This window comes from Paenibacillus sp. CMAA1364 (assembly GCF_054373195.1).
On record NZ_JBITNB010000007.1, the window covers coordinates 1 to 57,671 of the forward strand.

Genomic DNA, 57,671 nt, shown 5'->3' on the forward strand with positions numbered 1-57,671 from the left:
GAGAATGAAGAGAATCCATCATCGCTTGTAGATAATCTACTTATGGGACAGCCCCTTTTCTTTCCGTACCTAGGCAATGTTGATTTTCTGTGTTACAGTAGATCATGTTTTGAACGTCTTAGACGTTACATAACCGCGGTTCGTAACCATCCCGCGCAACAAAACTAGGAGGAATAAGATGTTTAATTTGGGTTGGGGTATTTTGTATGTCGTTGTAAACTTTTCTTTGTTTTTATTGTGTTACCGCCTTTTCGGCAAAAAGGGACTTTATGCTTGGATCGGTGTAGCGACTGTCATTGCCAACATTCAAGTGACTAAGACGATTGATATGTTGGGTATTGTCATGACTTTGGGGAACACGATGTATGTAAGTCTATACATGACAAGTGACCTATTGAATGAAAAATATGGCCGTGCGGAAGCGAAAAAAGCCGTATGGTTTGGTTTCTTCACGCTATTAATGACAACGGTAATTATGCAAATGGCACTCGTATTTATTCCCCAAGAGGGGGGCTTTGCCCAAGCACCACTGGAGGCTATCTTTGGACTTATGCCAAGACTAGCTTTAGGAAGTCTAACCGCCTATTTTGTTAGCCAATTCCTAGATGTTAGATTGTTTAGCTGGATAGGAAGGCATTTCGCGAAGCCAGAGCACTTCTGGATTCGTAATAACGGGAGTACAATGATCAGTTCCTTTGTAGATACACTCATATTTTGTTTGATTGCCTTTTCTATACCGGAATACAGTTGGCAAGTATGGCTTCAGATTCTAATAACGACTTATGTCATTAAATTTGTATTAACTGCAGTTGGAACGCCGTTTCTGTATGCAGCACGTTCATTTAAATTCAAGGATGAAGATTAAATTGGAATCTAACGCTATACTGGGCGTAGACAAAACCAGACGATCATAGGATCGTCTGGTTTTGTTATACGTATAGAGTGCTATAGTTCATCCTAGTATCATAAGCTCCTTAGGGAAGGAAGTTAACACATCTACGCCATTATGAGTAACGATGATATCATCTTCGATTCGAACACCGCCCAATCCTGGAACGTAGACACCAGGTTCTACCGTAAAGATCATACCTGCCTCAACGAGATCCATATTGTTGCCATGTATAGACGGATATTCATGTACATCCATTCCAAGTCCATGCCCAAGTCGATGCATGAAGTTAGGGCCATATCCAGCACGTTCGATAACGCTACGAGCACTATGATCTACAGAGGCTAGCGTCATACCTGGACGGATGGATTGGATACATCGCATATTAGCATCTAGCACCGCTTCGTATATGCTCTTAAGTTCATCGTCGATACCCTCAATGGCAAACGTACGTGTAATATCTGAGGCATAGCCATTTACATATACGCCCATATCGAACATTAATAAATCGCCATGTTGGATTTTGCGTTGTCCGGGTATGCCATGAGGAAGTGCCGTGTTGGGACCTGATAGAACCATCGTTTCAAAAGAGGGTCTGTCTGCACCAAGCTTTTTCATCAAATACTCAAGCTCTGCAACTAACTCTAACTCAGATACACCAATCTTAACTTTGGTAAGTCCAGCGCAAAGAACTTCCTCGACAAGTTGAATTGCCTGTTTCATTCTGACAACCTCATCTGGTGTCTTCTGCGCTCTCATCCGCTTTAGTATAGGCCCAATATCTTGGTATATATGTGCACCAATGGATTGTTGCAATAACTCAAAGCGTGATACGGTTAGCTGGTCTTTCTCAATGCCTAGGGATTGAATGGAACTCCCTAATTGTTGATGAAGCAAATCGTAAGGGTGATCGGTGTCCGTGTGTGTAACGATGTTCGCCACGTTGGAGGCTGCATGGGCTGCTTCAGAATCTAGCGCGGGTACGATTAATATAGGTTCTTCACCATGTATTAAAGCTAGGCCTAAGAATCGCTCATGGGGATCACTAGCAAAGCCTGTTAAGTAATAAATATGTTTCGGGTCTGTAATGATTATGGCATCCAGCTTTTGCTGACCCATAATCATATCGAACGCCATCCATCTTGGATTCATGATATATACCCGTCCTCTCGTATTCATGTTGTATAGAGAATAACCAGTTGCTCTCCTTATATTATAATCTTCTTTACAGAGTAAAGCGCTACTGGCATACTTAGGAAATAAATGTTAAGCAAGTATAATTAGGGGGTTAAAGTATGAAAAGAATCAAAATCTTTGTAGCTTCAATTATGGTCATCATGTTAGTCGTGTTATCTGGTTGTCAATCGGTGGATGGACTTAATATTAAGAAGGCAATGGTAGACAGTAATACGGTTAAATCAATGGAATCCAAACATACCTTCTCTATCGAAGTTGTACCTTCAACGGATAACATTCAAGCAGAAGATAAAGAACTCTTCGACCTTATGAACTCATTCTCATTACAAATTGACCACATGGCAGTAGAGGATGAATCGACTGCATCTATGGAAGGATCTATAAGCTTAGACGGTAAGAAGCTTCCATTTCATGTATCAGTAGATGAGAAGGAGGTCATGTTGTGGGTTGAAGGAGCTAAGAAAGCGATCTCTGTACCTATGGATACATTAACCTCAGCATATGGCATTGCATTATCGGACATTCAACCAACTATGGAACAATCGAAACAATGGATACAAAGTATGAGCAAATTCTTCTTTGATAATGCGCCTAACCCTAAGTCCATTGCTGTGACTTCTGTAACAGATATGGTATATGGTGAGCAACTCAATCTGAAGAAGCTACATGTAGATATTCATGGAGATGAATTAGTAAGCCTTGCGAAGTCTTTCTTAACCAATGTGACGAAGGATAAAGAAGGAGTCAAAGAATTAATAGGTACGTTATATGATGTATATTACCCAATTTATGAAGCGGGATTAGATATAGACAGCGAAGAATATGCGGAAGAGTATGTAGAAGACGCATACGCGGAAGAGGAGTACGTGGAAGAAGAGTATGTAGAAGATGAATACGTGGATAACGGCGTGCCACCTTTTGCAACTTGGGAAAGTGTAATCCAAGATAAAGAAGCGACTGTTATTTATGTGACGAATCAATTACAAAAGACAATTAATGATATGTTGAAAGAATATGATCGTGAAGTAAATAGTCTTATTGAAGAAGATGAGACCTTAACGGAATTACTGAGTAAAAATACAGTGTTAACGATGGATTATATGTTCGACGATAAGCTACAGCTTCGCAAACAGAATATGAATCTTGTTATTAACTTATCTGCAACGGAAGATATTCCTTTGACCCAGATTAAAATGAATTATAAAACTGAAAATTGGCATGTGAATCAGCCAGTTCAAATCCATAAGGTAGATCGTGCTCAAGGAGTACTAGAGATGGATATGTTAGCAATGGAGAAAATGACTGCGGGAACGATAATGCGTAATTTCGATGAACAATCCGAAGTCTATCGCTTTTTAAAAGAGGATCTAGCCATTACGAATCAGTATGTCATACTCGACACGATCGAAGATGAAGAATATGGATGGTACTATGATTATCCTCGCCCGATTGATGTGGGAACAACAAAAATGGTACCTCTTCGACATGTGGCAGAGCAGTTCGAGGCCAAGATGACATGGGATAAACAATTGAATCAAGTGACGATTACAGAGGATTTAACAGGAAAGATTATCGTGTTAAAGCGTGGTTCGAATATAGCGTTGGTTAATAATAACAAGGTCAAGATGACGGAAGCCTTTATGAACTATGACGGGAATTCTTATGTACCTCTTCATTTCATAAGTAATGTACTAGGTGCGACGGTAGAATGGGACAATGATAGCAAATCCATTATATTAGAGCGTCCATAAGATAAGATTAATAAAGAAGTAATTCATATTTGTTCATTCATAGATGCAGTTTAGAGTGCTGATTAAGAAGCACTCTAAACTGCATTGTATTATGAAATGTATGTTAAACTTATAATTGATCTGTATATTAGATCATAACAATATGAAAAGGCTATTTTAGCTATTGTGTTTAAAGGGCTATACTAGATGTATAAATAGTTTAGTGTACTTGCAAGCATCATAATTCAAGACGGAGGTTTATCCGACAATGATAATTAATAAGCAACACACAAGTGATCCTTGGCAAACTTATTATGGTCCCAATCTTGGTTATGTACAAGAACAGTATGATCGATTCCTGAAGAATCCTCAATCTGTGGATGCAACCTTTCAACATTTATTTAGTTTGTGGGGTGCACCACCTACTGTTGCAGATGAAGTTCGTGCTCCTCAAGCACCAACAGAGCGAATCTCTTGGGATCGCAACCTTTTGAAAAAGGGTGCAGATGCTGGGAAATTAGTATGGAATATTCGTGCATATGGGCACTTAGCAGCAGATATTGATCCACTAGGACTTCGACCTTCTACAGACACTAGCTTACTTGAATCGGAAAGGTATAATTTGTCAAAGGAAGATTTAAAAGCGTTTCCATCTTCCTTAATATGGCACCATGCCCCTGAAGATGTACCTAATGGATGGGATGCCATTGTGAAATTACGTGAGATCTACACGGGAACTATTGCATATGAATTCAGTCACATCCATGAAGAGGAAGAGCGGGTGTGGTTGAATCGTCAAGCAGAATCACCTCGAGTGGAATTAAGTATAGAAGCACGTTCAGCTCTTTTAAGACGATTATTTCAAGTCGAACAATTCGAAGAATTTCTTCATCGTACATTTGTAGGGCAGAAGCGCTTTTCTATTGAGGGAAATGATATGTTAGTTCCGATGCTTGATACGATGATGATGTCAATGGTTAGTTCCGGTACAGAGCATATCTTGATGGGGATGGCCCATCGTGGGAGATTGAACGTCCTAGCACATGTATTAGGCAAACCTTATGAGAATATTTTCTCGGAATTCCACCATTCGCCAAATAAGAAGTTGATTCCGTCAGAGGGCTCAACGGGTATTAGTTATGGTTGGACAGGTGATGTTAAATATCACTTAGGAGCTAATCGCTTATTGAAAGATGAGAGCAAGCTGGAAGCTAAGATCACTTTAGCGAATAACCCGAGCCACTTGGAATTCGTCAATCCAGTTGTAGAGGGCTATTCTCGTGCAGCTCAGGAAGATCGGAAGCAGCCAGGATACCCCAAACAAGATGTGAATAAAGCAGCGACAATTCTGATACACGGAGATGCAGCTTTTCCAGGAGAAGGAATCGTTGCAGAAACATTGAACTTTACGAAGCTAGCAGGTTATCAGAACGGTGGTACGATTCATATCATCGTGAACAATAACTTAGGATTTACAACGGAGAGTAAAGATTCACGCTCGACACACTATGCTAGTGACTTGGCAAAAGGGTATGAGATTCCAATTGTCCATGTAAATGCAGATGATCCTGAAGCATGTATTGCGGCTGTTCGTATGGCAAGTGAGTATCGCAATAAATTTAAGAAGGATTTCCTGATAGATCTTATCGGATATCGACGCTATGGACACAATGAGACAGATGATCCAGAAACAACACAGCCACTTATCTATCAAAAGGTAAAGACTCACGAACGAGTCACAAATATTTACCGTAATAAGTTAGCTGAAGAAGGTCTGATTTCGGATGAACAGGCAGAACAATTGAAAGAAAGTGTATTACAACGTTTGAAGCAAGCGTACGAGCAGATGAAAAAGAATGATGTACGGAATGCTACTCAACAAAGTATCGCTGTTATGGTACCAGACGTACCGGTAGCGGTAACGACTTCAGTGCCACTGGATAAATTACAGGCTATTAATGCTGATTTATTGAAACGTCCGGATGGATTTAAGGTCTATCCTAAATTACAAAGAATTCTTGAACGTAGAGAGAACTCTCTGAATGAGGGCGAAAAGGTAGATTGGGGACTCGCAGAGACGTTAGCTTTTGCAACCATTATTGCGGATGGTACACCGATTCGAATTACTGGCCAGGATGCAGAACGTGCGACATTCGCTCATCGTAATCTCGTGTTACATGATCCGGATACAGGCGGTACCTATTGCCCAATTCATGAATTACCGCAAGCCAAAGCATCTTTTGCTATTCATAACAGTCCATTATCTGAAGCATCTGTATTAGGATTTGAGTATGGATACAACGTATTCTCCCCAGAGACGCTTGTGATATGGGAAGCACAATATGGTGATTTCTCTAACTGTGCGCAAGTCATTATGGATCAGTTCATCTCTGCTGGACGTTCGAAATGGTCCCAGAAGTCAAGCTTGGTGATGCTATTACCACACGGATATGAAGGTCAAGGACCCGAACACTCAAGCGCTAGACTCGAACGCTTTCTGCAACTTGCAGGAGACGATAACATGATTGTAGTGAATTTAACAAGTTCTGCACAGTATTTCCATTTACTACGTAAACAGGCAGCACTTACAGAGACAGAGGAAGCAAGACCTCTTGTGATGATGGCACCGAAGAGCTTGATTCGAAATGCGAGAGTAGCTTCACCTAGTCAGGATTTCACGAACGGATCCTTCAAGGCTATCCTAGAGCAAAATGGTCTTGGAGAAATACCACTCAAAGTGGAGAAACTGATTCTGTGTACTGGAAAAATTGGTGTCGAACTAGAAGAGACACTAGATAATCAAAGTAATACACGACCAGAGTGGTTGCACATCATTCGTGTCGAGCAATTATATCCATTCCCAGATCAAGAGATCAAGAAGGTACTCGAACGCTTGACTAAACTGAAAGAAATCGTGTGGGTACAAGAAGAACCTCAGAATATGGGAGCATGGCGCTATATCGATCAGCGTATTCGCGCGATTACGCCTAAGGGAATAACCGTTTCTTATAACGGACGTCCCGAACGTTCAAGTACGGCTAGTGGTTATCAGAAGGTTCACTTATTCGAACAAGAACAAATCATTTCTAAGGCACTTCGACTAATCTAGTCACTAAAATAATGGGCTCTACTAAGTATATTAGGAGGTAGAAGATTTGAATAATATTATTGTACCTGCAATGGGTGAATCTATTACCGAAGGAACCATCTATAAATGGCATGTAAGTGAAGGCGAGGCAGTTAAGACGGGTGATGTCCTACTTGAACTGGAAACGGATAAAGTTAACTTAGAGATCAGCGCAGAATCAAATGGTGTCTTAGAGAAGATTCTTCGCCAGAATGGAGACACGGTTCAAATTGGTGAAGTTATCGGTCGGATTCAAACAGGTGGCGAAGCTGGCATGTCGTCAGATTCCCAAGCGAAGGAAGCTGTCCCTGTTGATAAAGAACAGACCAATGTAGTGGAAGATACAATGCAGAAGAAGAGTGCTGCTAAATCATCAGAATCTGTATCGACAAATGAAAGTGCATCTTTCTTAGCGGCCTCACCTTCTGCACGCAAATTAGCTCGTGAACGTGGAATTGAACTTGAACAAGTGCAGGACAGAGATTCTAAGGGACGTATATATCAAGAGAATGTTCGGAATTATTCAGATGAACCTCAGGAGCAGAAGAAGGATACTTTGAGTGTACAAGGGAATTCTAGTAGTGTAAGTGCTCCGTCAGGCAACACAGTTCTACCATTCACATCCCCGAATGAAATGGTAGGTTCTATCTCTAAACCAATGGTACGTGAACGGATGTCTCGTCGTCGTGTTACGATTGCGAAGCGTTTGGTCGAAGCTCAAAGAACTGCAGCTATGCTAACGACATTCAATGAAGTAGACATGACAGCGATTCTTGATATTCGCAAACGCCGTAAACAGGCTTTCCAAGAGAAACATGATGTAAACCTTGGATTTATGTCGTTCTTTACGAAGGCTGTTGTAGGTGCATTGAAGGCTCATCCGCTTCTAAATGCAGAAATTGATGGAGAAGATGTTCTTATAAAGAAATATTATGATATTGGGATTGCTGTTTCGGCCAAAGAAGGTTTGGTTGTGCCTGTGGTTCGTGATGCTGACCGTTTGGGGTTTGCCGATATCGAACGGGAAATTGGTGAATTGGCAGGCAAAGCACGTAGTAACAAATTAAGTATCTCAGAACTTCAAGGCGGTACGTTCACCATTACCAATGGTGGAGTATTTGGATCATTGTTATCAACGCCAATTCTGAATACACCGCAAGTAGGAATTCTAGGAATGCACAAAATCCAGCTACGTCCGGTCGCAATTGATTTAGAAACGATGGAGAATCGTCCTATGATGTATATCGCACTATCTTATGATCATCGGGTCGTGGATGGTAGTGATGCGGTTCAATTCTTAGTTGCAGTGAAACAATTACTTGAAGACCCTGAATCATTATTGCTCGAAGGATAGTCATAGCGGGAACAAATGAGACAGGCTTATGCCTGTCTTACTGATCTGCTGAATGAAGTAAAGATTAAAGGTGTCATAGGAGTGAAATGAATGGATAAACAGTATCAAGAGTGGGATGTTGATGAGGTACTTGCAAAGATCAACGATGATCATAAGATTGAAGTGATTGATGTTCGGGAAGATGATGAGTGGGAGTCAGGTCATATCCCTGAAGCCAAGCATATGGCTTTAGGTACCTTGCCACAACGTCATTTGGAACTAAACCCAGATCAAATAACGATTGTAGTATGTCGCAGTGGTGGACGAAGCGGTATGGCATGTGAGTACCTAACGGAACTAGGATATCAAGTGGTTAATATGGCAGGCGGAATGTTAGCGTGGAAAGGGCCTATCACGTATAAATCATAAGTTTGTTTAGCATTGTTATAGTGCAAAAGGGTGTTCTCTCAGCCAACACGGCTAGGAACACCCTTTTGTGATGTGAATATTGAAGTCGTGTAACGGTATTATGGAGTAGGTTGTGCTTTAAATGGATGAAGGAAGTTCTTAGGAATTTCTGTTCTGAAAGTCATGGTCTCGCCTGTAGTAGGGTGTTCAAAAGCTAGTACTTGTGCATGAAGTCCCATACGTCCAAGACTTCTTGTCTTTGCCCCATACTTCTTATCGTGTGCAACAGGATGACCGATATCTTGCATATGAACTCGAATTTGATTCTTTCGTCCAGTTTCTAGATGTACCTTTAATAGAGAGAAGTAGCTATTGTTCTGGATCGTTGTATAATGTGTAGTAGCTAATTGTCCGTCATTTGCGTAAGGACTGGAATACATTCTTAGCGTGCTGCTTTCTTTAAGCCAAGATGTAATCGTTCCTTCGGGCTTTTTCACTTTACCTTCAACGAGTGCGATGTACGTACGTTCTTTGACCATATCCTCCCACGAGTCTTGAAGCTTCTTCTTCACCTCTTCATTCTTAGCGAACATCATAACACCAGACGTGTCGCGATCAAGACGATGAACAACAAATATACGGTGGTTAGCATTCTTCTCTCGTACATATGCTGTTAGCTGACGATAAGCGGTTAGTTCTGTTTCTTTCGATGATGCTACAGATAGCAACCCAGCTTCTTTATTTACAACGATGATATCTTCATCTTCATACATAATACGTAGTCCGATAAGCGGAATCTCTTCAACAATCTTCTCTTTAGATACAGTGACCGTATCGCCAGGTTGTAAAGTGAAGTTATATTGCGTTTGTGAATGACCATTTACTAGCATTTGACCACGTGCAAGCATGGCTTTAACAGAGTTACGTCCGATGTTGGTAATTGTGTTCAATAAGAATACTAATAACTCCGATTGCTCAGACACTGTATAATGTTTGGTTGGGGCTTGTCTCTCTTGTTTGGGTGCGGTAGATTTCGATTTATTATAAGATTGTTGTTGGCCTTGGCCAGATCTTCTATTATTCTTCATATCTTGAATTCTCCATCCTCATGTGGTCTACTGTCCCATGATACCATGAGTTATGTTGTAACGCTACGATAGCGCGAGTGTTCTCAATCTACCGTGGTTGCTCATTCTAATAAAGCCCAGTAAACTTGTATAATAGAATGATGGTTAGTTCGGTTCTAGAAGACCAAGTAGCATAGTTAGGAGTTCATACAGATGAATATGGAAGCAATGACATTGGATAAAGCACAACATTATTTGCAAAAGTACTACGGCTATTCAGATTTCCGTGAAGGTCAGAGAAATATTGTGGAGAGCTTATTAGGTACTAAGGATACGCTTGGGATTATGCCAACAGGTGGAGGTAAGTCGATTTGTTACCAAATCCCAGCATTAATGTTTTCGGGATTAACGATCGTTGTATCGCCTTTAATCTCTTTAATGAAGGACCAAGTAGATGCGCTGAGAACGGCGGGTATCTCTGCAGCTTTTATTAATAGTACGTTGACTGGAAAAGAAGTAAATGACGTGATAAGAGCTGCAACAAAAGGTGATCTTAAACTCTTATATGTGGCACCTGAGCGGTTGGAGTTAGATTGGTTCCGTGAACAAATATCATATCTACCGATTTCATGTGTAGCAGTGGATGAAGCGCATTGTGTTTCACAATGGGGACATGACTTTAGGACAAGTTACTTATCCGTTGCGCCATTTGTTAAGACTCTAACCCCAAGGCCTATTGTTGCAGCATTTACTGCAACGGCTACGCCCGAGGTTATGGATGATATTGTAAGGTTGTTGCACCTTCAAGAACCTGAGATATTTGTAACGGGCTTAGGTCGAGATAATTTAGCAATGTCCGTGTTGCGTGGTGAGAACAAAAGGGAGTATGTCATGTCCTATACACTTGATCATGCGCATGAGACTGGTATTATCTATGCAGCTACGAGAAAAGATGTTGACCAATTGTATGAGCGCCTTCAAAGTGCGGGTATTACTGTGGGCAAGTATCATGCTGGGATGAGTGATGTCGAGAGAGCGGCTAGTCAAGAAGGGTTCCTCTATGATGATATTCGAGTCATTGTTGCGACAAATGCATTCGGTATGGGTATTGATAAGTCGAATGTTCGTTATGTTATTCACTACAGCATGCCTAAGAATATGGAAGCATATGTGCAGGAAGCTGGGCGGGCAGGACGTGATGGTGAACCCAGTCAGTGTATATTGTTATTTAATGGACAAGACATCATGACCCAGAAATTTCTAATTGAACAGAATCAAATGGATGATGAACGTAAGCACAATGACTATCGCAAACTACAACAAATGTTAGATTACTGTTATACTAACCGTTGCTTACGCAATGCTATGTTAGACTATTTCGGTGAAGTGCATGATGACAAACCATGTGGTAATTGTAGTTCTTGTACAGATGAGAGAGAGCTTGTTGATATGACGATAGAAGCTCAGAAGATATTCTCTTGCATACACCGTATGCGGGAGCGATTCGGTGTATCGATGGTAGCATCCGTGCTAAAGGGATCACGCAATAAAAAAGTGCTACAGTATAAATTCGATCATTTATCAACCTATGGTGCGATGGCTAATCGGACAGAAAAGGATATTTCGGAAGTGATTAATGTGTTAGCTTCAGATGGGTATCTAGCCCTCTCGGAAGGCCAATATCCAGTATTAAGACTTCAATCCTTAGCTGCTGACGTTCTAAAAGGTCAACGCCAAGTGATGCAAAGAGTAGCCCGACCAACACTTACAAGCGGAGTTGCAGGAACTGCTCGTGGCAAAATGAGATCTCAAGATAACTCTCCATCTGCTGTAAATGAGACGATATTCGAACAACTACGTCTCGTACGTCGTGAACTTGCGGGTAAAGAACGTGTGCCGTCTTACATTATATTTAATGATGCGACACTACGTGAAATGAGCGTGGTATGTCCACAGACAGAGTCAGAAATACTAAAGATTAAAGGCGTCGGAGAAGTGAAGTTTCGTAAATACGGTAAGCCATTCCTAGACTTCTTTACGAATCAGAACGAGGATCAGGATGGAAACATAGAGGATTATGAATGAGGAGTGTGTGAATAATGAAAGTCGTCTTATCAACCTTAAATGCCAAATATATTCATACGTCGTTGGCGATTAGGTTATTAAAGGCCTATAGTCAGAATGAGTTCGACATTGAACTAGCAGAGTATACGATTAAAGATCCAGTCATGAATATCGTGTCTGATTTATACCAGAAGAAGCCTGATGTCATTGGATTCTCCTGTTATATTTGGAATATCGAAGAGACCATCAAGGTGGTTGATATTGTGAAACAGGTCATGCCTGATGTAACGATTGTGTTGGGTGGGCCAGAAGTGTCGTATGATACGCAACACTGGATGGAGCGAATCTCCAATGTTGATCATATCGTTATGGGCGATGGTGAGGAAGTATTTCATCATTTATTACAAACGATTCAAGGGGATAGAAAGTTTCATTTTGTATATGGTGTTTCTTATCGTAAAGGTGAGGAGATTATTATCAATCCTGGCCGGCCCAAAAGTGATCTTAACACGCTTCCCACACCGTATCGTTTCGCTGAAGACCTTCCAGATCTCAGTAAGCGAATCGTTTATTTTGAGACAAGTAGAGGTTGTCCCTTCAGTTGCCAATTTTGCTTATCTAGTATAGAAGTTGGTGTGCGTTATTTCGATATAGAACGCGTGAAGTCAGATATTCTATACTTGATAGACAACGGTGCCAAGATTATTAAATTCCTAGATCGTACATTTAATATCAATCGGAACTATGCAATGGAAATGTTCGAGTTTATTATGAATAATCATAACGGTTGTGTATTCCAATTCGAGATTACCGCTGATATTATGCGACCTGAGGTGCTGGATTATTTAGCCCAGAATGCACCGCCAGGAATATTCCGTTTTGAGATTGGTGTGCAATCAACGAACGATATTACCAATGAACTTGTGAAAAGACGTCAGAATTTCACGAAGTTATCCCGTACTGTGAACACCATTAAAGCATGTAAGAATATTGATCAACATCTCGATTTAATCGCAGGATTACCTGATGAGGACTACGATACATTCCGTACAACGTTTAATGATGTCTTTGCCATGGAGCCAGAGGAATTACAACTTGGATTCCTTAAGATGCTTAGGGGAACAGGATTGCGTAAGGATGCGGATAAATATGAGTACAAATATATGGAATACGCACCTTATGAAATTCTAAGCAGTAATAAGTTGTCATTCGCTGATATTATCCATTTGAAGCGACTAGAGGATGTACTTGAGAAATATTGGAATGCACATCGAATGGACCATACGTTAAAGTATCTTATGAAGAACGAATTCGATTCTCCTTTTGACTTTTTCCAAGATTTCGGGGATTACTGGGAGGGACAAGGTTGGCAGAAGATTGGTCATCAATTAGAGGATCTATTCCTTCGACTTCATAAGTTCTTAGAATATCGTGGTGTACAACGGATGGACATCATCTTAGGACTAATGAAACTTGATTATTTCATGAATCATAAGTACAAACCACGTACGATTTGGTGGGATTCACCATTACCTAAAGAGAAATGGTCAGGACTTATGAAGATGCTTGCAGAAGAACCGCAAGCCGTCTCCGCAGAGTTCCAAGCACTCGAACTTGATGAGCGTGGATTACAAAAACATGCGGTGATCGATGTGCTCCCATTTGATTTAGATGAATTGTTACAACAAGGAATGGATGTTGTATCAGATAGAAGAGACCAGCAGACATTGCTAGTTGTTCTATATCAGCAGGATGAGAGTCAACGTCCTCAATGGCATACAAGGAAGTTAGAACAGGTCAAGATATAGTATGAATTGGCTACAGTAATAACAACATGAAATAACGGCTACGCGTCCCCTAAGGATGGCGTAGCCGTTATTTTTACTTATGAAGATAAATGCCGGTCCAACCAATCGAGCAGGTTCGATGTTACTTCATCCCGATTAATCTCATTTAGCATTTCATGTCTTCCACCAGGATAAAGATGGCATTCTACATCATGTATACCTAAGTTATCATATATCTGTTGAAGACGTGGTATGCCTTTTCCATAGTTACCAACGGGATCCTGATCTCCGGCAAATAGATAAATGGGCTTATCTTTGGGAATGTTTGAGTAATGACTTGGTTTTTGTATGTCTAGTAAAAAGTGGAAGAAGTCGCGAAAGAAGCTTGCTGTACAGATCTCTCCACAATAGGGATCCTGTATGTACATATCCACTTCTTTCTCATCCCTAGATAACCAATCAAATGCAGTGCGTACAGGGGATACCCGACGATTGTATCGGCCAAATATAACGGTGTTTAGAAGTAAACTATGATGTGACGGACCCTGAATTCTCATTAGGAATTGGGCAAAGTACTTACCTACAGATAGATTGGGTTGAGGTCCATTGGACCCTGATAAGATATAACCCGAGAAGGTATCGCCATGCTGTTGCATAATGCGCTGCACGAGAAATGAACCCATACTATGACCGAGCAGATATAGAGATAGGCCGTTGTACTTATCTTTGATCATAGCCGTTATCTCAAGGATATCGTTCATCATTCCGTTAAAAGCGTCTTTGCCGCAGTCACCCAGCCGTTGTAGGTTGATGGCAGATTTACCGTGACCTCTTTGATCGTGCGCATATACTGCATAACCTGAATCGCAAAGAGAGGACGCAACTCTAGAATAACGATCCGCAGTCTCGGCCATGCCATGAACGATCTGAATGATACCTTTAATAGGGCTAGAACCTTCAGGAAGCCACTCGTACATATGCAGTGACATACCATGCTTATTAATGAATGTGAAAGAATTCCTTCTCAACATGATTCCTCCTTCTACAACGCAAATACAGCATTACTCCATAAGTTATAATTATGGAAGATAAGAACGAAGAACAGTTGCGTTTCCTTCTAACTCATAATGTTGCAAGTTGGCTGGCAATAAGAAACTTTGACCTGCTTTATAAGCTAGAGATTGACCTTCCCATTTCAGTGTTCCTTGACCCTCGCAGATAACAAGTATGGCAAAGCTAGTAGGAGTCGTTGTAAGAGACCAGCTTCCGGATACAATCCCTTTTTCAACGATGAAATAAGGTGATTTGGCAAGCTGTAACCATTCACCAGGTACTGCATTATTTGTTTTCATAGTCGAAGCGCCTGAACCTTCATAAGCAATGACATTGAGAGAATCCTCAATATGTAACTCACGAGGTTGTCCATCCAGACCCGGACGATTATAGTCGTAAATACGGTATGTGGTGTCTGAATTCTGTTGGATTTCAGCTACCACGACACCTGCACAAAGTGCATGGACTGTACCAGCAGGAATATAGAAGGAATCTCCAGCTTCAACAGGAACTTCTCTAAGACTGTCTGTAATCGTGCCATTCTCCAGTGCTAACTTCAAGGATTCGCGAGTAACACCATCATTTAGGCCGTATATAATTTTGGAACCGGGTTTAGCATCAAGTATATACCACATCTCTGTTTTCCCTAATTCGCCTTCAGGTAGCCCTTCATACTCATCTGTAGGATGAACTTGAATAGATAAGTCATCATTACAGTCGAGAAGCTTGATAAGAAGAGGAAAGCGACCATTGACCTCAGAGAATCCTTTGCTCCCGAACCAATCCTTACCTAACTGTTCACGAACTTGATCTAGTCCTAATCCGACAAGTTCGCCGTTCATAACCTGTGTTATTCCATTTGGATGATCTGCGATCATCCAACCTTCGCCAATATGTCCATCTGGAAGATCTAATCCGAATTGTTCAAGCGCTCGGTCTCCCCATACACGTTCTTTGAATTCTGGTTGGAATTGTAATGGATAAGGTTTTACCATAATAAATCATCCTCTCGATTGTAGTTGGTACGTTGATTTCTTTTCTATAGCTATGAGGTAAGGTGCATCAGATCGTTGTAGCTGTCGGTATATAATGGATTGTCCCTCCGACTGTGGGATAAGAGATGCCCACTGATGCACGGCCTCTGATTCAGAATCTCCCCCGGGATGTCCTGGGTATAAGGCAATGGTTAGAATACCTTTAGGACGCAGAAGTTCTAGTGCCATCTGTAGCGCTACGATCGTACTCTCTGTCAAAGTAATAATCTCTTTGTTGGAACCACTTGAGGGTAAATACCCAAGATTGAACATGATAGCACTTAGCTTGCCATGATAATCGGATGGTATCTGGGTTCTCATGTGCGCATGACTCTGAAGAAGTAATGTTACTGGCGCTAGGCTGGAAGTTGAATGCTTCTCTAATCTCCGCCTCGTAAGTGCTAGTGCATCTGATTGAATATCAAATCCATATACTTGACCCTTCGGCCCAGCTAGTTGTGCCAAGAATAAGGTGTCCGAACCTGTCCCTATCGTTGCATCAACTGCAACATCTCCTAATTTCATGCGCTCAGACACTAGCTTGTGCGCGAAGCTTAGAATAGAGAGGAATCCCATATTTATGCGTTCCTCCAATACTTTCCTTGCCAAGTATCTCGCTCTTTAAGTTGAGCATCAAAGGCATTAAGAACTTCCCATTTGTTCAAGCTCCACATAGGACCGATAAGTAGATCTCTTGGTGCATCACCTGTAAGCCGATGAACGACCATTTCAGGCGGTAGTATTTCTAGCGTGTCTACGATTAGCTTAACGTATTCATCTTTCTCTAGAAATCGTAACAGACCGGCTTCATATTGCTTGACCATTGGTGTCTTACGCATAAGATGTAACAAGTGGATTTTGATTCCTTGTACATCCATTTGAGCGACAGCGCGGCCCGTTTCAAGCATCATTTCATGACTTTCTTGCGGTAGCCCATAGATGATATGAGTACATACACGAATATTATGTTTGCGTAGTTTCTCTACTGCCTCTATATAGACTTGCGTGTCATGAGCCCGGTTAATCAGTTCAGACGTAGAGTCGTGTATGGTTTGAAGTCCCATCTCCACCCAAAGATAAGTACGTTCGTTTAACTCAGCTAGGTATTCAACAACATCATCTGGCAGACAATCCGGTCGAGTAGCAATAGATAAGCCCATCACTCCAGGCTGTTCTAAGATAAGTTCGAAGTATTCCCTTAGTTCTTCGACTGGTGCGTATGTGTTCGTATACGCTTGGAAATAGCCAATGTATTGTGCATTGGGCCATTTCTTATGTTGCTTATCTCGTATTGTATTGAACTGTGTAACAAGATCATCACGTCTGCTTCCTGCGAAATCGCCAGATCCCCTTGCACTACAGAAAGTACAACCGCCTTTTGCGATGGATCCATCCCGGTTGGGACATGTGAAACCAGCATCAAGCATAACTTTGAATACTTTATCATTAAATTGTTGATGCATCTCGTAGTTCCAAGTATGAAATCTTTTGTCACCCCATAGCAATGGGTTGGCGGTAGTAGAATGGTTCATTAGGTGCTCCTTTTGTAAAAACCTTTGTATAAGACATACAGCGACTATTATATCAAAAAGAAAGGCAATTGTAATGTTATGTCTAGGCACAGTTGTTATTAGCTCTTTACATTTGGTTAGAAGTTAGGCACAATATTGCAATAGTGATGATTTTATACAATCCATAACTTAACCTGAGTCTATATAGAATGGAAAGTGGAGGGAAAACATGCGGTTACGTGGTAGAAAAGGCATACGTGAAAATTTAGAGGAACAGAAAGAACTCGTTATTTTGAATCCCAAAGAATACAAAGGTAAATGGGCTTCCTTATTCGGAAATGACAACCCGATTCATGTAGAATTCGGTATGGGAAAAGGTCAATTCATCGCACAGATGAGTGTTAACCATCCGAACATTAATTTTATCGGTATTGATGTATATGATGAGCTTATTCGACGTGCTAGTGAAAAGGCAACGAATGTATGGGCTGAAAAAGGAATGGCACTTCCACCTAATCTTCGCTTAGCTTTTGCGAATGCTGAATACGCTGAGGATGTTTTTGAAGTTGGGGAGTTAGAGCGTGTATATCTTAATTTTAGTGATCCATGGCCAAAGGCTAAGCACGCAAGGCGTCGCCTGACACATCCGCGTTTCTTAGAGAAATATGTGTCAATTCTTAATAAGAATGGTGAGATCCATCTGAAGACGGATTCCCAAACTTTGTTCGAATTCTCGTTAAACTCATTTGCAGATGTAGGATTACAAATGAATAATATATCTCTTGATCTGCACCGTGAAGGATTTCAAGAATGGAATGTCATGACGGAGTACGAATCGAAATTCGTGGGTCAAGGAATGAATATTTATCGATGTGTTGTTGTGGTCGGGGAACAATCACTACAGCAATTTATGATGGAACGATTGAAGAAGTATCGGCTTCAAGAGAACAAGCCGGATATTGAATCTGCAGCAATTGAAATGAAATAGAGATGATACCAAAAGAGCCTTCCAGGTCATAATAATGACTTGGAAAGCTCTTTTGAATCGAGCATATCTATAATGCTTTGAGCACTTTGCATAGGATGATATTGTGCAATAGTCTCCAGATTCTTTTGTCTGGCTGTGCGAATATCTTGGTATTCATACATTAGCTTATGTACCCATTTCTCGATGACATCGAGCGAGCGGATGTTCTCTCCTAGCCCTAGCGATGTGAAGTATTGAGAGTTCTCTTCTTCTTGTCCAGGAATGGCTAGATGAAATAGCATAGGGATACCTTTGGCTAACCCTTCTGAACAGGTCATACCACCAGGTTTAGTCACAAGAATATCAGATACTTCCATTAACTGATCTATTTCACGAACAAATCCGACGATATGAATGTTTGGGTGTGTATACTGAGAATTTGATTTCATTTTATGAAGTGCCTTATCATTACTGCCAAGGCAGAATATGATTTGAATATGATCACGCCATTGAACAAGATAGTCATTCACCACATCATCGCTAATCATTCCCCATCCGCCTGCCATAACTAACACCGTGGGCATGTCATGAAGATGAAATTTCTCACGAATGCTCTCCTTACTTGGATGCTCCCAGAAGTTAGGATGTATAGGGATTCCCGTGACTTGAATTTTGGATGAGGGAACATTCCTGCGCATCAGTATATTCTTAACTTCAATCGTCGGCACTAGAAACTGATCTACTTCAGGACTTATCCAATTGCCATGTGCATCATAATCGGTAATAACGGTACATAATGGGACGGTTACACCTAAACGTTTCAGACGAGCAATGACGGCATTTGGAATAGGGTGTGTGCAGATAATAATATCTGGACGAAGCTGATTCACCACATTGCCAGAATGGGTATAGAAGATACGATGGAGTGCGAGCGTTGTTAGACGATTCAAGGATTTCTTATACTGGGATTTATACATCATCCCAAATAGCCTTGGTTGTGACGTAAGGGTCTTCTTATATGCTGTTATGATTAACGGTGCGACTCTAGGATTCAGGAAGCTACCGAGTTCCATCACTTTCGTGTTTATATCCGGTGATAGTCTGCGAAGACTGCTTGAAAGTGCATAGGCTGCTTGAGTATGTCCTGTACCAAAACCTTCGGATAATAATAACACTCTTTTTTTAATCAATGTTCATTCACCTATTCCTACAGGGTTTGCCATATCATAACCATATCCAGTTTATGACCATATTGCAACAGTTATAGCTGCTACGGAAGTACCGATGGCGGCTCCTGCTAGAACATCTGAAGGATAGTGAAGTCCAAGATAAATTCTAGAGAAACCAACTAATATGCTCAGACTAAGAAATAACGGCATCATTTCCGGAAACGCTATACAGAATGGAATGGCTGTAGAAAAGCTTGCAGTCGTATGACCCGATGGAAAGGAATGATCACTCAAAGGGTTTCGGAATGTGTGCGTTTCTGGTAAAGCAAGATAAGGTCTGATTCGTGGGTAAAGCTTCTTAGCGATAGCCACTGGAATATGACTTAGCGCAAGTGCTACGGCTGCTTGTGAGGCAACAACACTCCATAAAGGTGGACCAAAAGCCCATACTAATAGACAGATACTGATTGTAAATGTAGCCCCACCTAAATAAGTGAGGTAAAACAGCACAAGGTTCAGGAATCGATTATGAAGGCGACCATTGATCCATTGAAATAGTTGTTGATCTAATTTTACTAGTTTGTAGGTGAGTTCTTTCATCTGATTGCTCCCCTATGGCTCGAAGCCATGGTATATATTTAAAAGCGGTCATGATCATTATTTTAAAGTTGAACCAATTCTATTGTAACATATTTTCCAATGTCCTTTAAATTTCTTGAGCAAAGTTTGAATTACTGTTGGGTAAAAGATATGATTAATCGCATAATCTAATCGTTTGATTAAATAGTTTTTAATATAATATAACTTTTATGTTGTTCCTTACGTCTGTAAGGATGAAGTTATTTATTTATATAAATGGTTATGAGAATAATAAACGGGATGTGAAACAGAATAAGAAGCATATAGTCGATAAGAGGACATATTCCTCAGAATGATGAAATAGTTACCTTATTATAGCGATAGTGTAGGAAACTTATGATAAGAACAGCTCAAAATGAACGAAACTCTTTTTGACAAACAAGTAAAAAGCGTACATTATTAATACTGCTCTTATCATTAAAGACTAGGCAAGCCTTAGGGTCAAAGGTAAAACTAGCAATAGAATTAAGATTGATAGTCAATCCATAGAGATAAAATAGAGGTCATTGTAACAAGTACAAGGCATTTAGAGAAAAAAGATGCTAAGGGTTAAAAAAGGGGGCTTTAAAGATGGTTTTAGATTCTATATTTGTAACGATTCAAGTCATTTTGGCTTTTGTCGGTTTGTACCAGTTTGCATTTTCTTTATTCGGTCTGCGTAGAAATAAAAAGAAGCAAATATTTGCACCGAATAAATCATTTGCAGTTCTAGTCGCAGCTCATAATGAAGAGCAGGTCGTTGGAGCACTTATGGACAATCTGAAAAATTTGGATTATCCGAGTGAATTATATGACGTATTCGTTATCTGTGATAACTGTACGGATAGTACGGCATCCATCGTTCGAGAGCACGGGATGAATGCTTGTGTGCGTACGAATAAGAACCTTCGTGGTAAAGGTTATGCCATTGAATGGATGTTGAAGGAACTTTGGAGCCTTCCACGTCAATATGACGCAGTGGTCATGTTTGATGCAGATAATTTGGCAGCGCCGAATTTTCTAAGTGAAATGAACAATGATCTGAATTCAGGTGCACGTGTTATTCAGGGGTATATCGATACAAAGAATCCAGAAGACTCATGGATCACTGCAGCTTATGGTATTTCATATTGGTATATCAATCGTTTGTGGCAACTATCTCGTCACAATATGAATATGGCGAACTTTTTGGGCGGAACGGGTATGTGTTTTGAAACGAAGTTGTTGAAGGAAATGGGTTGGGGTGCTACCAGTTTGGTTGAAGACCTTGAATTTACCATGCGAAGCGTACAAAACGGTGTGTATCCGAGGTTTAATTATGATGCTAAGGTCTTTGACGAGAAGCCACTTACTTTTAAAGCATCATCGAGACAACGACTACGTTGGATGCAAGGACATTTTACCGTAGCGCGTAAATATTTCTTCCCATTGTTGTGGCAAAGTATCAAAGAAAGAAGCCTTGTGAAATTCGATTTAGCTTTATATGGCGTTAATGTATATATTGTACTTCTGACATTTATCATGACAGGGGCGTTATTCGTGGATATGGCCTTCTTTAACGGTCCTAACATTGCGAATATCTATGGATACTTACCTGTATGGCTGAGTGTTGTAGCTGTAGCTGCGAATATACTTACCTTCTTTGCTGCAATGGCATTAGAGAGGGTTACCTTTAAAAAGGTGTATTTATATCTCGTGTTCTTCCCGATCTATCTTATATCTTGGTATCCAATTACGGTTTATGCTTTCTTCACACAAAACAATAAGCAATGGAGTCACACGGAACATACTCGTGTGATTCGCATGGAAGAAGTAGTTCAAAGTAAGCAAGCATAGAAATAAATCTTGACAATGGGTATGTCTAAATGATATATTATTTTAGCGTGTTAAATGAATATTTGGATTTAAGAAGAAGCACCAGCTTCTCACCTGCCCAATACCTATTGGCTGGTTATTGATCCAATTGATTTGTGAATGTTATATTTCATGGATAATTGATCATAAGGATGCTGGGTGATAAACCAGCATCCTTTTATTTTGTTTTAATTGAAATTAATTTGGAGGTGGACGGTTATCAGTAAGGAACATATGATCAATGACGAAATTCGGGCCAAAGAGGTCCGCTTGGTGGGAGCAGAGGGAGAACAAATTGGTATAACGCCAATTCGTGAAGCACTGCAGATGGCAACGGATCTTAATCTCGATTTGGTAAATGTAGCTCCTCAGGCTAAACCGCCGGTGTGCCGCATCATGGATTACGGTAAGTTCCGTTATGAACAGCAGAAGAAAGAAAAAGAAGCTCGTAAGAATCAGAAAATTGTAGATACCAAAGAAGTATGGTTCCGTGCAAACATTGATGAGCATGATTACCAAACAAAACTTCGTAATGTCGTAAAGTTCTTAAAAGAAGGCGACAAGGTAAAATGCTCTGTGCGTTTCCGTGGACGTGAAATTGCACACGCAAGCATCGGACAAAAGATTCTGGAGCGTGTTAGAGAAGAAGTAGCTGAACACTCTAGTGTTGAGCGTTTCCCGAAGCTTGAAGGTCGCAGTATGATTATGATATTGGCTCCTAAAGCTCAATAATCCCGAGGAGGAACTATTATGCCTAAAATGAAAACACACAGCAGTCTTAAAGCTCGCTTCAAGATTACAGGAACAGGTAAAGTTATGCGCTATAAAGCATTCAAAAACCACCTATTGTCACATAAATCTGCACGTCAAAAGCGTGTACTTGGAACGAATCCAACAATGGCACCAGGTGACGTAAAACGCTTGAAACAAGGATTATCTAACTTGAAATAATTAACAACATTTATTTGGGAGGTTTACTAATATGGCAAGAGTAAAAGGCGGATTTGTCGTTCGTCGTAGACATAAGAAAGTATTGAAACTCGCTAAAGGTTATTTTGGATCGAAACATCGTATTTTTAAAACAGCAAATGAGCAAGTCATGAAATCATTGGTTTATGCATACCGTGATCGTCGCCAAACGAAGCGTAACTTCCGTAGATTATGGATTGTACGTATCAATGCGGCTGCACGTTTGAACGGATTGTCATACAGTAAGCTAATGCATGGTTTGAGATTAGCTGGTGTAGATATCAACCGCAAGATGCTTGCTGATCTAGCTGTTCATGATATCACATCATTTAACTCTATTGCTTCTGTTGCTAAAGAGAAAATTAACGCTTAATTGATTAAGCGATATACAACAAACCCAATGTCTATATGGCATTGGGTTTGTTGTATATTGGTTGATTATGAAATTGGGCGAAAGAACAAACGGGTAATCAAGGTTTAGAATAGACTGTATGGAAAGCAAGAGAAGGAGGGAGAATATGAAACATACGGTTATGCAACGTATCCTAAGGGATCCTTCTTTTGATAGATAAGGTCTTATCGGTTAATAGATGAGTGACTTTTCCATCTGATAGTACTTTGAAGAAGTGTGCATTTTGCTGATCTTATATCCTAATTTCTTGTAGAAATTCAGACCGTTAATATTTACAATATCTACCATTACTTTAGACCGCTTGCATCCGCGTGACCTAGCAAATTGTTCAGCGTGGACCATCATGAGATTTCCCCAACGTTTACGTTTAGCAGCGGGTGCAACGGCTAACATGTCGATATATAGCAAGTCACCATGTAACATGAAGTGTACAAAGCCCAATGGGTCGTCCTCATAATATACAGAGGCGACAAGCGTCACGCCATGTGATAAACGTTGCAGTATGTTGTTCTTGATTTCAGTGATTTCTGTTGTGCTTAGGTTCGATAATGGGACAAGCTCGGTTTCAATTAAATGAATGATGACGATATCATCTTGCTTAGGTCGTCTATAGCGGATCATCCTTCATTTCCCCCTTCCCTATGCAGTTTATGATGAGTGAATCCAATTCATCATATGTTCATTAAGGGGCTATGTGTGCTTCGTATGAACAAGTAATTTGGTTATTCACATGGTATATTGAATAAATTATTATTAGGAAGGGTATTGACTATACAGGTAGATGAATCATATAATACGAGTAACATTTTAACGAGTATATGTCATCAGCTATGAAGAGGACGAAGTTTTAAGGGCTCTATTGTTCAGAGAGTGTGAGGATCTGCTGCAACCTCCACCAAAATCCCTTATATACGAGCTCACCTCGGAGCTATCCTCCTGAAAGGCAATAGTGCTTAATAGGGAGTATCGATTAGTCAACGTTATAGACTACAGGTATGTTTATTTATACTTGGCAAGGCTTTGTATTGCGAAATACATAGCAAACATGGGTGGTACCACGGAGGATTCAACCTTTCGTCCCTCACACAGAGATAGGTCTGTTGTGGGGGACGGAAGGTTTTTTTGCTACAAAATAATGATAATCTTGATAGGAGGAAGACGGATGAGTGAGAATAAAACTGAACTGACGTCGATCGAGCAATTACGAAAGAAATGGATGAAGCCGGAAGTCATTAGCGGCTCAGAAATATTGTTGCGTAGCCTTCTTCTGGAAGATGTGGAATGTGTCTTTGGTTATCCGGGTGGGGCTGTGTTATACATCTACGATGCTATGTATAATTATAAAGAATTTAAGCACTTGTTGACACGACATGAGCAAGGAGCCATTCATGCTGCAGACGGTTATGCAAGAGCAAGTGGTAAAGTAGGGGTGTGTATTGCAACTTCTGGTCCAGGAGCAACCAATTTAGTAACGGGGATTGCTACAGCATATATGGATTCCGTACCTATGGTGGTAATCACGGGTAACGTGGCTACGAGCTTGATCGGAACCGATGCATTTCAAGAAGCAGACATTACCGGTATAACGTTACCCATCACGAAACACAGCTACTTGGTAAGAGATGTTAATGATTTGCCAAGAGTCATCCATGAAGCATTCCATATCGCGAATACAGGACGCAAGGGCCCAGTATTGATCGATATTCCTAAAGATGTATCCGCTGCAATGACGCTATTCAAACCAAATGATACAGCTAACGTGCGTGGCTACAACCCATGTACTGTACCTAACAAGATACAATTGGATAAGCTTGTAACTGCAATAAATGAAGCGAAAAGACCTTATATACTAGCAGGTGGTGGAGTAATCTATGGTGGAGCACATGATGAGTTATTCGAATTCGCCACACGTACAGAGATTCCGATTACAACGACGCTTCTAGGATTAGGAGCTTTTCCAAGCGGTCATGATTTATGGACGGGTATGCCAGGAATGCATGGAACGTATGCTTCGAACAATGCGATTCAACAATGCGATCTGCTAATTAATATAGGTGCTCGATTCGATGATCGTGTAACTGGGAAACTGAATGGTTTTGCACCACATGCTAAGATTGTCCATATTGATATCGATCCTGCGGAAATTGGGAAGAATGTAGCGGTAGATATCCCGATTGTAGGCGATGTTAAGACAGTTCTTCAGATGCTGAATCCTATGATCAAACGTGCGGATGAAGCGGATGAGTGGAGAACACTAGTTGCAGAGTGGAAAAAGGAATACCCTTTCAGATATACAGACTCGGAAGAAGTATTGAAACCGCAGTGGGTTATTGAAATGTTAAATGAAACGACCAAAGGTGAAGCGATAGTCACAACAGATGTTGGACAACATCAAATGTGGGCAGCACAGTATTATAAATTCAATCATCCAAGATCATGGATTACTTCGGGTGGATTAGGAACGATGGGCTATGGACTACCGTCAGCCATCGGCGCTCAAATGGCACAACCTGAACGTCTAGTTATCTCCATTAATGGGGATGGTGGAATTCAAATGTGTTCACAAGAACTAGCTATTTGTGCAATTAACAATATTCCTGTTAAGATTGTAATCATTAACAATCAAGTGCTGGGTATGGTGAGACAATGGCAAGAATTAATATATAATAATCGATATAGTCATATTGACCTTGCTGGAAGTCCAGATTTTGTGAAACTAGCTGAAGCATATGGCGTAAAGGGACTTCGGGCAACGACCAAGGAAGAAGCGAGAAAAGCTTGGCAAGAAGCGCTTGATACTCCAGGTCCGGTTTTATTGGATTTTGTTGTTAATAAGGATGAAAATGTATACCCGATGGTAACTCAAGGATCGACCATTGATCAAATGTTGATGGGGGATGAGTAATATGTATACGAAACATACGGTATCCATACTTGTAAATGACCAGCCAGGTGTACTGCAGAGAGTTTCGGGACTTTTTGGAAGACGTGGATTCAATATCGAAAGTATTACGGTAGGTCAATCAGAAGAAGCTGGCTTGTCCCGAATGATCGTGGTAACGATGGGCGACGACAAGACGTTGGAACAAATTGAGAAGCAGTTATACAAGCTAATTGATGTCATCAAAGTTATTAATTTGGGTTCCAAGCCTATGGTAGGTCGAGAGTTGGCTTTAATCAAAGTAAATGCGGAGACGACACAACGTCCAGAGATAATCGGAGTAGTGGAAACTTTCCGTGCATCGATCGTGGACATTGGTTCGAATAGTCTGATGGTTCAAGTGGTTGGAGATTCAAGTAAAATTGATGCTATGATTGAATTGTTATCCCCTTACGGCATTCGCGAGTTGTCTCGCACTGGCGTAACAGCTATGACCCGTGGTAATGCATAATACGATTATGAAATAAATGCCCACTTTTAAAGAGCGGGCGTTTGAGAGATTCACCGGAATGAAAGTGTGTGAATCTTTGGAACACCCGTTCTTTAAAGATATTGTTAAAATGGTTGTGCAATCATTTTGATTTTATCATGGAGGGTTCTTTTAAAAATAAAGGAGGACTTATAAACATGGCAGTTACAACTTATTATGAGCAAGACGCAGATCTTAACGTATTAAAAGGGAAAACAGTAGCGGTGATTGGATATGGTAGCCAAGGACATGCACAAGCACAAAACCTACGGGATAGTGGTGTGAATGTTGTTATCGGACTTCGTGAAGGTAAATCTTCTGTGAAAGCTAAAAATGATGGCTTCGAGGTTCTTTCAGTAGCTGACGCGACTCGTCGTGCAGACGTTATACAAATTCTTATGCCTGATGAAACTCAAGCATCTGTATATAACAATGAGATCCAACCTAATCTTAAGCCTGATGCAACATTGATGTTCTCTCATGGTTTCAACGTTCATTTTGGACAAATTGTTGCACCTAAAGGTAATGATGTGCTTCTAGTAGCACCTAAATCTCCAGGTCATATGGTACGTCGTACGTATGAAGAAGGATTCGGAGTTCCAGGATTAATCGCAATTGAGCAAGATGCAACAGGTAGAGCGAAAGAAATTGGTCTAGCTTACGCTAAAGGAATTGGTTGTACTCGCGCTGGTGTTATTGAGACATCATTCCGTGAAGAGACAGAAACGGATCTATTCGGTGAGCAAGCTGTTCTATGTGGTGGTGTAACTGCATTGATCAAAGCAGGATTCGAAACGTTAACTGAAGCTGGTTATGCACCTGAAATGGCATACTTCGAATGTCTACATGAAATGAAATTGATCGTAGACATGATTTATGAAGGTGGAATGGCTAGTATGCGTGATTCTATCTCGAATACAGCAGAATACGGTGATTATGTTACAGGATCACGTGTAATTACGGATGAGACCAAGAAAGCAATGAAAGAAGTATTGAATGATATTCAACAAGGTAAATTCGCACGTGACTTTATTCTTGAGAATCAATCTAACAATGCATTCATGAATGCAACACGCCGTAATGAAGCGAATCATCCGATCGAAGTGGTTGGAGCACAATTACGTGAAATGATGCATTGGAGCAAGAAGTAATACAACGGTTAACTGTTTTTTTGTGAGCTCCATACTTTAAGACGGTGTAGTAATAAAGCTATGAAAGTATTCCAATGCGGTCGTGCACATATGCGTGATCCGTATTGGATATTTTTAAATTACAAATTATACTTATCAAGGAGGTGTCGGTTATGCGGAAAATATATATTTTTGACACGACACTAAGGGATGGGGAACAATCTCCCGGTGTGAACTTGAATGCACGTGAGAAAGTAGAAATTGCACTTCAGCTTGAAAGATTAGGTATTGATCGGATGGAGGCAGGATTTCCAGCGGCATCCCCTGGCGACCTCGCGGCTGTAAATGCCGTTGCTAGAGCTATAAAGAATGTATCTGTTGTAGGACTTAGCCGATCACGAGAGTCTGATATTGACGCTGTTCGTGAGGCGTTAAAAGGGGCTCAAGATCCTTGTATACACATCTTCTTAGCGACCTCGCCTATACATCGGAAGCATAAATTACGGATGGAAAAGTCGCAGGTGCTAGAAACCGCACAAGCTGCTCTAAGGTATGCAAGTAAATATTTCCCTAAAATTGAATTCTCCCTGGAAGATGCCGGGCGTACGGAATATGACTTCATGGCTGAAATGGTTGCAATGGCAATCAAAGAAGGTGCTTCTGTCGTAAATATTCCAGATACCGTGGGATACTTAAATCCTGCTGAATACGGAGCAATATTTAAATATCTCAAAGAGAACGTTCCAGACATTGAGAAGGTTCAATTAAGTGCACACTGCCATAATGATCTAGGAATGGCTACTGCAAATACATTAGCGGCCATTCAGAATGGTGCTGATCAGATTGAAGGGACGATTAATGGGATTGGCGAACGAGCTGGAAATACGGCAATTGAGGAAGTGGCCATGGCATTAGCTACCCGGGAATCTTTCTTTAATGCTACAACGACACTTCAGTTGACGGAGATCGCTCGAACTAGTCGCTTAGTGAGTAAATTGACAGGAATGATTGTCCCTGGCAACAAAGCCATTGTGGGTGCAAATGCGTTCGCACATGAATCGGGAATTCACCAAGATGGCATGCTGAAAGAAAAGACGACATACGAAATCATGACTCCTGAATCCATTGGTCTAAAGGAAAGCAAGCTTGTACTAGGTAAACATTCAGGCCGTCATGCATTCCGTGATAAGTTGATAGACCTAGGTTATGAACTTGAAGATCAACGATTAAATGATACGTTTGCTAAATTCAAAGATCTTGCTGATAAGAAAAAAGAAGTGTCTGATGATGATTTGTTGGCGTTGTTGGAAGAGAAGCTTGTGGATACGCCAGAAATTTTCAAGCTTGAGACTATTTATGTCACGTATGGTAATGAGTCTGTTCCTACAGCAAAAGTTCGCATTGTGAGAGAACAGCAACATGTCCTTATCGAAGAGGCAGAAGGTAATGGATCCGTAGATGCTATCTATAATGCCATCGACAAAGCGACACAAGAAGCTGTCACGCTGGACGATTACTCCATAAAGTCTGTTTCCCACGGGAAGGATGCGCTTGGAGAAGTTCATGTCGTATTGACACAGAATGATGTGTCTGCACAGGGACGCGGGTTAAGTACGGATATTCTAGAAGCTAGTGCTAGAGCTTATGTAGATGCATTAAATGAGCTATTAGATAAGCGGACATCCTATCGAAATCGTGAAAAAGTGAATTTATAACCCATTTCGTATATTGATTAATAAATGCAGGACTGCAAGATTTATAAATTGCAGTGCCTGCATTTTGTTTGTCATCATTGTTGGACTTATAGGCGAAAGCTATCAATCTCATAGATTCTATATCTTTGTCAAATCAGCTGAAAGTGTGATACAACAATATATAGGTGAAAGACAACCGTGTAAATTATAAAAGAGGAGCGATATACATGTCAGATGTAAAAAAGATTGCAGTCCTTCCGGGAGATGGAATTGGACCAGAAGTTGTTGGAGAAGCTTTAAAAGTATTGAAAAAAACAGAAGAACTTTTTGGTTATAAATTTGAAACGGATGAGGCTCTTTTTGGCGGTATCGCAATCGATGAAATGGGTACTCCACTTCCAAAGGAAACATTGGAACTATGTCAAGCGTCAGATGCAGTGCTATTAGGCGCTGTTGGTGGTCCGAAATGGGATAGTAACCCTGGTGACCTTCGTCCTGAAACTGGTTTACTAGGTATTCGTAAAGCACTTGGTCTATTCTCTAATATCCGTCCTGCAACAGTATTTGATTGTTTGAAGGATGCATCAACATTGAAGCCAGAAGTGCTTGAAGGAACTGATCTTATCGTTGTACGTGAGCTAACTGGCGGTATCTACTTCGGTGAGAAATTCCGTCGTGAAACTGAATTTGGTATTGAAGCTGTTGATACATGTGCTTACAATGAAATGGAAATTACACGTATTGTTCGCCAAGCGTTTGACATCGCTATGACTCGTGACAAACGTCTTGCATCTGTTGATAAAGCCAACGTTCTTGAATCTTCTCGTCTATGGCGTGAAGTTGTCATCAAGATATCAGCTGATTATCCTGAAGTTGAACTAGAACACATATTAGTTGATAACTGTGCAATGCAGTTGCTTCGTCGTCCTTCTAGTTTTGATGTTATCGTAACTGAAAATATGTTTGGAGATATTCTATCTGATGAAGCTGCAATGCTTACTGGTTCGATCGGCATGCTTTCTTCCGCTTCTTTAGGCGAAGGTAGCTTTGGCTTGTATGAGCCGGTACATGGTTCAGCGCCCGATATTGCTGGACAAGGTATATCCAATCCAGTCGCAACAATACTTTCTGTAGCATTGATGTTCCGTCTTACATTTGGTTATCATGATGCAGCACAGTCTATTGAAGATGCTGTGAAAGAAGTTCTTGATGCCGGTCACCGTACTAGTGATATCGCAGTTGATAAGAGCCAGGCAATTGGAACGACAGCAATGGGTGATCTAATTGTTGCTGCAATGAAAAAATAAGTTAATTATAATTACTATAAATAAATACTCCTTATAATCTTGACATTGATTTAGGTGAATGATAACATTTGTAATGTAGCATTCAACGTAGATAAGTTGAGACATTAGATTAGAGAAGTTAGTATTTCTCTTACATATTATAAGGAGGAATTAGATTATGGCAGAACGTTTAGTAGGTAAAGCAGCACCGGATTTTACAATGGAAATAGTATCAGGTGATGGTAAGGATTTCGGTAAAGTAAGCTTATCCGATTATCGTGGTAAATGGCTTGTATTCTTCTTCTATCCATTGGACTTCACATTTGTATGTCCTACTGAAATTACAGCATTAAGTGATGCTTATGCTCAATTTAAGATTTTGGATGCAGAAGTATTAGGTGCAAGTACAGATTCTATCCACAGCCACAAAGCATGGTTGACTACACCTAAAGACTCCAATGGCCTAGGTAACATTAACTTCCCATTGGCTTCAGATATCACCAAAAAGGTAGCTAGCGATTATGGTATCCTTATCGAAGAAGAAGGTATTGCACTTCGTGGATTATTCATTATCGATCCAGAAGGTGAATTGAAATATCAAGTCGTTAATCACAATGATGTCGGACGTAGCGTAGAAGAAACCATTCGTGTTCTACAAGCTCTCCAATCGGGTGGCTTATGTGCAATGAATTGGAAGCCAGGCGATAAGAATCTTAAGGGGTAAGTACAAGCCTTTTAAATCATAGTCCTTTACAATGATATGCCCCTTATCTGGCTAGATAGTGCCACGTAGGGGGTATTTTGCTAACAAAACAGATAATGATCAATCTTATGATTGGTTAGGTTAATTTTGGGTAAAAAGAAGGTATGGTTTATCTGGATAACGAATATTTTATAACAAGATATAGCAAAACGAGGAGGGTGAGCGATCATGAGTTTTTGCTGCGGAGCAAGTATGGTTGGTACAAAAGGAACCCTGAAGCATTATCGAACTCAAGTGCATAACGTTCCACTTCTCCTATGTCCGGTTTGCCAAAGGGTTGAAGTTCATTACAAAGTAGAAAATGAATATGAGATTCTGGCAGAATATGCTCATGGAGACGGCGCATTTGAGGTTGACTTCCAAGATTATGTAACAGAAGATGAGTCGGCTATATTTGAGAATGTTGTTAATCAGGAGACGGAAGACCCGCATAGTCTTGTTCAGAATCAAATTGATATGGCTTTGGATCTACTCGTTGTCGCCAAACAGGTTGATGATGAGAAATGGGCTAGGGAACTTAAAACTAGACTAGCAGTGATGAGTCAACGAAGAATTCGTCTTCAACAAAAGACTTAGAATAACTGGATATTATGATGTATGGAAGAAGGAATTCGCAACAGCGAAGTCCTTCTTTTTTTTGTTTTATTACGATTATTAAAAGTATCCCATTTTATTCTATTTTTCGACAGTATCTCTGATTGACGATATTCTATTTGTTTGTCTATGATGAATATAGCATAAATGTTGGAAGGAAATAGTGCATTCTTTTCATTTGATTTAGTTGGTTTTGGGTGTAGAGGAGGAAAAAAGTTGAGATGTGTCCAAGATACAATATTTAAGTCCCTTCATGATTTTCAAATCCCACTACAATTAAAGGATAGGTATGAGAATATATTGGAACATCTAGATTGTGGGATTATTCTCTTTAACGCAAGTGGAAGAATAAGGTACATTAATATGAAGATGGCTAGAATCTTTGAAGTGTCAAGTTCATCATTAATTGGCTGTTCATTAACTCAACTATTGCGTCACCAGCACTTAAATCGATCAACGAAGAGAAGATTGCTAAGTATTTATAAAGAAGCGATATTTAATCGCAAGGCTAATCATGAACTCTGTGATAATGAAGGGCGTCATTGGCTTATTAATATCACCTATGGTGAAGATATGGATGGTGACTTCTTATTTAGCGCAAAGGATGTCACGAATTATAAGAAGATGGAAGAGTCCGCATATCAGAATGATAAACTAGCGATGTTAGGTAAAATATCAGCCTCTATTGCACATGAAATTCGAAATCCATTAACATCGATCCGTGGCTTTATGCAATTATTAAGATCTGAATTAAAGCAACTAGGGAAAGATGAATATGCCAAGATTATTCTCTCGGAGATTGACCGTGCAAATGATATCATCTCTGAATTTCTCAATTCTTCCAAACCATCTATGCCGAACAAAACGATTGTAAATGTCTCATCCTTGTTGAACCAAGTGATTCTTCTGTCAGAGAGTGAAGCATTAATGAAAGGATGCCAGATATTCCTCCATAATGTACAAGGATTTGCATTCATCTTGGTTGATATGAAGCAGATCAAGCAAGTCTTACTCAATATTATTAAAAATGCCATGGATGCGATGGATGATGTGGTAAAAAGTGACGGAGGAAAGATTGAAGTTTATACGAGCATGGTCGATGATCATGTTAGAATCCACGTATCTGATAATGGTAAAGGGATGGATCGGAACACGATGTTGCGATTATTCGAACCATTCTATACCACAAAGGATAGTGGGACAGGTCTTGGTCTCTCCGTAAGCTATGGCATTATTAATAATCATGGTGGTGTTATATCGGTAGAGAGTGAGGAAGGAAAGGGCACACAATTTATGATATCGCTTCCATGTGCTAAGTAAAGCATGCGATGAAGCATTGAGCTTCAAGATAGATTGGCAAAAGAAGTTATCCGGGGGAGAATAGGGTCATTCTCCGGGATAACTTCTTTTCTTATGTGATTGTATGAGATCAACGTCTTGGATATATCTAAATATGAAGTGAATTTTCTGTGTCTTAACTAAGTGTTTGTTCATAGAATCCTGTTAGAATAGGAAATATATTTCGTGAAAGTATTGACACTAACCCTAAGAAAAAAGTACATTTAAGGCAGGTTGATATTGATACTGGTTATCAATATCAATAAGCGAGAATGATAACTTTTAGAACACTTTTTAGAAATGATTAAATATAAAAGACATTGCTCTAACGAGAGGAGAAATAGATATGCCATTAACAATGCTGGATTTAGGGAAGTCTGCCGTGATTGCTGGCTGTAGATCGAAAGAATCAACGCGAACATTCCTTGAGGGGTTGGGGATTGTACAAGGTTCTTTAATTACAATTATTTCTGAGAATGCAGGCAACTTGATTGTAAATGTGAAAGGATCTCGTTTGGCGCTTTGCAAGGGTGTCGCACAGCAGGTCATGGTTCAGATGTAGCTTGAATAGGGGGATAGAGATGGAAACCACATTAAAAGGATGTAGACCAGGTGATAGAGTGCTAATTGTTAAAGTAGGTGGAGAAGGCGCGGTAAGAAGACGATTAATGGATATGGGTGTTACGCGTGGTGCGGAGATCATCGTTCGAAAGGTAGCTCCAATGGGTGACCCTATTGAAGTGAATATTAGAGGTTATGAGCTAACATTCCGAAAATCAGAAGCTGATAATATATTTATTGAGAAGATTGAACAAGCCTAACCTTATCTTGAAATAGAGGTACATAACTTGTGAATTATTGAGAATCATTCTCGTTTAATGATGTGGAGGGAAATAGGAATGTCGCTTAGATTTGCGCTTGTAGGTAATCCCAACTGTGGGAAAACAACGATGTTTAATGATCTTACCGGAAGTACACAGCATGTGGGTAATTGGCCAGGCGTTACGGTAGAAAAGAAAGAAGGAAAAGCTAGAAAGTTCAAAGAAGATATCAAGATTATCGATCTTCCAGGGATATACTCATTATCTCCTTATTCATTAGAAGAAATCATTGCGAGAAATTATATTTTGGATGAGAAGCCTGACGTCATTATTAACATTGTCGATGCAACCAATATTGAACGCAACCTGTATCTAACAACACAACTTATTGAACTTGGTATTCCGGTTGTTATCGCTCTGAATATGATGGATGCTGTTGAATCTAGAGGTGACCAGATTGATATTGGTAAATTAGAGAAACATCTAGGTGTAACTATTATTCCAACTTCTGCTAACAAAGGAAGAGGGACAAAGGAGTTAATTGAGAAGACGTTAGAGGTATCGAGAAATACAATCGTAGGACAACAAGTGAAACCTACTATTATATTTGATACACACATGGAAAAGTCACTACATGTACTGAGTGACATTCTCGCGAAGCAATACCAAGTGAACCAACCGTCTCGTTGGACAGTAGTGAAACTACTTGAAGGCGATGAAATGATGATGGGAACGGTTCAATCCAATAGCGAGATGATGAAAGAAATCACTACTTCGCGCGGTCAATTAGAAGAATATTATGATAATGATATGGAAACGATCGTAGCAGATCAACGATATAAGTATATTTCCAAAGTGATAGGTCACGCCGTACGAAAAAAAGTAAATACAGGTGGGTTAACCGTATCTGACAAAATAGATAGAATATTAACACATCGGATTTTAGCTATTCCTCTGTTCCTGCTTATCATGTATTTGGTATTTACAATTACGTTCGGGTTCATTGGATCATTCACAATCGACACGATCGATCAATTGATTAATGTGACCTTGGCAGACTTCGTGACGAATTTGTTGCAGAATTTGGGCGCAGCGGAATGGTTAGAATCTTTAATTGTAGGCGGAATTATTGCAGGACTGGGAAGCATTCTCGTGTTTGTACCCCAGATTATGATTTTGTTCTTTTTCCTAGCGCTATTGGAAGATAGCGGATATATGTCTAGAGCCGCATTTATGATGGATCGTTTATTAAGAAAAATAGGGTTAAGTGGTAAATCCTTTATCCCCATGATTATGGGTATTGGATGTAGTGTTCCAGCGATCATGGCAACAAGAACATTAGAGAATGAGAAAGATCGAAGGTTAACGATTATTTTGACACCCTTTATGTCATGTGGTGCTCGATTGCCTGTGTATGCCCTATTTGCAGCGGCATTTTTCGTTGATTCACAAAGCTTAGTGATATTCTCTCTCTATATATTAGGAATGGTTATCGCCATATTATCCGGTATTCTTCTAAGGAAGACTTTATTCAAAGGTGAAGCAGAACCATTTGTCATGGAACTCCCCCCTTATCGGTTACCCACGATAAAAGGGTTAATGATTCATATGTGGGATAAAGGAAAGGGATTTATCAAAAAAGCAGGAACGGTCATATTTGCAGCATCCGTTATCATTTGGTTCGGTCAGACGTTTGACTTCTCATTGCATATGGTTGATGACGTCAGCAATAGCATGTTTGGAGCTGTAGGGTCATTTATCGCACCATTCTTTGCTCCACTTGGTTTCGGTGACTGGAGATCATCTGTCGCGCTTCTGACTGGATTTGTAGCCAAGGAAGCGGTAGTTGCTACGATGGGTATTCTTAATAACGTCGCAGATGCAGGAGAAACATCCACACAGCTTATTGCATCACTTCAGACGTATTTCACGCCATTGAAGGCTTATGCCTTCATGACATTCACGTTATTGTATATGCCGTGTATTGCTGCATTCGCAGCGATAAAACGGGAAATGAACTCTTGGAAATGGACCTTATTTACAGTTGGTTATCAGACAGCTACGGCTTGGATTGTGGCCTTCATCGTCTATCAAGGTGGAAGATTGCTTGGCCTTGGCTGATCTATCTACTTAAATCCATATAGAAAGAAGAGATGATTATGATTAATTGGATTCTTGGAGGACTTATTGTTGTTGCAGTTCTTGTGATTGTTCTAAAAAATATACGGAGTCTTCATAAGGGAGAATCAGCATGCTCAGGATGCTCCCTAAGTGAAACGCCAAGTTGCTCTTGTATACACACGGATACGAAGTAAGAAAGACTCGTATGTAATACTTGTAATGTTCGATTATGCTTCGTTTATATGACTAGCTCTTTACATGGAGTATTTCACTCTAGTATGATGAAGTAATATTGTACAGTTGAGGGGGAGCTAGAAGTATGAAGTTGAATCAATGTAAAATTGTAGATTGCACCATTCGTGATGGGGGTCTTGTGAATAATTGGGACTTCAGTGTCGAGTTCGTCCAAAAACTATATGCAGGCCTAAATGAAGCTGGTGTTGACTATATGGAGATTGGTTATAAGAACTCTCCTAAATTGCTTAAAGGTGCTGAGGAAGCGGGACCTTGGAGATTCCTTGATGATGATTTTCTTCGTAAAGTAATCCCTCAAAAGGGAACGACGAAGCTATCAGCATTAGTGGATATCGGACGTGTAGATGTGAATGACATCCCAGATCGTTCCGAAAGCATGATTGATCTTATTCGAGTGGCTTGTTACATCAAAGATGTAGATAAAGCGCTGCAACTCATTCAGACATTCCACGATCGTGGTTATGAGACGACTATCAATATTATGGCTCTGTCTAATGTTATGGAGAATGAGCTGAATGAAGCATTTGAGATGATTAAGGAAAGTGTTGTAGATATTGTATACGTTGTGGATTCCTATGGAAGCTTAGATCATAAAGATATTGAATTTCTGGTAGAGAAGTTCAAGACACAATTACCGAATAAACGTCTTGGCATCCATGCCCATAATAATCTGCAACTTGCCTTTGCGAATACATTGCTTGCTTCGGAGTGTGGAGTGGAAATGTTAGATGCATCTGTCTATGGTATGGGCCGGGCAGCAGGGAATTGTCCTACGGAGTTACTCGTATCCCAGTTGAAGAATACGAATTACAAGTTGCGTCCTGTATTAGATGTGATTGAACAGCTCATGATTCCTTTGCGTGAGAAGGAAGAATGGGGTTATATTATTCCGTACATGATCACAGGATCACTAGATGAGCATCCACGTTCCGCTATGGCATTAAGAGCGACAGCGGATAAAGATAAATCAGCAGACTTCTATGATAAATTGATGTCTCCTGAAGTGACATTTGAAAAGAAGTAATAGGTTAGTTAGCTATAGGTTATGATCACAACAAGGGTATGAAATGAACGTTCATTTCATACCCTTGTTCTATATCAAAAAAAGTTGCAATCGATGTGGAATGATGATATATTATTATTTGTCCTCAAATGACGAATGTCGCTTGAGTTAAAGAACATGACGGGACGTAGCTCAGCTTGGTAGAGCACCTGGTTTGGGTCCAGGGGGTCGCATGTTCAAATCGTGTCGTCCCGATATCTCATTTAACGTGCGGGTGTAGTTCAATGGTAGAACTTCAGCCTTCCAAGCTGATAGCGTGGGTTCGATTCCCATCACCCGCTTTTAACCGTAAAGCCTCTGAAACCCTTGTGGCGCAAGGGTTTTTTATTTTCGCATTTTTCGACAAACCATTGACTACATTTTTGCCATGGGGCAGATCATAGGGCAATTTTGATGTTTTTTGGATTAAGTACCTCAAGTTTATCTACGACCTCCCGGTTGATGATATCAGATTCATGGGTATATTCAGCGCTCATGTCTAGCTTAGCGTGCCGCAGTCTCTCCTGGATCGTCTTCAGATGGGAGCCAGATTCCCGCAGCAACTCGCCGCGCCGGAAGCCTCCAAGCATACAACCAGTAAAGTATAGCCGCCATCCTATCGCGAGCTTGTAAAGGGCTATCAGTAACTGTTCAACCTCAGTCCATGAATAATGTTTCTTGCGGCTTCCAATCTGTTTACGCTCTTTTTTGCTCTGTCCCGGACGTTTCACACCATCAATAGGATTCGAACTGATTACGCCCCAATCAGTTGCAGCGTCAAATATTGATTTGGCAGCTTTGTAAATATTAAGCTTCGTATTTGTAGCAAGCACCGCACCAGTCTTCTTGTTGGTTAACTCAGCGAAGTAGGTGACCAAGTGCAACGTTGTGATCTTGTCCAGCCGCGTATCGCCGAATTCCTCCATGAGTCGAGTGTCCACGATAGCCATTGTATTCTTTACCGTGTATCCACCCATATTCTGATCGGCATAACCTTTCTTCCATTTAGGGATAAAATCCCGAAACGTGAGCTTGCTATTTTTCCCTTTGCTCGAGATCAGTCCGGACTGCACAGTGTCTTCCCATTTGGCTAGTTCCAGTGTGAGCCACCGATCTGTCTTTGTCTGAGAACGTGAAATTTCTGCTGGCACCTCGACAACCATAGATTTCTTTGGACGGTTGACCTTTGACGGATCTCGAGCTACTAGTTTGTACTTATTACCTCCAAGTGGTTCACTCCAAGCCATTTTCTTCAATTAATCCAAACGTATGTTCTTTTTTTGGGTATATGTAAACGACCTTACAGTCGGAAAGCATGAAGGTTATAGATGTATGTAAAACCTCGATAATTCAAGAGGGACGCCATTTCGCAGTAGAAAATCGGATAAGGTGTCACCTACGGATAAAGGATCCTCTAAGGTAAGTAACATGACAGCAAACTCATTTGCTTCTCGCTCATATTTCCCGGATTGAAAAAATGTAATTTTCATCAGTCCAGAAACGGCTGACTCCAGAATGGAGAATAGCGTGCTCTAGCTCGTGCGCGCAGATCACACGTTTGGCAAGCCGTTGAGGAAGCAGACGAACGTTACGCTTTCCTTATCAAGAAACACTATGACGCTTTGAGTGGTAAAGCTGGAGCATTGGTCGTGAAGATGAGGCTGGAACGGGAGAACGGTATCAACATGAATCATAAGAAGATTCGAAGATTAATGCGAAAATATAAGCTCGTTGCTACGATCCGGCAAGCCAATCCCTATCGCAACATGGCAAAAGCTACGCAAGAGCACCAAACGTGTCCCAACCTACTCAAGCGCCAGTTAGACCAAGGAGAGCCCGAGAAAGTGCTGCTGACGGATATTACCTATATGCATTATGGAAATGGACAATGTGCTTATGTATCCGTGGTGAAAGACGGAGCTACGAGACAAATTCTAGCTCACTACCTCTCTTCTTCATTGGCCATGCCAATTGTAGAACGAACATTGGAGAAACTACTTGATCGACTGGATGGCAATATTCATCCAGAAGCCCTTTTACACTCGGATCAAGGAATGCACTATACTCACCCTAGATTCCGCCTTCTCGTACGCAAAGCTGGGTTTACACAGTCCATGTCACGGAAAGGGAACTGCTGGGATAACGCCGCTATGGAGAGCTTTTTCGGCCATATGAAGGATGATTTGGAGTACAAGTCATCTATGACTCTCTTGGAATTACGAACAAGGGTTGATGACTATATCGCCTACTATAACTCCGAGCGATATCAATAGGCATTAAAAAAGATGACTCCCGATGAATTTAGGAGTCACCTATTAACTGCTTCTTAAAGGTCTCTTTGTTAAACTTTCCACAAATACGGTCACAGTTCAAGGAGCAAGCCTGACGATTCGTTATTATACATAGGAGTGATCGTATTGAGTAATGTATACAAAGTCTTAAAGACAGACTCTGAATTCCTCACGGCTGCTCTGTCACAATCCCAAGTTTCTATAATTGAACGCCGTGGTGATTTAGTTGGATGTGCAATTGAGTGTGGTAGTCCGGTTCAGAAGTGGAGTCCAGAGAGTGTTAAGATTGCCGATGCTTATTATCGTCGTGGAGAGTTTGAGTTTAGAATGTTGTTGACTTAGAATACATACATAAAAAACACGTCAGGTATGATGGGAGCGTATCAGTATTTATCTGACGTGTTTTTTATCCGATATCCTCAAGTGATTTCTTTGAATTATTTCGCACATTGCCGATAGTCGAAGTGACTTTATAGGCACAGTGAGTTGTGGTGAGAAGGAAGTGTGCGGCTGGGCAGTCTCCTCAGTGAGGAATCAAGTTCTTGTTTCTGGATATAAAAAAACTAATCCGCACTATTCTACAAAGTACAGAATAGTGCGGACATTTTCAACAGATCATTACATTCTTAATTTACACCGACGCCGAACCAAGTTTTGTGGGATGATATTAGATTTTTGTGAGTAGTATCCCAATTAGAAGCTGAATAGGTATAGTTGTCATTATTAATGCACATTACACTATCTGAGTGATCGGAAACGCCATAATTATGGGCTACTTCATGTCTTGCTGCTTTATATGTTGATGTCTCAGTTTGGTCAAAATTCAAGCTGTAGCCTGTGACAGGATCGCTAGAATACCTATATGCAAGTCCACCATCAGTGAAATGTGAATCTCCTGTAAAACCAATAACCAGATCATAACCTGAATAACCATTGTCCGCTAAATCGGCAAGGAGTGCAGAAGAAGTAGAACCGCTTGAATTCCAAACACTATATGCAACAACATCGAAGTCGATACTGAAATTAGTATTGTAAATATCGTCTGCCGACTCAATAATACGAGTAACCCGATCTATCCAATCTGTGTGTGCGGTTCTGTATTCTTCATCTGAGACTGCAAGAACCTTGACTAATCTACCTTCAAATGCCTTGGTAGAGAAAGAATCCCCTTCGGTTCCTTCGATTCTTTTTTGGCCAATCTCCACACCTTTTTCATTCAAGATCTTTGCAGATGTAGAACGTTCAACAACATAATCGGTTAATTCTGCATCAGGCTGACCAACATCACTAAAATTTATAGGTGTTGATACCATTTCCAATGCCTCATCGCTAGCCTTTGCATACCTTGAATTCGGTATTACTAATGTTGCAATAACTGCTGCTGTAAACAAGAAACGTAAACTGCTTTTCATGTATTAGCACTCCTTCAATATTGACTCCCAAAAAAGGGTTTATATACAAATTATATAAAATGATACATATCCCTTCCTTAACAACATATATTTTTATTTCTTTTCAAATCTTGCCCATTCCGTTCCCTCCTGTATATATAGCATGGAAGTTTTAGAGTCTATGAATATTTCAATATTAGGCGTATAGTCATCCTCATCTGTAAAGGTATTCGTTGAAATCAAGCCATCAGGCTTTGATGAGTAAACCTGAACTCCTTCATATCTTTCAGTGTTGTAATTGATCCAAATCCGAGGAGAGTCTCCTGTTGATTCAGCACCTTTACTGCAAGAAGCTAATAGTAATAATAAAAATGTTCCAGCTATTATTAAACCCAAACCCCGTTTAATCAAAATAACCACTCCTTTCCATTGATTATATCTTATACGTAATTTGTAGTGAATTTGTTTGTATATATGTTTACAAAAAGGCGAATAAGGATGACTGCTTGCCAGTGTACACAAATATGATATAATTGTTCCACAAGCATGTTTAGAATGAAATGCATAGATGGAGTAAAGTAAGCAGTGCCTCTTTACAGGGAGGAAGCGCCAGTTGATTGAGAGCGTTTCTACAGAAATAGGCTGCTGAAGTTCCCTCCGGAGCAGTTCCTTGAACTTAAGTAGGGGATACCGGTTCACGATCCGTTACATCGTTTAAAGTGAGAAAAAGTATCGAATGGAGCTGATTTTGGTTGCTCTATGGTCGGATACGTGTTTTCTAACAAGGGTGGTACCACGGTCTTTTCGTCCCTTTTTTGGGAGGAGGGGCCTTTTTTGTTTGAAATACATTGTACAATACGAATTTTGGGGGGCTTGAAAGGCTATGAAAGAAAGATTAGAAGCGTTGAAGGTGGAGGCGCTGGCACAATTACAAGAAGTGGTTGGTCCAGAGCAACTGAATGATCTGCGTGTGAAGTATTTAGGTAAGAAAGGCGCATTGACTGAAATCTTGCGGGGAATGGGTTCTTTAAGTGCGGAAGAAAGACCGTTGATAGGACAAGTAGGAAATGAAGTTCGTACGGCCATCGAGACTGTGATTGAAGCGAAGCAAATTTCTTTTCAAAAGGAAGAGACAGAAAAGCGTCTTCAAAATGAACGAATCGATGTTACCTTGGCTGGACGAGTTATGCCGCAAGGTGGTGTGCATCCACTTAACAAAGTCATACAAGACATTGAAGAAGTATTTATCGGCATGGGATATAACATCGCTGAAGGACCTGAAGTGGAAACGGATTATTATAACTTTGAGGCATTAAATCTTCCGAAGGACCATCCCGCTCGAGATATGCAGGATACCTTTTATATTACAGAGGAATTATTGATGCGCACACAGACCTCGCCTGTGCAAATGCGTACGATGCAAAGCATGGATGGTAAATCACCAATCAAAGTAATCTGTCCAGGTAAAGTATACCGTCGTGACGATGATGATGCGACACACTCCTTCCAGTTCAATCAGATTGAAGGGCTTGTCATCGGCGAGAACATTCGGATGAGCGATCTCAAGGGAACATTACAGCAGTTCGTCCAAGAGATGTTCGGTAACAATACAGAGATTCGCCTTCGTCCAAGCTTCTTCCCATTCACAGAGCCAAGTGCAGAAGTCGATGTTACCTGCGTGAAATGTGGAGGAAGTGGATGCCGTATGTGTAAGCAGACAGGCTGGTTAGAAATTCTAGGATGCGGGATGGTACATCCGAAAGTGTTGATAGCTGGAGGCTATGATCCTGAGAAATATAGCGGTTTTGCATTTGGTATGGGTGTAGAGCGTATTGCTATTTTGAAATATGGTATTGACGATATTCGCCATTTCTACAATAGTGATATGGCTTTCTTGAAGCAGTTCGCTCGAGTTTAATTTAAAGGGAGAAAGGGGATCGTCATGAAAGTATCCATGGAATGGTTAAAGGAATACGTTGCGATAGAGAATGTTCAAGCAGTGGATTTAGCTGAAAAGATTACACGTGCAGGTATTGAAATAGATGAGGTTGAGAATCGGAATAAAGGTATCAATAAGATTGTTGTTGGATACGTGGTAAGTAAGGAGAAGCACCCCGACGCTGACAAGTTGAATGTCTGTATTGTAGATGCAGGTCAGGATGAGCAATTACAGATCGTCTGTGGAGCAAAGAATGTTGATGCAGGACAGAAGGTGCCTGTTGCATTGATCGGTGCTAAGATGCCGGATGGAATGGAGATCAAAAAGGCCAAACTACGGGGCGTACCTTCTCAAGGCATGATCTGTTCTGCTAAAGAATTAGGTCTAAATGATAAGTTGTTACCTAAAAGTCAACAGGAAGGTATTATGGTTCTGCCTCAAGACGTAGAGATTGGCACGCCGATTAGTGATATTCTCGGACTCAATGACTATGTTCTAGAATTCGATCTTACACCGAACCGTTCGGACTGCTTAAGTATGCATGGCGCGGCATTTGAAGTAGGGGCAATTCTAGGTAGTGCTGTTCATATTGCTGATCCTTTAGACAATATTTCTGAAAATGGCGATGCGGCTTCAACTCATATATCTGTAAGCATTAGTTCGCTAGAATATTGTAGTCATTATGCAGCTCGTTATATTACGGGTGTTACGCTTACGGCATCTCCACAATGGATGCAGAATCGTTTAATGGCAGCAGGCATACGCCCAATCAACAACATTGTTGATATCACGAACTATGTCATGCTTGAATATGGTCAACCGTTACATGCATTTGATGCAGATAAATTGAATAATGGAGCTATTGATGTTCGACTTGCCCAAGCTGGGGAGACATTGATTACTTTGGACGGACAAGAGCGTAAGTTAGAACCTCATATGCTACTCGTTACAGATGGCGTTAAGCCAGTTGCCCTAGCCGGTGTCATGGGTGGAGCTAACACTGAAGTGACTGAGCAAACGGTAAATATATTGTTGGAGTCTGCTCACTTTGATGGCGGCGTTGTGCGTAAGACTTCTCGTCAACTGGGTCTGCGTTCAGAAGCAAGTCTACGATTTGAGAAGGAAGTTGACCGCAATTCCGTGATACCAGCATTGAATCGCGCTGCAGCACTGATCGCCGAACTTGCTGGGGGTACCATTCATCTTGGTGTTGTAGAGTCACTTAGCTCATCTGTTGAAAGATTAACGATAGCGCTCAGCCTTGATAAGTTGAATCGAGTTCTAGGTACGGATCTATCTATGATCCAAGTGAAAGAGATCTTTGATCGTTTGAATTTTGGTTATACGGAAAAGTCATCGGACGTACTAGAAGTGAAGGTTCCATCTCGACGTGGAGACATTACAAGAGATGTTGATCTTATGGAAGAGGTTGCTAGACTGTATGGCTATGATAATATTCCAACAACTGCGATTGAAGGACCGATAACGCCGGGGGCATACACGAAGCCACAAACTCTTCGTCGTGACTTACGTAGATTGCTAACACATGGAGGATGGCAAGAGCTTATTAGTTATTCGTTCACCCATCCCGCTCAGACAACGGTGTTTCCAACATTATCATCAGGGACAAAAGCTGTAAAGTTGGCCATGCCAATGAGCGAGGAACGTAGCGTTCTACGTACGAGTATTATCCCGCAGATGTTAGATGCTGCATCCTATAACGTGAATCGCAAAATATCGGATTTAGCATTCTTTGAGATGGGTCATATTTTCCTCTCTAACGAAGAGCAATTGACCAAGCAACCGCAAGAGGTCCCTGTGCTATCCTTACTACTAAGTGGAAATATAGGACAAAAACAATGGAACGTGAACCCTGTTCAAGTTGACTTCTTCGATCTGAAGGGTGCATTAGAGACAGTATTTACACACCTTGCTTTGCAGAATGCAATTACCTATGTTGCGAATCAACCACAAGGTTATCATCCAGGACGTTCTGCTTCAATCTATCTAGACCAAGGTGGGCGTGGTCAATTGTTGCTAGGTACACTTGGGCAGGTTCATCCAGAAATCCAACTTGAATGTGATCTAGAAGATGTATACGTCGCTGAAATTCTATTACAACCACTGTTTGATCATACAGATTATGATGTTAAATATCGTGATTTACCGCGTTACCCTGCTGTTGAACGTGATATCGCTATTGTTGTAGATCAAAGTACAGAAGCAGGTTCTTTACTATCAACGATTCGCAAGGTAGCAGGCGAACTGTTACAGAGTGTACAAGTATTTGATGTGTACACTGGAAGTAAATTAGGCGATAATAAGAAGAGCGTTGCGATTTCGCTCGTATACCGTCATCAAGAGCGTACAATGACAGATGAAGAAATAACTACATTACATGGAACAGTGGTAACGGCATTAGAACAAACTTTTAACGCTGAACTAAGAAAATAGCAGGAATAGATCATAGTCACATCGAATCCATAGACTTAAAGGTTCGGTGTGGCTTTTTTCAACAAGGGAATTTGTTAGAAACAATGTTATCAGGCATCTCAGAGTGACTCACATAAGAAGGAGGGAACAACAGTGAACAAATCCGAACGTACTCGCGTTTCCGTTGAAATATACGGGAGTTCTTATAAAATTGTTGGAAGCAGTTCCGATTATATGAAAAAAGTGGCCCAGTACGTAGATGAAAGAATGAATAGTATTTCTAAGAATCACGCCCGCTTAGATACACGTAATATTGCTGTTCTTGCTGCTGTTCATATGGCAGAAGAAGCGATTCAAATACATGAAGCCCGTAATGAACTAAAGATGCTTACTGGTGAGCGAAGTGAACTTAGAACGGAGATTAATCAACTACAGACAAGTCGCTCTGAACAGCATGAGAATATGAAGAAACAACAAGAGGAGTCTGCTATCCTTTCGAAAGAGAAGGAAGAGCTACAGGCAGAACTTTCGCGCGTAAAGGCTTCATTACAGAAGGAATTGGAACATAATCAATCATTGCTTCAACAAGAAAAGGATAAGAATCAACAATTGACAGCAAATCAAACGAATCTTGAACGTAAGCATAAGCAATCCATTCAAGAAATGGATAAAGAAATGTCAGATATGCGTAATAGAAATGCTCAACTACAGACGAAATTACAACAAACGCAACAAGAAGTGAAAGAATCACGGGATGCCCACACCGTATTAGATGGGTTGCATAAGCAATCGGTACAAGCGCAAGAGAAAGCCATTCATCAACAGAATACGTTAAAGGCTAACATGACTGTAATCGAGAATGAATCAGCAACGTTAAAAGAAACCTTACAACAATCTGTGAAAGAATGCCGAACACTAGAAGATTCACTTAAATCGCAGATTGCATCTTCCCGTAAAGCAGAAGATGATGTAAATAAATTGTTAGCTGAAGTGAAGTCGTGGAAGATGCTGGCCGATACGAAGAATAAGGAAGTTGCTGATCTGGAAGAACAAATTCTACATGCAAATGAACAGAATGATATTCTAGAATCGGGTATGAAGCTTCTCCATGATGAAGTGAGTGTAATGAAAGAACAATTGGAGCTGGAACTGAATCAGCGACGCGCGTTAGAAGATGAAGTGTTAGATCTTCAGGAACGAAGTGAGAACATACAAACATCTTACAATCAGACGTTGAAACAGTTGGAGGATGCGAGCGAAGAGAAACGAGTGTTGTTGGAAGAAAAGGAACAGATGCATACTTGGCAACAGGAGGTTGCTGCAACGCAACAGAAGTGTCAGGATCTTCAAGGTGAGAAGGAAGTAACTGATCTTGAATTGCATGATATCGGGGAAGCCTTTGAACTCATGGCGCATCAATATCGTTTGCTGCAGGTGGAACATGACATGCAAGGTGAGCAGGAGAAGCAACTGAAGGAAGAATATCATCAATTAAATGAAGAATATAAGAAGTTGAAGACGGAGTATAATGAATGGATCGAGCTGATCGAACAAGATTAAGAATGGATACAAGTAATCCCCCTGTGTTCCAGGAAAGATTCATTTCCTGGAACACAGAGGGATTTCATTGTGTTATTCAACGATTAACTTGGATACCATAGCTGTATGTCCAGTACCACAAAACACAGAACAGATAATTTCATACTCCCCTGGCTCATTAGGGGTAATGACTGCGGAAGGTTTTTTAGTCGTTAGTTGAACATTTAATCCAGGAATCATAACGCCATGATTACCAGCTTCATTCTTAAATACAAATTTCACAGGGACGCCTTTGCTAACGCGATACTCCTGTTGATCAAAGCTATAGTTAGTTGCTTTAATGACGACTTCTTCTTGAGGAGCAACCCCAGTTTCTGTAACACCATTGCTTGCTGAATTTGTTGAGGAAGCGTTACTTCCACATGCAGTTATCGCAAGGAGAAGCACACAACCCATCATGTAAACAAGTACTTTTTTCATAAGTTTACCTCCTTCAAATCTAAATAATGTGACAAATATAGTAATATCATAACTTATATAACCTATATCTGCACATGATGATATGAAGGAATAGTGAACAAATTATGAATTCATAACGAGTTTCTCATCACTACACGGTATAAATGCCCTGGATATAGTACCAAGGCATTTACGAAGGAAATGAAGGTGCACATGTCGGATTACTTAGCTTATCGAGATTCTCTAGCTGCATCATAAGGTGTAGCTACGGGAATGAAAAGATCGATAATCCCAATCACAAGGGCTGCAAGTAGAGCGCCTAGCATTGTAACACTGACGCCACCGACAATAAATTGTGCAATATAAATAACCAAAGCACTGACAATAAACCCTACAATACCTCTGCCAAAGGGATTGATTCTTTTGCCGAATATCCCTTCGACAACCCAACTTAGCAATGCGATAACTAAAGCAAGCACAAGCGCGCTCCAGAATCCTCCAATCGAGAATTGTGGAACAATCCAACCCACGACCATTAGTACCAGCGCCGCTACAATGAATCTAACGACATGACCTAGAAAATGCATGTAATTGTCCTCCTTATACATGATCTCATTGTTATGCAAGAGTTATTGTGTACAATGATGATGGAATTTATGTATGGAAACATTCATAGATAGCGAATTTGATGTGGCTTCGCTATAATAAAGTGAAGATTGAAAGGAGTAGTGAACAATCTTGGATGACAAAATTCTACAAACGTTAGAATATCGTAAGATTCTAAATAAATGTTCTGCCTACACACACACTAGTATGGGACAACAAATAGTTGACCAGCTTAAACCGGATACGAATATTGAAATAGTTATCAAACTGTTGAAGGCGACAGATGAAGCCTATACCATAGATCGTTTGAAGGGAACACCTCCTTTTAGCGGAATTACGGATACGACCGCTGCTACGAATCGAGCACACTTAGGTGGAACATTAAATCCTTCAGAATTACTTGCTGTGAGTAACACGATCCACGGATCAAGACGTATTAAACGTTTTATTGCTAATATTCATGAAGATGAAGAAGTTGCCCTTCTACATGGTATTAGTGAAAATATCTCAGAACAGAAAGTGCTTGAAGATGCCATAAAGTTATGTATTGATGAGAATGCAGAAGTGATGGATTCAGCAAGTGCAGAACTTGGACAGGTACGTAGAGAACTTAGAACCGGTGAAAGTCGTATACGTGAGAAGCTAGATTCCATGATTCGTTCTTCGTCTGTCTCCAAGATGCTTCAAGATCAATTGGTGACCATTCGTGGAGATCGTTTCGTTATCCCTGTAAAAGCGGAGCACCGTGCGCATTTCGGTGGAATTGTGCATGACCAATCCGGCTCCGGTGCAACCTTGTTTATTGAACCAGAGGTTATTGTGACGATGAATAATAAGCTTCGTGAACTGCGGATGAGAGAAGAACGTGAGATTGAAGTCATCCTTCAGAAATTAACGGCTCTGGTTGGGGATCAATCAGAATTGTTGAACATAGATGTTGATTTAATAGGACAACTCGATTTCATCTTTGCTAAAGCGAGATTAGCTCATATAATGAAGGCGACTATGCCTATTATGAATGATCGTGGGTATCTAAAGATTAGAAAAGGACGTCATCCTCTAATCCCGTTGGATCAGGTCGTCCCGCTTGATGTTGAGCTAGGCGATTCTCATACATCCATTATCGTTACAGGGCCGAATACCGGCGGTAAGACAGTAACATTGAAGACAATTGGGCTTGTTAGCCTTATGGCCATGTCGGGATTATTTATACCAGCGGAAGAAGAAAGTGAACTTTGTGTATTTGATGCTATATTTGCAGATATCGGGGACGAACAGAGTATTGAGCAAAGTCTGAGTACCTTCTCCAGTCATATGACGAATATTATTCGTATACTGAAGACAATGAGCGTGAAGAGCCTCATTCTGCTGGATGAAGTGGGAGCAGGGACCGACCCTGCAGAAGGATCTGCGCTAGCGATATCCATTCTAGAACATATACATAGAACAGGATGTCGAATGGTTGCGACGACACACTACAGTGAGTTAAAAGCCTATGCCTATGAACGCGAAGGGATTATCAATGCAAGTATGGAGTTTGATGTGAATACATTAAGTCCTACATATCGTTTGTTGGTCGGTATTCCTGGAAGAAGTAATGCATTTGCTATCGGAGAGCGTTTAGGTCTGCCACAAGATATATTGGATTTCGCTCGTGGTGAAGTGAAAGAAGAGGATATGCGTATTGAACATATGATTTCATCTCTTGAAGATAATCGACTTCGTGCTGAGAATGAACGAGTTGAGGCGGAAAATATTCGTGTAGAGATGGAAGTGCTAAAAAGTGCTCACGAACGAGAGGTAGAGAAGTTAGAGCAATCCCGGGATAAGTTATTAGAAAAAGCAGAATTGAACGCGCAGGAAATTATCCAAAAAGCTCGCCTTGAGTCTGAACGAATTATATCGGAGCTACGTGAACTAGCGATGACTGAAGGCGCTTCAGTCAAAGAGCATAAATTAATCGCCATGCGTAAGCAATTGGAAGAAGCAGAACCCAAACAAAGGAAGAAGACTCCTGCCAAGAGTCAAGTGAAGGTACGTATGATTGAGCCTGGAGATGATGTGAGAGTCTACAGCCTTAATCAAAAGGGAACTGTGGTTGAGTTAACAGGCAATAAAGAAGCATTCATACAAATGGGTATTATGAAAATGAAGGTGAATCTGGATGACTTGGAATTGTTGACTCCCACTCATTCAGACAAGCCGCAGAGCAAGAAGAATGTAACGAATATTAAACGAACTAGGGACGATAATGTTCGAACCGAATTGGACCTTAGAGGAGATAATCTAGAAGAGGCTATTATGGAGATTGATCGATTCATTGACGAAGCGTTCTTAAGTAATTTGGGCCAAGTGCATATTATTCATGGAAAAGGCACAGGGATATTGCGAGCAGGTATACAAGACTACCTTCGTAAACATAGGAATGTTAAAAGTTATCGCTTAGGTAACTATGGCGAAGGGGGTAATGGCGTAACCATTGCTGAGTTGCATTAGTCTAACGACAGTACAATATTTAGGAGGATCATCCCTATGAAGAATTTGGCGCGCGTATTATTTGTTGCTGCTGTTGTCTTTTTTGTGGCGGGTATTATATATTTAAAGAATAGCTAGGGGGAATATTCATTGGAGACAACAGTATGTCCATGGTGTCAGACGGAGATTGTATGGGATGAAGAGATTGGACAGGAAGAAGAATGTCCGCATTGCCAGAATGAGTTGAATGCTTATCGTACACTCAATATCGGTCTTGAAGATGAAGAGGATGAGATAGAAGTGCAAGATGATAAGTCGAGCCATACGTCTTCAGTAGAACAGACAGATAATTCATTATGGGAACCTGACATGATGAGTGTGACACCTGCATTTCGTACCATTGATAAATATGAGGGCAGTCATGATCTAACGCAGTATGAGAAAAACACGCAGAATGTATTGGATCAGCAGGCGGAAGTGCCTGAGTGTCCTCAATGTCATGAATATATGTTGCTAACAGGACAGCAACAAATCACTGGAAATGGATGGAAAGCTACTGCATTACCGATCACCAAGGGTAAGGTATTACAGCCACCCTTTGCAATAGATATGTATGTATGTACTGGATGTTTCCATGTTCAGACTACATTGAGCGAAGAAGACCGCCTGAGATTTGTTGAAGAATTAAGTAAGTAAGAACAACGGTAAATAAATAATCGGCCTCTTTTCAATGTTCTTCTAAGTTAAGAGGCTTTTTCTATGCATATACATTAAAATATTGTAGAATATGTAGTAATCTTATTTTTCGTAGTTACATGAAATAAATGTGATCACTGCCTAGAAATATTTAAGCACTGGAGGGTGAATTATGAAGGAACTAAATGAACTAAAGATGAAAGTGTTAGACCTTCTTAAAGAAGATGCTAGAAGGGCACCGGCTTTACTAGCTACCCTTATTGGTGTAGATGAAGCAGAGGTTGTTCAGGCGATAACAGAATTGGAAAATGACCATGTCATTGTGAAATATGCTGCCGTTGTAAATTGGAGTAAGATTGAAGATGAAAGAGTAACCGCGCAAATTGAAGTGCAGATTACACCTGAACGTGGACGTGGATTCGAAGGAATTGCAGAGCGTATTTACTTATATCCTCAAGTGAAATCGGTATTCTTGATGTCTGGGGCTTATGATCTGTTGGTTGAGGTTGAAGGACGTAGTTTAAGAGAAGTTGCTAATTTTGTGTCTGAGAAGTTATCGACGATCGAATCAGTATTATCAACGAAAACGAATTTTATTCTTAAAAAATATAAACAAGCTGGGATTATATACGAGGAGCAAGAAGAAGAACCTCGTCTTATGATCTCGCCGTAAAGGAGTAAAAGTGATGGTATCACATGAAGAGGGTGCACAGAAGCACAAGAAAGAAATGGATTCTTATTTAGCACCACTCGTCAGGGATATCGCTCCTTCGGGCATTCGTAAATTCTTTGATCTAGTTGCTGCGAATAAGGATATTATTACATTAGGTGTTGGTGAACCGGACTTCGTCACGCCATGGCATGTTCGAGAAGCCTGTGTATATTCATTAGAACGAGGTCGCACAGGATATACTTCTAACGCAGGAACACCTGAGTTACGAGAGGCTATTGGTCAATATTTAAACGATCAATTTCAAGTGAGCTATGAACCCTCGAATGAGATTCTGGTGACGGTTGGGGGAAGTGAAGCAATAGACTTAGCACTGCGCGCGCTTATAACACCAGGTGATGAGATATTGATTCCAGAACCTTGTTATGTATCTTATTCACCGATAACGACTATTGGTGGAGGGGTACCAGTTGGCATTGAGACAACATCGGAGAATGGGTTCAAGTTAACGGCTGAGGCATTAGAGGCCAAGATAACACCGAAATCAAAAGTGTTGATCTTATGTTATCCAAGTAATCCAACTGGGGCTACGATGTCCTACGAAGATTGGCTCCCTATCGCTAAAGTGATTGAGAAGCATGATCTTATTGTGATATCTGATGAGATTTATGCGGAGCTTACTTACAGTGAAGATAAACATGTTAGCTTTGCAACCATTCCGGGGATGAAGGATAGAACCTTACTTGTAAGTGGGTTCTCGAAGGCTTTTGCTATGACGGGTTGGCGTATGGGTTATGTGTGTGGACATGAGGACTTCATTGGTGCAATGCTAAAGATTCATCAGTATACCGTCATGTGTGCACCCGTGATGGGCCAAGTAGCTGCATACGAAGCGCTAACGAATGGCTTAGAGGAAAAGGATCGCATGGTGGAATCGTATAACCAACGCAGACGTCTGATTGTTCAAGGTTTGCGTGAAGCAGGTTTGATCTGTCACGAGCCGCAAGGAGCGTTCTATGCATTTCCAAGTATTCAGAATACGGGATTATCATCAGATGATTTTGCACAAAGATTACTTGTGGAGGCAAAAGTAGCCGCTGTGCCGGGGAATGTATTTGGTCTAGGAGGCGAAGGATTCATTCGTTGTTCCTACGCAACATCCGTATCTCAACTGACAGAAGCGATAGATCGAATAGGTAATTTTGTAGCACAATTGAAAAAAGGTTAAGTAATAATATGAGAATTCAGCAAATTACAATCTAGATCACAATTTTTTTTAATATATATCACTTTTATTTTTAATTTGATATGTTATAATCTGCCTTTGGATGTAGTATGAACTATTTAGGGAGGTTTACGAATTGTTTTGCGCTAATTATGATATGAGTGCACCTCAGAATGGATTTGTTCGAGAAGAAATCCGTGATAGAGGGACTGACCAGATGATGAACTATTCAGATGGTAAGTTTAAGTTGGAGGATGAAATTTGCTGGCTTCGTAATCAAATGGAAGAGTTATTTACGAGAGAGCAGTCGTTTACATCAGACAATGTGATCGAAATCAGTATTTTGCTAGACTTAAAAATTAATGAATATATGAAGATTGCCTCATGCAATAAATAAACAAATAAATAAATAAACAAATAAATTTAAAGAATGGTTCGTCATATAACGAGCCTTTTTTTGATGTATGATATAACTATGATATATTGATCTTGATGGAATAGGAGGGACTTAATGAGGGCGATAGCGAGAATGCTACTTATAGGAATGACCTTAGTGATACTAGCGGGCTGCGGTAAAGATGACGGGAAGGTCACTATTTTTATAACAGATGATATTTATGATACTTCTGATATTCGTGAGCCTTTAGAGAAGTTTGTGCAAGAAAAGGTTGGGGAAGATCAGAAGGTGGAGGTGATCGCATCTCCAATATACAATGAGCAGAAGGTTCTGTTAGAATATGCTGCTAGTAAAAATGAGATTATGATATTACCTGAAACCATTATGAAATCATATGCTAACCAGGGCGCACATGTCGTACTTGATGATGAATTTGATGCGAAGAAATATCCTACGGGTTATTTTGAAGCTGCCGTTCTAGATGTAGAAACGAATGAGACCATTACGCAGACGCATTTATTTGCAATTCCTATTCAAGATATGAAAGTGTTCAAAGACATAAAGTTCGCTAGAGAAGGATTATATGCCACGATCCCTGTAACATCAGATTCATTCGAAGCAGCCATTAAAATGCTAAAGGTGATGACTGAATAACAGTGATGAAGTAACGCTCCAAAAACATAGCATAAGCTTACGAAGTAGTTTTTGACGTAGAAATTCAAGAAGTAGCGCTCCAAAAACTTTAAGGGGGATGTCAAATGAAAGTATATACGCGTACAGGTGATACGGGAGAGACCTCTGTAATCGGGGGGCGTGTGATCAAAGATGATAATCAAGTTGAGGCATACGGCACAATTGATGAACTGAACTGTTTCGTAGGACAAGCAATCAGTCTAATGGGTGATGATCAGCTATTCGTGGATCTGAGAGAACAACTATTAGAGGTCCAACATGAGTTATTTGATTGCGGATCAGATTTAGCTTTTGTTAAGCTTGATGAGAGTAATTATAAGGTGACCGCTGAGTTGGTAGACCGCTTAGAGCTATGGTTGGATACATGTGAGAAGGAGAATCCACCGGTGGAGAGATTTATTCTACCTGGGGGCGACATCTTGTCATCCACTCTTCATGTTTGCCGCACGGTATGTCGCAGGGCAGAGCGTAGAACGGTTACGTTAGGGAAGGAAAAAGATATCAATCCGAATGTGCGTAAATATTTGAATCGGTTATCCGATTACTTCTTCGTGATTGCTAGGACAGCTAATGCACGTAAAGAGATCAAAGATGTTGAATATATTCGTAGCCAAAAGGTGTTTAAGTCATAACGATGGAACAATATTATAATCCTATCGTATACATCGTTTCCCAAGAAGAAGATGGCTGGATGCTGAAGAGAATTTTACAGAAGAAGCTGAACGTATCTCGCAAGCTATTATCTCGATTGAAGTATACCGATCAAGGGATTATGTTGAATCATGAAAGAGTGTATATCAGTGTAACTGTAAGAACTGGAGATCTAGTTGAAATTCGGATGGAGCAAGAGACTTCTGAAGATATCATGCCACAGGATATTCCTTTTGACATACTATTTGAGGACGATCATTTATTAATTGTGAATAAAGAATCGGGTAGAATTGTTCATCCTACACATGGACATTACACAGATACACTAGCGAATGGGGTCGTTCAATATTGGATTGAACAAGGGAAGAACTACCGCTTCCGGCCCGTTCATAGGTTAGATCGCGAGACGACTGGCGTATTGGTTATTGCAAAGAATCCCTATGTTCATCAACATATCTCGGAACAAATGATCGCAGGTGAAGTAGATAAGAAGTATGTAGCCATCGTGCATGGTGTTCCTAGCCTATCTGAAGGAAACATAGATGGTCCGATTGATAGGGATCCCGCTGATCCCCATCTTAGAATCGTTACACCTTCAGGGTATCCATCATTAACCCGATATTGGGTGAAGGAGAAATACCAGCATGGTAGTATGGTAAACATCAAGTTGGAGACGGGTCGCACGCACCAGATCCGTGTTCATATGAGTTCTATTGGTTGTCCATTGATTGGAGATTCATTATATCGACACCCTATATATACACGATTAGAAATGGAACAGATCGATGATTGTTCGATGGGAGATCGTCTGAGTCATGGAAATGAAGTGAGCAAGCTTGATCAGTTCGTGGGTCGTCAAGCCTTGCATGCTTATGAATTATCATTTGTTCATCCCATTTGTCATAAGTTGATGACTTTTAAAGCGCCCATGCCGATAGATATGGAAGCACTACGCCATCAATTGCTGAATGATTTAATTTAGGAGGACGATTGCATATGAGTAACCTTATCATTTATTTATATCCAAAGTGTGGAACCTGTAGGAACGCAGTGAAATGGCTTAAGTCTCATGGTCATGAACTTGAGATCATCGACATTTTCGACAACCCTCCAACGGTCTCTGAGCTCACAGTATTAGTGGATAATAGCGGGCTTGACCTCAAGAAGTTCTTTAATGTAAGTGGAGAAGTATATAAGCAAATGGGTCTGAAGGACAAGCTTGCAGACATGAGTCGTGAGGAACAACTCAAATTATTGTCATCCAATGGCCGGTTAATTAAGAGACCTATTGTGACTGACTCAGAACATGTAACGGTAGGGTATAAGGAAGATCATTATGCTGATATTTGGGGTGCTTGATAGACCCTAATATCATTTCATCGCTATGTTATACTATGCATATCACCGCCTATTGTGCGGAAGTAAAGATATATAAGGAGCGGTATAAGAGTGACACGCAATGAACAACAATCAACCATGATAGTGGATGGGATGGCGCTTTTATTTAGAGCATATTTCGCCTCAGCTACCAGCGGTTATATTCGTCGTACGAAATCTGGGATACCAACGAATGCGATACATGGGTTTGTGCGTTATTTTTGGGATGCAATCAAGACCTATGATCCAAGTCATGTCATCTGTTGCTGGGATCTGGGAGGTCCGACTTTTCGAGTGCAAGAATATGCAGCATATAAAGGGAATCGTTCAGAAGCACCAGATGATCTGATTCCCCAATTTGCATTAATCAAAGAGGTTGTGGAGAGCTTTGGTATTCCAAATATCAGCTATATAGGATATGAAGCGGATGATTGTATTGGAACGCTAGCAACTCAAATTAGTCAAGAAATGAATGTCATGATATTAACGGGAGATCATGATATGCTCCAGTTGGTGGACCCAACAACAAGTGTGATTATTATGAAAAAAGGACAGGGCAATTATAAAGTATATACACCAGAGTCCTTGTATGAAGAGAAGGAACTTCGACCACGTCAAATCATTGATATGAAAGCTTTGATGGGTGATGCAAGCGATAACTATCCAGGTGTTCGAGGCATAGGTGAGAAGACAGCTATCAAGCTTGTTCAAGAATATGGCTCTATTGAAGGTATTCTTGAGAATTTAGATCAACTAAGCGATAGTATACGAACGAAGATTGCAAATGATCTTGATATGTTACATCTATCTAGAAGATTAGCTGAGATTCATTGTGGTGTACCTGTGGTGTTTAACATGGATGAGTGTTTATTCAACTTGAATCACGATCGAATATCTTCTAAATTTGAAGAACTAGAAATGGAAAGTCTATTGAAATTGATCGGAGTAGAAATATATTAAATGAACATCATGTGGATTGAACGAAAGAGAAAGCGCGTACTGATTCCGGTGTTAGTAATGGTCATGCTATTATCCAGTCTTATTTCAGTGGACATAAGTATTTCATATGCAGCATCCAAGACTACGATTAAAAGTAGTGTGAAAAAGATAACCGTTGGTGGGAAAAACTACACAGTTCAGACGGTTGTTGTCCCCAAAGGAACACCAGTGAGCGTTGGACTTGCTA

At 40.5% G+C, this 57,671-nt stretch carries 53 protein-coding genes, 2 tRNA genes, 1 pseudogene, 1 riboswitch and 1 other annotated feature (1 of these 58 running past the window's edge); of the genes and pseudogenes, 42 read left to right on the forward strand and 14 right to left on the reverse strand.

Annotated features, from left to right (window positions below; translation table 11 throughout):
* The first annotated feature begins 129 nt into the window (after positions 1 to 129).
* Positions 130 to 174, forward strand: a riboswitch (PreQ1 riboswitch).
* Between the two features lie 4 nt (positions 175 to 178).
* On the forward strand, positions 179 to 865 hold the full coding sequence (locus tag ACH8E3_RS06820; RefSeq protein WP_458631870.1) for a queuosine precursor transporter: 687 nt from the start codon (positions 179 to 181) through the stop codon (positions 863 to 865).
* Positions 866 to 952: 87 nt separating this feature from the next.
* Here the strand turns inward: ACH8E3_RS06820 and ACH8E3_RS06825 are convergent, their stop codons facing one another.
* Positions 953 to 2,041 carry a M24 family metallopeptidase gene (locus tag ACH8E3_RS06825; protein ID WP_458631871.1) on the reverse strand — a complete coding sequence of 363 codons (1,089 nt, stop codon included), beginning with the start codon at positions 2,039 to 2,041 and terminating at the stop codon, positions 953 to 955.
* A gap of 143 nt (positions 2,042 to 2,184) precedes the next feature.
* Here ACH8E3_RS06825 and ACH8E3_RS06830 point away from each other — a divergent pair, with 143 nt between their 5' ends.
* The 4 genes from ACH8E3_RS06830 to ACH8E3_RS06845 all read left to right on the forward strand — a co-directional run bounded on the left by ACH8E3_RS06830 (position 2,185) and on the right by ACH8E3_RS06845 (position 8,705).
* On the forward strand, positions 2,185 to 3,837 hold the full coding sequence (locus ACH8E3_RS06830; protein WP_458631872.1) for a copper amine oxidase N-terminal domain-containing protein: 1,653 nt from the start codon (positions 2,185 to 2,187) through the stop codon (positions 3,835 to 3,837).
* Between the two features lie 247 nt (positions 3,838 to 4,084).
* Positions 4,085 to 6,925: a 2-oxoglutarate dehydrogenase E1 component gene (locus ACH8E3_RS06835; protein ID WP_458631873.1), complete on the forward strand. Its 2,841-nt coding sequence runs from the start codon at positions 4,085 to 4,087 to the stop codon at positions 6,923 to 6,925.
* A 46-nt stretch (positions 6,926 to 6,971) separates the two neighbouring features.
* Complete coding sequence (odhB, locus tag ACH8E3_RS06840) at positions 6,972 to 8,297, forward strand: 2-oxoglutarate dehydrogenase complex dihydrolipoyllysine-residue succinyltransferase (RefSeq protein ID WP_458631874.1); 1,326 nt, start codon at positions 6,972 to 6,974, stop codon at positions 8,295 to 8,297.
* A 90-nt stretch (positions 8,298 to 8,387) separates the two neighbouring features.
* Positions 8,388 to 8,705 carry a rhodanese-like domain-containing protein gene (locus ACH8E3_RS06845; protein WP_458631875.1) on the forward strand — a complete coding sequence of 106 codons (318 nt, stop codon included), beginning with the start codon at positions 8,388 to 8,390 and terminating at the stop codon, positions 8,703 to 8,705.
* A 98-nt stretch (positions 8,706 to 8,803) separates the two neighbouring features.
* Here ACH8E3_RS06845 and ACH8E3_RS06850 read toward each other — a convergent pair whose 3' ends face one another.
* On the reverse strand, positions 8,804 to 9,772 hold the full coding sequence (locus tag ACH8E3_RS06850; protein WP_458631876.1) for an RluA family pseudouridine synthase: 969 nt from the start codon (positions 9,770 to 9,772) through the stop codon (positions 8,804 to 8,806).
* A 192-nt stretch (positions 9,773 to 9,964) separates the two neighbouring features.
* On the opposite strand from ACH8E3_RS06850, the gene recQ reads away from it, so the two are divergent.
* Both recQ and ACH8E3_RS06860 read left to right on the forward strand, forming a co-directional pair.
* Complete coding sequence (recQ, locus tag ACH8E3_RS06855) at positions 9,965 to 11,836, forward strand: DNA helicase RecQ (protein WP_458631877.1); 1,872 nt, start codon at positions 9,965 to 9,967, stop codon at positions 11,834 to 11,836.
* Positions 11,837 to 11,850: 14 nt separating this feature from the next.
* A complete protein-coding gene (locus ACH8E3_RS06860) occupies positions 11,851 to 13,623 on the forward strand; it encodes a B12-binding domain-containing radical SAM protein (protein ID WP_458631878.1) in 1,773 nt (590 codons plus the stop codon).
* A gap of 77 nt (positions 13,624 to 13,700) precedes the next feature.
* On the opposite strand, the gene ACH8E3_RS06865 is transcribed toward ACH8E3_RS06860, so the two are convergent.
* Genes ACH8E3_RS06865 through ACH8E3_RS06880 form a run of 4 tightly spaced genes read right to left on the reverse strand, consistent with a single transcriptional unit; the run spans position 13,701 to position 17,221 of the window.
* Positions 13,701 to 14,633 (reverse strand): lysophospholipase, encoded by a 933-nt coding sequence (locus ACH8E3_RS06865; RefSeq protein ID WP_458631879.1) that lies wholly within the window; start codon positions 14,631 to 14,633, stop codon positions 13,701 to 13,703.
* Positions 14,634 to 14,681: 48 nt separating this feature from the next.
* Entirely contained in the window at positions 14,682 to 15,650 is a 969-nt protein-coding gene (locus tag ACH8E3_RS06870) for a type I phosphomannose isomerase catalytic subunit (RefSeq protein WP_458631880.1), read from the reverse strand.
* A 6-nt stretch (positions 15,651 to 15,656) separates the two neighbouring features.
* Positions 15,657 to 16,265 (reverse strand): tRNA (mnm(5)s(2)U34)-methyltransferase, encoded by a 609-nt coding sequence (locus ACH8E3_RS06875; RefSeq protein ID WP_458631997.1) that lies wholly within the window; start codon positions 16,263 to 16,265, stop codon positions 15,657 to 15,659.
* A gap of 2 nt (positions 16,266 to 16,267) precedes the next feature.
* Complete coding sequence (locus tag ACH8E3_RS06880) at positions 16,268 to 17,221, reverse strand: TIGR01212 family radical SAM protein (RefSeq protein WP_458631881.1); 954 nt, start codon at positions 17,219 to 17,221, stop codon at positions 16,268 to 16,270.
* A 208-nt stretch (positions 17,222 to 17,429) separates the two neighbouring features.
* Between ACH8E3_RS06880 and trmB the strand changes: the two genes are divergently transcribed.
* Positions 17,430 to 18,188: a tRNA (guanosine(46)-N7)-methyltransferase TrmB gene (gene trmB, locus ACH8E3_RS06885; RefSeq protein WP_458631882.1), complete on the forward strand. Its 759-nt coding sequence runs from the start codon at positions 17,430 to 17,432 to the stop codon at positions 18,186 to 18,188.
* Between the two features lie 26 nt (positions 18,189 to 18,214).
* Here trmB and ACH8E3_RS06890 read toward each other — a convergent pair whose 3' ends face one another.
* The gene (locus ACH8E3_RS06890; protein ID WP_458631883.1) at positions 18,215 to 19,357 is read right to left on the reverse strand and encodes an MGDG synthase family glycosyltransferase; all 1,143 of its coding nucleotides are present in this window, start codon (positions 19,355 to 19,357) and stop codon (positions 18,215 to 18,217) included.
* Positions 19,358 to 19,408: 51 nt separating this feature from the next.
* A complete protein-coding gene (locus ACH8E3_RS06895) occupies positions 19,409 to 19,936 on the reverse strand; it encodes a phosphatase PAP2 family protein (protein ID WP_458631884.1) in 528 nt (175 codons plus the stop codon).
* A gap of 609 nt (positions 19,937 to 20,545) precedes the next feature.
* Here ACH8E3_RS06895 and ACH8E3_RS06900 point away from each other — a divergent pair.
* From ACH8E3_RS06900 to rplT, 4 genes are all read left to right on the forward strand, one after another.
* Positions 20,546 to 21,790, forward strand: coding sequence for a glycosyltransferase family 2 protein (locus ACH8E3_RS06900; protein WP_458631885.1), 1,245 nt, complete (start codon positions 20,546 to 20,548; stop codon positions 21,788 to 21,790).
* Between the two features lie 252 nt (positions 21,791 to 22,042).
* Positions 22,043 to 22,540, forward strand: coding sequence for a translation initiation factor IF-3 (gene infC / locus ACH8E3_RS06905; RefSeq protein WP_458631886.1), 498 nt, complete (start codon positions 22,043 to 22,045; stop codon positions 22,538 to 22,540).
* 18 nt (positions 22,541 to 22,558) lie between these two features.
* Positions 22,559 to 22,759: a 50S ribosomal protein L35 gene (rpmI, locus tag ACH8E3_RS06910; RefSeq protein WP_458631887.1), complete on the forward strand. Its 201-nt coding sequence runs from the start codon at positions 22,559 to 22,561 to the stop codon at positions 22,757 to 22,759.
* A 31-nt stretch (positions 22,760 to 22,790) separates the two neighbouring features.
* A complete protein-coding gene (gene rplT / locus ACH8E3_RS06915; RefSeq protein WP_458631888.1) occupies positions 22,791 to 23,150 on the forward strand; it encodes a 50S ribosomal protein L20 in 360 nt (119 codons plus the stop codon).
* 210 nt (positions 23,151 to 23,360) lie between these two features.
* On the opposite strand, the gene ACH8E3_RS06920 is transcribed toward rplT, so the two are convergent.
* Complete coding sequence (locus tag ACH8E3_RS06920; protein ID WP_458631889.1) at positions 23,361 to 23,810, reverse strand: GNAT family N-acetyltransferase; 450 nt, start codon at positions 23,808 to 23,810, stop codon at positions 23,361 to 23,363.
* 541 nt (positions 23,811 to 24,351) lie between these two features.
* Between ACH8E3_RS06920 and ilvB the strand changes: the two genes are divergently transcribed.
* From ilvB to ACH8E3_RS06990, 14 genes are all read left to right on the forward strand, one after another.
* Positions 24,352 to 26,094, forward strand: coding sequence for a biosynthetic-type acetolactate synthase large subunit (gene ilvB / locus ACH8E3_RS06925; protein WP_458631890.1), 1,743 nt, complete (start codon positions 24,352 to 24,354; stop codon positions 26,092 to 26,094).
* A gap of 1 nt (position 26,095) precedes the next feature.
* Positions 26,096 to 26,581, forward strand: coding sequence for an acetolactate synthase small subunit (ilvN, locus tag ACH8E3_RS06930; RefSeq protein ID WP_458631891.1), 486 nt, complete (start codon positions 26,096 to 26,098; stop codon positions 26,579 to 26,581).
* A 176-nt stretch (positions 26,582 to 26,757) separates the two neighbouring features.
* Complete coding sequence (gene ilvC, locus ACH8E3_RS06935) at positions 26,758 to 27,750, forward strand: ketol-acid reductoisomerase (RefSeq protein ID WP_458631892.1); 993 nt, start codon at positions 26,758 to 26,760, stop codon at positions 27,748 to 27,750.
* 152 nt (positions 27,751 to 27,902) lie between these two features.
* Positions 27,903 to 29,444 carry a 2-isopropylmalate synthase gene (locus ACH8E3_RS06940; RefSeq protein WP_458631893.1) on the forward strand — a complete coding sequence of 514 codons (1,542 nt, stop codon included), beginning with the start codon at positions 27,903 to 27,905 and terminating at the stop codon, positions 29,442 to 29,444.
* Positions 29,445 to 29,650: 206 nt separating this feature from the next.
* The gene (leuB, locus tag ACH8E3_RS06945) at positions 29,651 to 30,730 is read left to right on the forward strand and encodes a 3-isopropylmalate dehydrogenase (protein ID WP_458631894.1); all 1,080 of its coding nucleotides are present in this window, start codon (positions 29,651 to 29,653) and stop codon (positions 30,728 to 30,730) included.
* 157 nt (positions 30,731 to 30,887) lie between these two features.
* Positions 30,888 to 31,433, forward strand: a complete 546-nt coding sequence (locus ACH8E3_RS06950) for a peroxiredoxin (protein ID WP_458631895.1) — start codon at positions 30,888 to 30,890, stop codon at positions 31,431 to 31,433.
* A gap of 207 nt (positions 31,434 to 31,640) precedes the next feature.
* Entirely contained in the window at positions 31,641 to 32,048 is a 408-nt protein-coding gene (locus ACH8E3_RS06955) for a hypothetical protein (protein WP_458631896.1), read from the forward strand.
* Positions 32,049 to 32,303: 255 nt separating this feature from the next.
* Positions 32,304 to 33,386 (forward strand): two-component system sensor histidine kinase NtrB, encoded by a 1,083-nt coding sequence (locus ACH8E3_RS06960; protein ID WP_458631998.1) that lies wholly within the window; start codon positions 32,304 to 32,306, stop codon positions 33,384 to 33,386.
* 364 nt (positions 33,387 to 33,750) lie between these two features.
* Positions 33,751 to 33,966, forward strand: coding sequence for a FeoA family protein (locus ACH8E3_RS06965; RefSeq protein ID WP_458631897.1), 216 nt, complete (start codon positions 33,751 to 33,753; stop codon positions 33,964 to 33,966).
* Positions 33,967 to 33,985: 19 nt separating this feature from the next.
* Positions 33,986 to 34,225: a FeoA family protein gene (locus ACH8E3_RS06970; protein ID WP_458631898.1), complete on the forward strand. Its 240-nt coding sequence runs from the start codon at positions 33,986 to 33,988 to the stop codon at positions 34,223 to 34,225.
* 78 nt (positions 34,226 to 34,303) lie between these two features.
* Positions 34,304 to 36,346 (forward strand): ferrous iron transport protein B, encoded by a 2,043-nt coding sequence (gene feoB, locus ACH8E3_RS06975; protein WP_458631899.1) that lies wholly within the window; start codon positions 34,304 to 34,306, stop codon positions 36,344 to 36,346.
* 319 nt (positions 36,347 to 36,665) lie between these two features.
* Positions 36,666 to 37,625 (forward strand): aldolase catalytic domain-containing protein, encoded by a 960-nt coding sequence (locus ACH8E3_RS06980; RefSeq protein ID WP_458631900.1) that lies wholly within the window; start codon positions 36,666 to 36,668, stop codon positions 37,623 to 37,625.
* 160 nt (positions 37,626 to 37,785) lie between these two features.
* Positions 37,786 to 37,859 (forward strand) — tRNA-Pro (locus ACH8E3_RS06985).
* Between the two features lie 15 nt (positions 37,860 to 37,874).
* Positions 37,875 to 37,945: transfer RNA gene (locus ACH8E3_RS06990), tRNA-Gly, on the forward strand.
* A 96-nt stretch (positions 37,946 to 38,041) separates the two neighbouring features.
* Here ACH8E3_RS06990 and ACH8E3_RS06995 read toward each other — a convergent pair.
* Positions 38,042 to 38,890, reverse strand: a complete 849-nt coding sequence (locus ACH8E3_RS06995; protein WP_458631901.1) for a tyrosine-type recombinase/integrase — start codon at positions 38,888 to 38,890, stop codon at positions 38,042 to 38,044.
* 327 nt (positions 38,891 to 39,217) lie between these two features.
* Between ACH8E3_RS06995 and ACH8E3_RS07000 the strand changes: the two are divergent.
* A pseudogene (locus ACH8E3_RS07000) lies at positions 39,218 to 39,916 on the forward strand (IS3 family transposase); the annotation flags it as partial.
* A 144-nt stretch (positions 39,917 to 40,060) separates the two neighbouring features.
* Positions 40,061 to 40,276, forward strand: a complete 216-nt coding sequence (locus ACH8E3_RS07005; protein WP_458631902.1) for a hypothetical protein — start codon at positions 40,061 to 40,063, stop codon at positions 40,274 to 40,276.
* 284 nt (positions 40,277 to 40,560) lie between these two features.
* Here the strand turns inward: ACH8E3_RS07005 and ACH8E3_RS07010 are convergent, their stop codons facing one another.
* On the reverse strand, positions 40,561 to 41,346 hold the full coding sequence (locus ACH8E3_RS07010; protein WP_458631903.1) for a M12 family metallo-peptidase: 786 nt from the start codon (positions 41,344 to 41,346) through the stop codon (positions 40,561 to 40,563).
* Between the two features lie 93 nt (positions 41,347 to 41,439).
* Positions 41,440 to 41,736, reverse strand: a complete 297-nt coding sequence (locus ACH8E3_RS07015) for a hypothetical protein (protein WP_458631904.1) — start codon at positions 41,734 to 41,736, stop codon at positions 41,440 to 41,442.
* 145 nt (positions 41,737 to 41,881) lie between these two features.
* Positions 41,882 to 42,140: a binding site (T-box leader), on the forward strand.
* Positions 42,141 to 42,208: 68 nt separating this feature from the next.
* Here ACH8E3_RS07015 and pheS point away from each other — a divergent pair.
* From pheS to zapA, 3 genes are all read left to right on the forward strand, one after another.
* Positions 42,209 to 43,243 (forward strand): phenylalanine--tRNA ligase subunit alpha, encoded by a 1,035-nt coding sequence (gene pheS, locus ACH8E3_RS07020; protein ID WP_458631905.1) that lies wholly within the window; start codon positions 42,209 to 42,211, stop codon positions 43,241 to 43,243.
* 24 nt (positions 43,244 to 43,267) lie between these two features.
* Positions 43,268 to 45,718 (forward strand): phenylalanine--tRNA ligase subunit beta, encoded by a 2,451-nt coding sequence (pheT, locus tag ACH8E3_RS07025; RefSeq protein ID WP_458631906.1) that lies wholly within the window; start codon positions 43,268 to 43,270, stop codon positions 45,716 to 45,718.
* Positions 45,719 to 45,850: 132 nt separating this feature from the next.
* Positions 45,851 to 47,257, forward strand: coding sequence for a cell division protein ZapA (zapA, locus tag ACH8E3_RS07030; protein WP_458631907.1), 1,407 nt, complete (start codon positions 45,851 to 45,853; stop codon positions 47,255 to 47,257).
* Positions 47,258 to 47,329: 72 nt separating this feature from the next.
* Here zapA and ACH8E3_RS07035 read toward each other — a convergent pair whose 3' ends face one another.
* Both ACH8E3_RS07035 and ACH8E3_RS07040 read right to left on the reverse strand, forming a co-directional pair.
* Complete coding sequence (locus tag ACH8E3_RS07035) at positions 47,330 to 47,716, reverse strand: cupredoxin domain-containing protein (RefSeq protein WP_458631908.1); 387 nt, start codon at positions 47,714 to 47,716, stop codon at positions 47,330 to 47,332.
* A gap of 209 nt (positions 47,717 to 47,925) precedes the next feature.
* Positions 47,926 to 48,282: a phage holin family protein gene (locus ACH8E3_RS07040; protein ID WP_458631909.1), complete on the reverse strand. Its 357-nt coding sequence runs from the start codon at positions 48,280 to 48,282 to the stop codon at positions 47,926 to 47,928.
* Between the two features lie 151 nt (positions 48,283 to 48,433).
* Here ACH8E3_RS07040 and ACH8E3_RS07045 point away from each other — a divergent pair, with 151 nt between their 5' ends.
* From ACH8E3_RS07045 to ACH8E3_RS07095, 11 genes are all read left to right on the forward strand, one after another.
* Positions 48,434 to 50,797, forward strand: a complete 2,364-nt coding sequence (locus ACH8E3_RS07045; protein ID WP_458631910.1) for an endonuclease MutS2 — start codon at positions 48,434 to 48,436, stop codon at positions 50,795 to 50,797.
* Between the two features lie 129 nt (positions 50,798 to 50,926).
* Positions 50,927 to 51,472, forward strand: a complete 546-nt coding sequence (locus ACH8E3_RS07050) for a hypothetical protein (protein WP_458631911.1) — start codon at positions 50,927 to 50,929, stop codon at positions 51,470 to 51,472.
* 172 nt (positions 51,473 to 51,644) lie between these two features.
* The gene (locus ACH8E3_RS07055) at positions 51,645 to 52,145 is read left to right on the forward strand and encodes an Lrp/AsnC family transcriptional regulator (RefSeq protein ID WP_458631912.1); all 501 of its coding nucleotides are present in this window, start codon (positions 51,645 to 51,647) and stop codon (positions 52,143 to 52,145) included.
* Between the two features lie 13 nt (positions 52,146 to 52,158).
* Positions 52,159 to 53,370 (forward strand): aminotransferase class I/II-fold pyridoxal phosphate-dependent enzyme, encoded by a 1,212-nt coding sequence (locus tag ACH8E3_RS07060; RefSeq protein ID WP_458631913.1) that lies wholly within the window; start codon positions 52,159 to 52,161, stop codon positions 53,368 to 53,370.
* Between the two features lie 214 nt (positions 53,371 to 53,584).
* Entirely contained in the window at positions 53,585 to 53,764 is a 180-nt protein-coding gene (locus ACH8E3_RS07065) for an aspartyl-phosphate phosphatase Spo0E family protein (protein WP_458631999.1), read from the forward strand.
* A 114-nt stretch (positions 53,765 to 53,878) separates the two neighbouring features.
* The gene (locus tag ACH8E3_RS07070; protein ID WP_458631914.1) at positions 53,879 to 54,418 is read left to right on the forward strand and encodes a hypothetical protein; all 540 of its coding nucleotides are present in this window, start codon (positions 53,879 to 53,881) and stop codon (positions 54,416 to 54,418) included.
* A 104-nt stretch (positions 54,419 to 54,522) separates the two neighbouring features.
* Positions 54,523 to 55,089, forward strand: coding sequence for a cob(I)yrinic acid a,c-diamide adenosyltransferase (locus ACH8E3_RS07075; RefSeq protein ID WP_458631915.1), 567 nt, complete (start codon positions 54,523 to 54,525; stop codon positions 55,087 to 55,089).
* Between the two features lie 2 nt (positions 55,090 to 55,091).
* A complete protein-coding gene (locus ACH8E3_RS07080; RefSeq protein WP_458631916.1) occupies positions 55,092 to 56,090 on the forward strand; it encodes an RluA family pseudouridine synthase in 999 nt (332 codons plus the stop codon).
* A gap of 14 nt (positions 56,091 to 56,104) precedes the next feature.
* Positions 56,105 to 56,467, forward strand: coding sequence for an arsenate reductase family protein (locus ACH8E3_RS07085; protein WP_458631917.1), 363 nt, complete (start codon positions 56,105 to 56,107; stop codon positions 56,465 to 56,467).
* A 117-nt stretch (positions 56,468 to 56,584) separates the two neighbouring features.
* The gene (locus ACH8E3_RS07090) at positions 56,585 to 57,445 is read left to right on the forward strand and encodes a 5'-3' exonuclease (protein WP_458632000.1); all 861 of its coding nucleotides are present in this window, start codon (positions 56,585 to 56,587) and stop codon (positions 57,443 to 57,445) included.
* Positions 57,446 to 57,671, forward strand: partial view of a phosphodiester glycosidase family protein gene (locus ACH8E3_RS07095; RefSeq protein WP_458631918.1) — the 5' end (the start) only. The gene runs 890 nt beyond the window's last position; only the first 226 of its 1,116 coding nucleotides appear in the window; it begins with the start codon at positions 57,446 to 57,448; its stop codon lies beyond the right edge, outside the window.

Coding starts and splice junctions, on each gene's coding strand:
- ACH8E3_RS07035 (WP_458631908.1), bottom strand. CDS start 47,716: ATGAAAAAAGTACTTGTTTACATGATGGGTTGTGTGCTTCTCCTTGCG.
- ilvC (WP_458631892.1), top strand. CDS start 26,758: ATGGCAGTTACAACTTATTATGAGCAAGACGCAGATCTTAACGTATTA.
- ACH8E3_RS06870 (WP_458631880.1), bottom strand. CDS start 15,650: ATGGTAAAACCTTATCCATTACAATTCCAACCAGAATTCAAAGAACGT.
- ACH8E3_RS07085 (WP_458631917.1), top strand. CDS start 56,105: ATGAGTAACCTTATCATTTATTTATATCCAAAGTGTGGAACCTGTAGG.
- feoB (WP_458631899.1), top strand. CDS start 34,304: ATGTCGCTTAGATTTGCGCTTGTAGGTAATCCCAACTGTGGGAAAACA.
- ACH8E3_RS06995 (WP_458631901.1), bottom strand. CDS start 38,890: ATGGCTTGGAGTGAACCACTTGGAGGTAATAAGTACAAACTAGTAGCT.
- ACH8E3_RS06965 (WP_458631897.1), top strand. CDS start 33,751: ATGCCATTAACAATGCTGGATTTAGGGAAGTCTGCCGTGATTGCTGGC.
- ACH8E3_RS07075 (WP_458631915.1), top strand. CDS start 54,523: ATGAAAGTATATACGCGTACAGGTGATACGGGAGAGACCTCTGTAATC.
- ilvB (WP_458631890.1), top strand. CDS start 24,352: ATGAGTGAGAATAAAACTGAACTGACGTCGATCGAGCAATTACGAAAG.
- pheS (WP_458631905.1), top strand. CDS start 42,209: ATGAAAGAAAGATTAGAAGCGTTGAAGGTGGAGGCGCTGGCACAATTA.
- ACH8E3_RS06880 (WP_458631881.1), bottom strand. CDS start 17,221: ATGAACCATTCTACTACCGCCAACCCATTGCTATGGGGTGACAAAAGA.
- ACH8E3_RS06860 (WP_458631878.1), top strand. CDS start 11,851: ATGAAAGTCGTCTTATCAACCTTAAATGCCAAATATATTCATACGTCG.
- ACH8E3_RS06980 (WP_458631900.1), top strand. CDS start 36,666: ATGAAGTTGAATCAATGTAAAATTGTAGATTGCACCATTCGTGATGGG.
- pheT (WP_458631906.1), top strand. CDS start 43,268: ATGAAAGTATCCATGGAATGGTTAAAGGAATACGTTGCGATAGAGAAT.
- ACH8E3_RS06865 (WP_458631879.1), bottom strand. CDS start 14,633: ATGTTGAGAAGGAATTCTTTCACATTCATTAATAAGCATGGTATGTCA.
- ACH8E3_RS07060 (WP_458631913.1), top strand. CDS start 52,159: ATGGTATCACATGAAGAGGGTGCACAGAAGCACAAGAAAGAAATGGAT.
- ACH8E3_RS06820 (WP_458631870.1), top strand. CDS start 179: ATGTTTAATTTGGGTTGGGGTATTTTGTATGTCGTTGTAAACTTTTCT.
- rpmI (WP_458631887.1), top strand. CDS start 22,559: ATGCCTAAAATGAAAACACACAGCAGTCTTAAAGCTCGCTTCAAGATT.
- ACH8E3_RS06850 (WP_458631876.1), bottom strand. CDS start 9,772: ATGAAGAATAATAGAAGATCTGGCCAAGGCCAACAACAATCTTATAAT.
- ACH8E3_RS06970 (WP_458631898.1), top strand. CDS start 33,986: ATGGAAACCACATTAAAAGGATGTAGACCAGGTGATAGAGTGCTAATT.
- ACH8E3_RS07070 (WP_458631914.1), top strand. CDS start 53,879: ATGAGGGCGATAGCGAGAATGCTACTTATAGGAATGACCTTAGTGATA.
- ACH8E3_RS06895 (WP_458631884.1), bottom strand. CDS start 19,936: ATGAAAGAACTCACCTACAAACTAGTAAAATTAGATCAACAACTATTT.
- rplT (WP_458631888.1), top strand. CDS start 22,791: ATGGCAAGAGTAAAAGGCGGATTTGTCGTTCGTCGTAGACATAAGAAA.
- ACH8E3_RS06950 (WP_458631895.1), top strand. CDS start 30,888: ATGGCAGAACGTTTAGTAGGTAAAGCAGCACCGGATTTTACAATGGAA.
- infC (WP_458631886.1), top strand. CDS start 22,043: ATGATCAATGACGAAATTCGGGCCAAAGAGGTCCGCTTGGTGGGAGCA.
- ACH8E3_RS06830 (WP_458631872.1), top strand. CDS start 2,185: ATGAAAAGAATCAAAATCTTTGTAGCTTCAATTATGGTCATCATGTTA.
- ACH8E3_RS07065 (WP_458631999.1), top strand. CDS start 53,585: ATGATGAACTATTCAGATGGTAAGTTTAAGTTGGAGGATGAAATTTGC.
- ACH8E3_RS06825 (WP_458631871.1), bottom strand. CDS start 2,041: ATGAATCCAAGATGGATGGCGTTCGATATGATTATGGGTCAGCAAAAG.
- ACH8E3_RS07010 (WP_458631903.1), bottom strand. CDS start 41,346: ATGAAAAGCAGTTTACGTTTCTTGTTTACAGCAGCAGTTATTGCAACA.
- ACH8E3_RS06920 (WP_458631889.1), bottom strand. CDS start 23,810: ATGATCCGCTATAGACGACCTAAGCAAGATGATATCGTCATCATTCAT.
- ACH8E3_RS07080 (WP_458631916.1), top strand. CDS start 55,092: ATGGAACAATATTATAATCCTATCGTATACATCGTTTCCCAAGAAGAA.
- ACH8E3_RS06955 (WP_458631896.1), top strand. CDS start 31,641: ATGAGTTTTTGCTGCGGAGCAAGTATGGTTGGTACAAAAGGAACCCTG.
- leuB (WP_458631894.1), top strand. CDS start 29,651: ATGTCAGATGTAAAAAAGATTGCAGTCCTTCCGGGAGATGGAATTGGA.
- ACH8E3_RS07090 (WP_458632000.1), top strand. CDS start 56,585: ATGATAGTGGATGGGATGGCGCTTTTATTTAGAGCATATTTCGCCTCA.
- ACH8E3_RS06875 (WP_458631997.1), bottom strand. CDS start 16,265: ATGGGATTCCTCTCTATTCTAAGCTTCGCGCACAAGCTAGTGTCTGAG.
- ACH8E3_RS07055 (WP_458631912.1), top strand. CDS start 51,645: ATGAAGGAACTAAATGAACTAAAGATGAAAGTGTTAGACCTTCTTAAA.
- ACH8E3_RS06845 (WP_458631875.1), top strand. CDS start 8,388: ATGGATAAACAGTATCAAGAGTGGGATGTTGATGAGGTACTTGCAAAG.
- trmB (WP_458631882.1), top strand. CDS start 17,430: ATGCGGTTACGTGGTAGAAAAGGCATACGTGAAAATTTAGAGGAACAG.
- ACH8E3_RS06900 (WP_458631885.1), top strand. CDS start 20,546: ATGGTTTTAGATTCTATATTTGTAACGATTCAAGTCATTTTGGCTTTT.
- ilvN (WP_458631891.1), top strand. CDS start 26,096: ATGTATACGAAACATACGGTATCCATACTTGTAAATGACCAGCCAGGT.
- ACH8E3_RS06940 (WP_458631893.1), top strand. CDS start 27,903: ATGCGGAAAATATATATTTTTGACACGACACTAAGGGATGGGGAACAA.
- ACH8E3_RS07040 (WP_458631909.1), bottom strand. CDS start 48,282: ATGCATTTTCTAGGTCATGTCGTTAGATTCATTGTAGCGGCGCTGGTA.
- recQ (WP_458631877.1), top strand. CDS start 9,965: ATGAATATGGAAGCAATGACATTGGATAAAGCACAACATTATTTGCAA.
- ACH8E3_RS06835 (WP_458631873.1), top strand. CDS start 4,085: ATGATAATTAATAAGCAACACACAAGTGATCCTTGGCAAACTTATTAT.